Here is a 57,671-nt window from a genome sequence, read left to right as displayed (position 1 = left end):
TCTTCGATTTGATCAGTACTTACAGGCCTTTTTTCACAAGCTTTTAAGATCCCGTTCATTAGTTTTTTTCTATCGTAAAGTTCTCTTCTGCCATCTTTTTTTATTATTCTTATCCTTGTTTGCTCGTATCTTTCATAAGTTGTAAAGCGCGCTTGGCATTGCAAGCACTCTCTTCTTCTTCTTATGGAAGTGCCGTTACTAACTGGTCTTGAGTCCAGAACTTTAGTTTCCTCGTAACCACAGAAAGGACATTTCATAATTATTGCACCACCATTTTACCTAAATTAGGTATTTTTTAGAGATTCGGCAATTTTTGAGATTTTTTTTAGTTTGTTGTACAAGGTAGATTTTTTCATTGATAAAGATTCTGCCATGTTACTCAAACTTGCATCTTCATTTTCTAATCTAAAAGCAGCAATTTGTTTTAGGTCGTTTGGTAAACTATCTATACCAATGCTTTCTTGAATAATTTGTATATCGTTAATTTGCTTTATTGAGCTATGAGCCGTTTTTGATGAATTAGCAGATATTAAATTAATAGTCCTTGTGACGTTGCTACGTAAATCCCTTATATCCATTAATTCACTAAGTTCTTTTACTTTTTCTTTGGCGTTGAGAAGCTCAAGGATATTCAAAATGTCATCGCGTGATTTTATGTATACTTTTGAGCCCTTACTTCTATTTAAAAATCTGGCATTTACCCCTAAAAGATTCTTAAATGTTCTAACTAAATCCTCTTTAAATACATTGTTAGTTTTCAAATTAAATTCTAAATGATAGGATTCTTTTACTGATATAGATCCACAAGACAACAATAAACCTTTAATAAAAGATCCAAAAATTACTGGATCTTTTTTTAAAGGTGGGGAAAATTTAGTTTCATTTAGATAAAGGTTGTTTTTCTTTAATATTTTATATATCGTTTGATAGTTTAAGAATATAGAACCTGTTCCACCAAGATTTAACCTTTTTTCGTTGTTAAATTTTACTTCAAATTTTTCTGTGAAAGAAAATTTGCACAGTTTGTATAATCTTTTAAAACTATTCAAAGATGTTATGGATATTTTTATTAATTTTTCAGTTTCTTTTTCAATAATTTCACCTTTTCCTATGAAAAAACCATAGAACTCAGCCTCTGGGAAAATGTAATCACTGTTCACAAGGCTTAATTTTAAAGCTTCTGAAAATGAATTCATAGAACGCATTTTAAAATCAACTCTGATGTTTTCTTTGGATCATGTCTAATTTTCGGTTCCTCATCGTTTATAATATAAACCAAATCAGATACCACTACTCTTCTATCTTCTTCCATATCCAACTTTACCGGACTAGATCCCATTTTCTGGTATCTTTGAATTATTTCATTTGGTAAATTTGATTTATTGGCTATGATGTAATCTAATTCTTCGCCTAAATAATTTTCTAGTTCTTCAACATGATCTTTCAAAGAATAATTGGTCGTTTCCCCTGGCTGTGTCATAATATTTGCTATATATAATTTCTTTGCTTTGCATAAATTGATTGCGTTTCTTATTCCGTCTACCAATATATTGGGGATAATACTCGTATATAAACTGCCAGGTCCAAAAACTATTATATCAGCTTTTTGAATTGCCATAACGCTTTCATCAAATGCTTCGGCATTGCCGTCCAACCAGATTCTTTTTATATTTTTGTTTTTCAACACAATTGATGTTTCCCCAAAAATGATTTCGCCATCGTCAAGTTCTGCTACAAGTTTTAGAGAGTCCAAAGAAGCAGGAAAGACCCTCCCTTTTATTTTCAGAGCTTCCGACAATGTTTTGATAGCTAAGGGAAAATTATTGCCGTTAATTCTAGTTAATGCTAGCAAAATTATGTTACCGAGATTATGATTTTTTAAGAATCCTTCATTAAATCGATATTTAAGTAATTTAGTCAGAAAGGTTTCTTGTTCAGCCAAAGCTAAGATATTGTTCCTAATATCTCCTGGCGGTAATATATTAAAATCTTCACGCAATATACCGGAACTTCCTCCATCATCTGTAACGGTTACTATGGAAACAATATCTATATCTTGATTCCATTTCAATCCCCTTAATATTTGACTTGTTCCCGTTCCACCACCAATAGTTACAATATTTTTCACAGCATATCTACCCACCTGACGAATATTTCCATGTTATCGTTCTATATCTCTGTGATCTATGCTTACTTCTCTTCCTTCTTTTTTTAAAATTTCATAAACCTTTTGGGCAATGTAAACCGATCTATGTTGGCCTCCGGTGCAACCTATGCAAAAATATGCTTCTATACGGCCACTTTCAGAATATTTATCTTGAATAAACTTCGCTAAATTAGCAATCTTATCAACGGTTTCATGAGTTTCTTTAAATTTTTCAAGGAATTCCATTACTTTCATATCTAAACCAGTTAGTTCATACATCTCTGGAAAATAAAAAGGATTTGGAAGATATCTCACGTCAAAAACATAATCAGAGATTGGCGGAATACCATTTTTAAATCCAAAGCTGATAAAATTTAACTTTAGTTTTTTCATATCTTCTTTTATCATCTGAAAGAATCTTTTTTTAAATTCAGTTGGTTCGGTTGAGGAAGTATCGATAACTATGTCACAAGAACTCTCTATTTCTGACATAACTTTTATTTCTTCATCAATGGCATTCTCTAAGGAAAGACCTAACGGGTGGGTTCTTCTCGTTTTTTTGTATCTATTGATTAGTTCACTTTTATCAGCTTTTAAAAAAACTTTATGAATTTCCATAGTACATTTGGCTAAACTTTCAACATTTTTAAATAATTCGATCAATTTTTGGGGATCTTTCCATCTAATATCACTTACTATAGCAAGTTTTTTGACATTGCTAGTGCATAAAATATTTAAAAAAGATTCTATTAAATGAGGGGGTATGTTGTCAACTGTATAGTACCCTTCGTCTTCTAGAGATTGTAACAATAAAGTTTTACCTGCGCCAGATAAACCGGTAATTAAAAAAACTGTTGGTTTTGTTAGCAATGTTATCAATCGCCTTTTATATAGTTTATAATACGATTTTTTTAAAAATAGGGTGATACTTTACGTCTTTCATAAAAACTTTGGAAAGAAATTTGAATTTTTCTAGGTTGCCAGTAACTAAAAAATTTACTTTAATTTTCCCATCTATTCTCTCTAATTTGATCTCATTTTTTAAAAAATCAACAACCCCATCTGCAGGATCAACGATGGAAGAATTTGTGTATTTTCTAATTTGCTTTTCTAAAATTGGATAATGGGTGCATCCTAATATTACTTTGTGGTACTTAGATTTGGAATCTTGTAAATAAAATCTCAAAACTGACTCTGCCATCTGTCCATCCCAATAACCTTCTTCTATAAGTGGAACGAACAATGGGCATGCCTTTTCTTCGAGATTGGTTATTTTTTTGCTTATAAGAGCTTCCTTATAAGCCCCCAAATTAATGGTGTTCTCGGTGGCTAACAAAAGAACAGTATCGTTTCTTTCTATTGTTTTTATAGCGTTGTCAATTATACTTACATATGTGAAGTTATAATTTTTCGTGTCGAAATTGGTTTTTTTTACAATGGAATCTGTTGTATTACATGCAGAAATTAGAAAATCAACTTTCATCTTTTGAAAAAAAGAAAGTATGTTTTTTAAATTTTCTCTTAAAAAAGGAATAGGCTTTGAACCATAAGGTACATTTAAATTATCAGCTAAATAAAAATACTCATGATTACCAAAATTTTCTATCACTTTTTTTAAAACCGTTAAACCACCTATTCCTGAATCAAAAAGTCCTATTTTCATAATTGGAAAATATCTTACCCCCATTGAATACTTTTACTTTGTTCATCGCTACCTTCATCATTGCTTTTAAGTGCGGTATTCAACATATCACTGAACTTATCAACCATTTGTTTGATTTCTTGTTTCGTTCTTATACTGTTTAATCTTTCATTTAGAAGTAATAGGAGAAAGATATAATCCACTTCTTCTCCACCGATTTTTTTTGCATAGGTTTCAACTTCCGATTTTATGTTTTCTAAAATTTCTTTTATAACATCCTCGGGTTCGTCCACTTTATATTTATAATCTTTTCCTAAGATTTTTACTTCAATTGAGCGATAATTCTTCATGATTTTTCATCCTTAAATGATTTTAATGAATCAATTAATAACGATTTTGATCCGGTTCATCTTGGAATGAAGTATTTGAAGATGCCGGATTATCAAATTCTCCAGTTCTAAACTCATCTCCTAATCTTGATATAAGTGAACTTTTTAACTGGTTTAGATGGTTTTCAATTTCATCATTCTTTCTTCTTAATTCTTCCAATTCACGTCCCATCTCTTCTTTTTCGTTGTTTATTTTTTCGTATTCGCTGAACAATTCATCGTACTGAGTTTGAAGATCGTTTTTTTCTTTTTTTAGTTCGTTGTATTTGTCGGCCAACGTTTCTAACATATTTTCCAGTTCCTTCAAAACGTCCATTTTGTACATTCCCCCTTTATTAAAATAATTTGTTGAAGTGAAACTAAAGCAATTATAACACAGCTAGATGAAAAAAAACTAAAAATACGCATATTTTTTAATTCTAAAACTAAAAAAACTAAAAGAGGCATAGCCTCTTTTAGTCTCTTGCTTTAACCAAAAATTTAATTGCCGTTCTCTCTTCCCCTTCAATTTCAACATCTGAAAACGCTGGAACACAAACTAAATCGATTCCGCTCGGAGCTACGTACCCCCTGGCTATTGCTATAGCTTTAACAGCTTGATTAACTGCGCCGGCTCCTATAGCCTGTAACTCAGCGCTTCCTTTATCTCTAATGATAGCAGCTAAAGCACCGGCAACAGCAACAGGATTTGAATTAGCAGCTACTTTTAGTACTTCCATTTCTGCCATGAATGATACCTCCCTGTAATGTTTTGTTTGTAATTTTGACTTATATAGAGCATATGGCGCATCTGGTGGGATTTGAACCCACAACCTTCGGATCCGAAGTCCGACGCTCTATCCAGTTGAGCTACAGACGCTCATCACTAATGATAATTATACCTTAAAATGACTATTTAAATCAAGACCAAAAATTTTTTAAATCATATGATATAATTTATTCGTGGAGGTAAAGATTGTGATGAAAGTTAAAGATAAAGTTTTTTTAGCTTTAGATTTTGAAACAACCGGTTTGAACCCTGAGTTAGGAGATCGGATTATAGAAATAGCAGCGATCCCCATATACGATAAAAAAATTAATTTCAAATATGCATTTCATACCTTGGTAAATCCAAATATATTCATACCTGGAGAGGTATCTAAATTTCATAAATTAAATAATCAAGATATTTCTAACGCTCCATCCTTATCAGAAGTTTTCCCAAGATTTAAAGAGTATATTGATGATTCTATAATTGTATCACATAACGTAAAAATGGATCTGAGGTTTCTAGATATTGCTGCAAAAGAAAGTGGGATGTTTTCAATTGATAATTACTATATTGACACCCTCGAGATTTCAAAATACTATTTTGATAAAGGCCCGTACAATCTTGAATTTCTTTCGAAAAAGTTCAATTTAGGCATAAAGCAATTTCATAGAGCTTGGGATGATGCATTATCTACAGCTAAACTTTTCCAAAAATATATAAAACTTTTTTCATTCGAAGCAATAACCAATTTTATTAAAAAATGGGGTGATTGATTTTGATTAAGAACTTTATTATCGATACAAATGTTTTGATTCATGATCCTAACAGTATTCTCAACTTTCAGGATAACAATGTTTTGATCCCATTTCCAGTAATAGAAGAAATAGATAAGTTAAAAACAAGAAGTGATAAAGTGGCTAAATCTGCCAGAGAGGTCAATAGAATTTTAGATAGTTTTAGAAATGGGACGCCATTACATAAAGGGATAAAATTGCCCAGTGGAGGAACATTGAAGATCTTGGCACTGGAAAAAAATGATGAAAAACATAAAATCCCTACTTACCTTGGGGAATCAAAAGATGATTTCATATTATATTACGCCATGTTTTTAAAAAGAACAGACAACTTACCAACGATAATTGTAAGTAAAGATTTAAATCTGAGGATCAAGGCTGATGCGTTAGGATTAGAAAGTCAAGATTATTTGACTGATAAAATAGACATAAAACTTCTGCCTGATGGGTATTATACGATAGAAAACCCAGAGAAAGAGATTGAAGAGAAGGATGAATACGATTTTTCAGAATTAGGGTTCAAAGAAGAACCCTTTCCAAATACATATCTTAATTATGGAGATTTATTTTTAAGATATGATTCTAAGTCAAAGAAGTTTCAATCAATTTTGATAGATTTTGAAAGCGAAATTTTTGGAATAAAACCTAGAAACGTAGAACAAGTTTTTTCCTTGGATGCACTTTTAAACCCTGACATACCTTTTGTGACGCTAGTTGGTAAGGCTGGGACGGGTAAGACGTTACTAGCGTTAGCAGCAGGCTTATATTGTGTGCAAGTTGAAAAATTATACAATAAGCTCTTGGTTTCAAAGCCTGTTATACCGATGGGGAAAGATATTGGTTATATACCCGGAGATATAGAAGAAAAAATGCGACCCTGGTTACAACCTATATATGATAATTTAGATTTGTTATTCAAAGGTAGCGGGAAGAAACCAGAAGAATACCTAACTAAGAAAGATTTATTGGAGATAGAGGTACTTTCATATATAAGAGGAAGAACAATCCCAAACCAATACATGATAGTTGACGAAGCCCAAAATTTAACTCCTGCTGAAGTAAAAACTATTTTGACCCGGGTTGGAGAAGGCACAAAGATTGTATTAACGGGAGATCCATATCAAATAGATAACCCGTATTTGGACAGTTCATCTAACGGCTTAGTCTATACAGCTTCAAAATTTAAAGATAACCCTTTATCAGCTAATATTACAATGAAAAAAGGTGAAAGGTCAGAATTAGCAACAGTGTCTTCTGAAATTTTGTAAGAGATGGATGGGGGAAAGATGGGTGGGGAGCGAGGCAAAGGGATAAAACTCTTTTTTCCTTTAGGGTGGGCTGCGGGGCGAAGGGGCGCTAAAGTAAGTATTAGAAGTTCTAAAGAAGCCAAAAAAATAAATAACTAGGAGGAAAAATAAGTTAATGAAGAAAGAAAAATTGCATCTTGAATACGATATCTACATAGACATTGCAAAAGAAGATATTCACCTTTTAATTTATCTGGTCGAAGCTGAAGCACACATAATGAACGTTAGAAAAAAACAAGAGAATGGGTATTTTAAAATAATAGTACCAGCAGGCTTGGTTGATGAAGCATTAACTTTACTCAACTCTTTGAAAAATTCCGACATAAAAGTGGAGGTTGTAAGTATTGAACCGCACAATGGGATTATTTAAGTACATTCCAATACCTAGAGAATATAGTCCTGATATATACTCTATTGATTATGAAAAATTAAAAAAACTTGGTTTCAATACTATTCTTATGGATTATGATTTTACTATTACTGTATGGAGAGATGACAATATTCCTGATAAAACATTAAACCTTTTAAACAAATTAATAAACGATGGTTTTAAAGTGGCAATAGTTACAAATTCCAAAAGAGAAAAAGTAAAAATTATTGAAAAACTGACTATGGGTAAGGTAAAAGTATATACAAGTATGAAAAAACCTAATACTAAAAAATTAAAATCTGTTTTAGAAGAACTCGGTTCCAAAGAATCAGAAACTGTTATTATAGGTGATCTTTTTATCACGGATATTAGCGTAGGAAATCGTCTGGGATTGTATACAATTTTGATAAATCCTTATACCTATGGACTCGAAAATAAGTTTAAGCAATTTATGGCTGGATTCACAAAATTTGCTTACAATGTATTTTTTTATACTATAGGTTGGTTTTTTAGAGCAATTGATTTAGTAGGTCCAAATGAATTTAAAAAAAGTGTATTTGATATTGATTACCAGCACCTAAAAGAGAAGGGGTATAAAATTTTAGTTTTTGATTTCGATAACACTCTCAGCGAATGGCATAGTGATTATTTACAACCAGAAGTCATCGATCTTTTTTTAAAATTAAAAGATCTCGGATTCTATATATTAATAGCAAGTAATAGTTCAAAAAAGCGTTTTATGAATTTAGATGCTCAATTAAGTGATTTGGGCATAGATTTATTGGCTTCTGCAATGAAGCCATTAAGGTTTAAAATCAGAAAAAAAATAAAGTTTCATGGTTACAAACCTGGGGAAGGCGTAGTGATTGGGGATCAACTTTTCACGGATGTTGCTTTAGGGAATGCTTTAGGTTTTTACACGATAAAAGTTAAACCTTTGTCTAAAAAAGAAGGATTATGGACTCGTTTTATGAGGTTTTTTGAAAGAATAGCATTGAAATGGATAAGAAAAAAACCCACCTTGGTAAAGAACGAATAGTTGTTTTGAAATATGAAAAAGAAAATATAAATATTGAGAAAAACAAAGAATTTTTAAAATAATTGCCTTTAAAGGCCTTGAGGACTATTTCAAATTGGAGGACCATGTAATCAATTTGCTTTTGATACTTCAAATACAATTTAAGAAGCGGGCCATATGGCCCGCTTTGATTAAGCTCCGTACTTTTCTAGTTTTAAAGCATTTGCCAAAGCTAACGGCATAATATCCAATGCTGATATCGTTCCAAGGGTCCCCTTTGCGCATTCATATTCATCAAAAGATACAGACAGTCCTTTTCTTACATATTTTGAATAAAGCAAGACTGGGACAGGATGCCAACTGTGTGCTTTTAGTAAAGCAGGAGTGGAATGATCTCCGGTTATAATTAAAACATCTGGATTGAGGCTTAAAATTTCTTTTACGGCTTGATCGGTATCCTCTATTACCTTCACTTTTTCCTCAAAATTACCGTCTTCACCATAAGAGTCAGTCTTTTTCACATGAAAGTAGAAGAAATCATATTCATTCCATACTTTTTTCAATGTTTCGACCTCATCTTCTGTTGTTTGACCAGCTTCTAAAACGTCCATTCCAACTAATTTTGCAAGCCCTTTATACATAGGGTATGTAGCTATAGCAGCGGCTTTTAGTTTATAATTTTCTTCAAAAGATGGCAGTAGAGGATGTTTGGAAAATCCTCGTAATAGTGCAAAATTCATTTTTGGTTGATCCTTCAACACTTCCCCTATCTCTCTTATCAATTTGTTGACTATATTAGCCATTTTTTCAGAATCAGGATTCGTTGCCTTGGCCCATTCCATTGGTTGACCTTCTCTTTGTGGATCAGCATCGGTTACCTCATCAAATAAGCCTTCCCCTGTAAACTTGACGACAAATCTATGTTCTTTTCCAGGATAGAAAGTAATATCAACATCTTCTATTTTTTTAATATTTTGGGAGAGGATTTCTACGATTTTCTTTGATTCTTCACTAGAAGGTCTCCCTGCCCTTCTATCGACTATTATTCCATCTTTTATTGTAGCAAAATTTCCTCTTGCGACAACATCCTTTTTATCTACTCTTATTCCTAGTCCGAGAGCTTCTAATATACCTCTTCCTATATCATACTTTAGGGAGTCATAGCCGAAAAGTGAAAGATGTCCAGGCCCGCTACCAGGGGTAATGCCCTGTAAAACAGGTAAACTTTGTCCCAAGTCACTTTCTTTGGCTAAAGCATCCATGTTGGGTTTGTATGCAGCTTGTAGTGGTGTTTTACCGTCTTTTGGTAGATCTCCTAATCCATCCATGACGAGTAATACGATTTTAGAATCTGTCTTAACTACTAAATCTTTTATAATTTGTTGCCTATCAACACTAGTCACGAATATTACACCTCCGGAATTAATTTTTATAACTTATTTAATCCTTTAACGTAGTAAAAATTTTATTTCCGATATAATGTTCTTTAAAGCTCTTTCAACGGTAATTCTTCCTGTTAAGACATCGTAAACATTATTTTGTATAGGAAACGAAATTTCTGTGTATATAGGCGATTTTGGTTTCAACACTAAATTTTCTAAGGAAGATCTAAAATTCAATAAATTTGGGTCTACTTCTGAAATAATTGGTTCGTTGAAGACTTCTAAATCAGTTGGTAAAAAGTTTAATTGTGTCAATCTTTGTATTTGATTTTCTTTGGAAATCAAATATTTTATAAATTTTTTCGCAGCTTCTCTTTCTTCATCAGAAGCATTAGGGTTAATTGCCAAAGCTTTTCCTTTAAGCACAAATACATGTTGATTAGTAAATTCAGTTTTTGGAATAGGGGCAATCCCCACCTTTCCATTAACAGCAGAACCTTCGCTATTTAATAAATGCCAAGCATAACTCAAATTCCTCATGAAAACAGCCTCGCCACTTTGGAATATATTTCTGCATTCTTCTTCTCTGTACGTTGTTATGCCTTTTGGACTAATTTCTTCAGATATAATGTTATTTAAGATTTTTAAGCTTTCTAAAGCCTTTTCTTTATTTTCTTGCTGTTCTAGAACAAAGTTATCACCTTCGAATATCTTGCCTCCATTAGAATATAAAATTTCAAGGAAAAAAGTTGTGAGTTCCTCGTATCTAGCACCTGGCCAAACAAAACCTTCTATTCCCTCTTTTTGAGAAATATCCTTTGCGATTGTAATCAATTCATCCCAAGTTTTCGGTACTTCGTATCCATATTTTTCTAATAAATCTTTTCGATAATACAAAACGCCAGTTTCAACGTAATAAGGAATTGCTTTTATTTCGCTGTTAATTGTTACCATTTCTATGGTTTGTGGAACAAGATTGTTTAAGTCAAAATATTCGGCATCTTGATTTAAGCTTACAAGAAATGGAGAAAATTCATTTATCCATTCCATATCGAGAGATAAGATCGTAGGTTCTTTTGCGTTGGTGACTACAAATGTCCCGTAAAATTTGTAAGTTGAACCTGGGTAGCTAGGAATCAAATAAATTTCAACGTCAATATCTGGATTTTGTTTTTCAAAATTCTCTATTTGGGAGTTTAGTAATTGGATTTGATCTTCAATTGATTCGACCGCTATAGTTATTTGAACAGCAAACAAGTTGATAAATAAAGATGTGATAATGAAAATAAAAAATTTCTTCTTCATTTTACACACCCCCTTGTATTTCTGTATTAATTAAATTATATCATAAAAATATCAATTGTTTTTTAAGGTAAAGTTCATTTGTCAATTATAAAAGGCAGACTGTTTGGTCTGCCTTGTTTTGAAAAAAATTTTTATATTTTAAAACTTTCAACCAACCCTTTTAACTCTGTGGCTAATTCACTCAACTCTTTTGCTTCTTCGTTTATTCCTACAGCTTGGTTTACTTGTTCGTCTATTACACTTCTTGATCTTTCTAGTTGTTCACTTATTTCTGTTACCGCTTTCGCTACCCTGTCCATCGCTGTGCTCATCTCTTGTGCACTTGCACTTTGTTCTTCTGCACTTGCAGTCATGTTTTCTATCCCTTGGTTCATCCTTTCTATCCTTTCTTTTATCCTGTTGAAACTTTGTTGTACATTCACCATCTTTTCGTTTATTTCTCCTATCGTTCCTACTACCTTGTTCGTCGATTCGTTTACTTTGTTCGTTCCTTGCGTTATGTTGGTTAGTATCTGGGATATTTCATCCGTTGCATTTCTTGATTCTTCTGCTAACTTCCTTATCTCATCCGCTACTACTGCAAAGCCTCTTCCTGCTTCTCCTGCCCTTGCTGCTTCTATCGCTGCGTTTAGTGCCAACAGGTTCGTTTGTTCCGTTATCGAGTTTATCGTTTCTACTATACTTTGTACGTTCTTGGCGTTGCTTGCAAGTGTTTCTACTTCTTTTTGACTTTCTTTTGTCCTTTCTACCGCTTCTTTCACCGCTTGACTTATACTTTCTATCGTTTTGCTTCCTTCTTCTGCAGCTTTACTTGTTTCATCTGCTTCTTCACTTAACCTTTGTGCGTCTTGGGATACTCCTTGTGCTGCCCTTGCTACTTCGTCTACCCCTGAGGTTACTTCTTCTACGTTTCCTGCCGTTTCTTCTGCATTTGTTTGTATCTTGTCCATCTGGTTTTTGAGTTCTTCTGAGCTCTTTCTACTTTCTTGTGATGATTGCGTTAGACTTTCTGATGCATTTTCTACTTTGTTTGATGCTTGCATTATTGAGCCCATAGATCTTCTTAGTTCTTTACTCATTTCTGATAGAGCGTTAGCCATCTGCCCTATTTCGTCTTTGCTTTTGCTTTCAAAGTTTACCGTTAGGTCTCCTTCTGAAAGCTTTTCAACAGTATTTGTTAATCGTTCAATTCTGTTTCCGAATTGTTTTCTAAACAAGTAAGAAACAGCAATAATGATAATGATTAGAATTAACAATATAAACGTAACGTTTCTGATGATTTTATTCAAGCCTAAATCTAATTCAAAATTTATTTGTTTCGGGGTTAATGAAGGTAGTTCAAAAGATGTTTGTAAAGGAATATTGATTGATGTCTCTAATGTTTGGAATTCTTTTGCAATTTGAAGGTATATGCCATCGAATTCATCTGTTTGGAAATAAAAACTTCTCAAAGGTTTATTGATTATTTCTTCACTGATAAATTGTTCATTTAATTTACTTTCATTTAAAGAAACTTCCTCTTCTGGTAAATTTGAATAAAGAACGTTGAAATCTTTATTGAATAAAGTTATGTATGCGTCTAGAAGTTTCGATATTTCCAACAATTTTTGATTGTCAAATTCTTCTAAGACCACTAGAAACCCATTTACCGTGTTTGTAGCGATAGGATCGACTACTGGAAAAATTCCGATAAAATAAGGTGTAGAATTGAATGACTTAGTTTCTATAACCGGAGTCATATAACCAATGTCTAGGATTTTTTTAAATTGGTTATTTAAAAAGTCTTCGATATTCAAATCTTTTGTATATTCATATCCTTTTAAATAGGTTTCAGCCTTTTTTTGTACTTTATACGATGTATTTCTTGAAGTAATTTCCAAACCACTGCCACGCGTATCAGGAGTGTTCATAATCCAAAGTTGCATCCCGTTGTATTGCTGGGATGTTACGTAAGGTTCAAGTAAACTGTATCTTTCAATCAAAGAAATAGATTTTGAAGCGATTTTCTCTTGAATACTTGGAATAGAAGCTATCATTTTTCCTGATTTCTCAAGTGAATTTTTTTCAGTATCTATAAAATTAATGAAAACGTGACTTAAGGTTTCTAAAGAATTATCAAAAGAATCTGTATAATTTTTTTCTAACTGTTCGGAAAATTGTGCCTCTATGGTGTCTATTTGATTTGTTAAATAATCGTTGTATTGGTTTAGTTGTTCTTGAATTAAAGAGTTATATTTATTAATTTGATCTAAATAATCCTGATTTAAAGACTCAATCAAGGCAGATACTTGTGCCTCGTTTTGTTCAGAACTTTTTTGAATAGCATTGGTAATGTATATTACAAAAAATACACTTGGTATGAGAGCGAAAAGAATCAACATAATTCCTATCTTGTTACCGAATTTGTTAAACCAATGAACTTTAGATAAGTCCAATTTTTTCACATGGATTCCCCCTTCGTGGAAGCGTTTTCTTCAAAATTATACCATATCAAAAGAAAATAGTAAACTAAACTGATAAAAAAGAATTTTATTGCTTATTTAATACAATGTTTTGATAAATGAAAAAATTATAAGTTATAATTAACTAAGTATAGAAAATTTTGGAATGACTAAACTTTAAAAATATGATTTTGATTGTAAAAGGATTATAAGGCCAATTGTATGTTTTGAAGAAAGTTTTAGAGTTTCTAAAGAAAGCATACTTAAAATCACGAGGAGGAATAAGCATATGAAATTAGAAGATAAGATGTTGAATGCCCTTAACGAACAAATAAACAAAGAAATTTTTTCTGCGTACCTCTATTATTCGATGGCAGCATATTTTGATTCAATCAATTTAGAAGGATTTGCTAATTGGATGAAAGTACAAGCAAAAGAAGAGCTTACTCATGCCCATAAGTTGTATGACTATATTTACGACAAAGATGGTGTAGTAGAATTAGGTAGTATCGAAAAGCCGAAGAAAGGATGGGGAAGCCCCTTAGAAGCTTTTAATGATGCATATGAACATGAACTTTCAGTTACACAATCTATCGACAAGTTGGTTGATTTAGCCATAGAATTAAACGATCATGCAACTCAAAGTTTTCTACAATGGTTTGTAAACGAACAAATAGAAGAAGAAGCTAATACAAAGAAGATTGTAGATACCTTGAAAATGATTGGTGAAAACAAAACAGCTTTGTTCATATTCAATAGTCAACTTGGTAGTAGGCAATGAAATAATTTAATAAAATATAGACTGTTATAAATAAAAGGGAGTTTACTCCCTTTTATTTGATAGGTTTTTTAAGCTTTCCAGTACATCTAAAACATGATCTTTTACTTTTACATTTTCCCATACTTTTTTAATTGTTCCATTTGGATCTATCAGAATTGTTGATCTAACAACTCCCCAATTTTCTTTACCGTAATTCTTCTTAAGTTGCCAGACGCCGAATTTTTCAAGAACGGAATGTTCGGGGTCACTTAGTAAAATCACTTTTAAATTATGTTTTTCTTTAAAGTTTGAATGTTTTTCTACAGTATCGGCACTCACTCCCACTATTTGGCAATTATATTTTTTGAAATCCTCTAAGTAGTTTGAAAAATCAACTGCTTCTTTAGTACAACCAGGAGTGTTATCCCGTGGATAGAAATAGAGTACAAGCCAGTTTCCGATAAAATCCCTGCTATTAATCTGATGACCGTCAGAATCTTTGAGTGAAAACTCTGGTATTTTATCGCCTATTCCAAAATTAAGATATTTCATTTTAAGCATCCTCCTTTTTTAAAAGGCGAATCCACAACGTTTGTTTCTAATTTAAAAATAATAATTTGAGTGTAAAAAATTGAGTTCTAAATGTCCGAAATTTGTAAAAATTTTAATGTCTTAAGAAACTCAGAGATTTTCCTCAAACCATTGTTTTAAGGGCAAAAATAAAATCAGCCTTTTTGTCTATACGAAGAGAGATACTTATTCCTCAATTTTATAGCTTCTTCTTCTGGCAGGATAGAAATATTACCAATTTTTAGGGCTTCAATATAAATTTGAGCTGTTTTTTCAGCAACTATTGAAGCTGTCAATGCTTCTGTCTCGTTTGCTCCCACAGTGACTAAACCATGATTTTTTAATATTACTGCGTTATTTGTTCCTAGAGCTTTTACTGCATTGTGAGCTAACTCCCATGACCCTGGTTCTCCATATCTTGCTACATTAATTTTTTCACCACAGATCATTATACCATCTTCGATTAAGGGTGGAATAAACTCCTTAACAATCGATACTATGGATGAATATATAGGATGCGTATGTAAAACGCAATTCACGTCGCTTCTGTTTTTGTAAATAGCTATATGAAGTTTGTACTCCGAAGAAGGTACTCTGAATCCTTCAAGAACTCTACCCTCAAAATCTATTATTGTAACATCTTCATCGACCATTTTTTCATATGGGTACCCTGATGGAGTTATATAGATTTTGTTTTCGTCTTTTAATGAAACATTTCCCCAGGTTCCTTTCACTAATCCCTCTTGTGATATTTTTTTGCATAATTCCACTACTTTGTTTTTAATATTCATTATTTAATAACTTTCTTGAGAAAGTTTTAGACCCCCTTTTTATAAGTTTTTCAACTGTCTCTGAAACTTTGAAACCTACTTTTAACAATGCTTCTAGAATCCAAAAATTTTTAAAATACCCCCATCATTCTAAGTTACATACAATCTGCTTTAGCTTCCCTTTAAGTTTTTTATTTCCTGTTTGTGGAATGAATGGATAAGTTTATTTAGAAAGCCATGACATACATTACTAATAAATGAGTTACCCACAATGCTAAAGCTATGGATATTTGTATTTTAATAACTCGATACTTATCTTTCATTTCCAAAAGAGCCGCAGGAACGATATTAAAATTAGCTGCCATAGGTGTCATTAAAGTTCCGCAATAACCTGCAGACATAGCCAGAACAGCTATTGTTGATGGATCTGCCCCGTGGATTTGGATTACAATTGGTATCCCTATTCCAGCAGTGATAACTGCAAATGCAGCAAAAGCGTTTCCCATAATTATCGTAAATAGAGCCATTCCAAATGCATAAGCAAAAAGTGCCCAAAATAGATTCTGAACTGGGAATATAATTTCTATCCAACTAGCGATTATTTCCCCAACTCCTGATTGATTGAACAAGGCTCCCAATGCTCCTAAATAAGGTGGAAGAACCAGGGCCCAACCAATTGCATCGCTAGTTGATCGTCCAGAGTCTAATATATGATCAAATGTTTCTCTTGGAATATACAATCTATTTAATATTAATGCAATAACACTTCCAAATCCTAAACCAATTAAAGGATTCCATCCAACCACAGCGAATAAAATCGCAACACCTGAAATAGTTAGAATGGGAATTAATAATTTGTTCCCAAGTTGTTTTCTTCTTTTTTCTTTAAATTCTTTTGAGGTATTGAAGTAGGTACCTTTTCCTATCTTTCCTATACCTGCATCAATTGCGATTACGACAACCAAAATACCAGAAATGACGGGGGGTAACCATTTCCCAAAAATAAATAAAATAGCTAATATTATCCAAAAAATCATAGTTCCCACCTTTTGTTGGTGTTTTTCATCTTTCCAAGTTAGATATGCGTAATATAGTAAAATCAATCCAATTACAATATAGAAAATTTCTAATGTATTTGTGGAAGAGAAGAATTCTTTCATTATTTGCTCACCCCTTTGAATCGTCTATCTAGGATCATAAAGTAAATAAATCCATAGATAGCTGCAACTATAGCCATAGGAATGGCAGCTTTTGCTAAACTAGTTAAATTTAACTCAAAGCCCATTTCACCCATAACTCCTTGAATTAACAGTAGTCCAGCTGAGGCAGGAAAAACGTTTTGTGCAAAGAAATTTCCTATATTTTCTGAGGCAGCTGTCATGGCTTTTATTTGTTCTTCATCATCCTCATTAATTTCAGCCTCTCCTATAGATCCTCTTGCCATCGGATAAATTAAAGGCCTTACGAATGCTGCATGTCCTCCTATTCTTATGCCTATTGCCACAAAAACCTCTCGTATAAGTTGGTAGATATAAGCTATTCTTCCAGGAGTAGCTGCTCTTAATTTAGATATTAAATGCCCCATTTGTTCCATAAGACCATGTCTTTCGGTGATCCCGATAGCAGGTAACATAATTAAAAATAGAATCATAGTTCTATTAGCAATAAAAGATGAACCAATTACCTCAAGAATCTGCACTACACTTAATCCACCTAATAGTCCAGAAACAAAACCACCTAAAAGAACAGATATAAGAGGATTAATGTTGAATTTACTTCCCAAAGCTAAACCTAAAACAACGATTAAAACCCCTAAAATAGGCAACCAAGTCATCTCTAGACCCCCTTTTTAAAATATAAAAGTTATAATTTTATAGTTTTTTGAATTGCTATCTTCACTGCTTTTACCTGTAAGTCTAACGGCAGGCAAGGTATATTTTGACCATTTGTGAGAAATTTTTCAACAACTTGTTCTGGTAGATAAGGAACGTGAATAAAACCTGTCTTAATGGGAAATCCGAATTTTGCAGAGTGATACAAACTTAAATACATAACTTCGTTGCAGACGTACAATCCGGCAGTATTAGAAACAACAGAAGGGATTCTCTCCTTTCTTAATTCGTTAACTATTTCTTTTATAGGTAGTTTAGAAAGGTAAGCTGTTTCCCCATCTTTTCTTAATTGTTCGTCTTTTGGTTGATAATTTTCATTATCGGGGATTCTAGCGTCCATCAGATTTATAGCTACTCTTTCCAAGCTTATACTGCTCCTACCACCCGCTAATCCTAAGTGAATTGAGATATCAGGTTTATGTTCCTCCAACAACTCTATTAAGATCTCATCGGCTTTTTTGAACACAACAGGTAGGACCTTTGTAACTATTGAAACTCCTTCAAACTTTTCATTTGTTAGGGAGTCGATAATTTTTTCTGTTGGATTTATTTTATCGCCCCCAAAAGGTTCAAAACCAGTAACTAATACTTTCATAAAATATGACCTCCTTTTTAAATTTTACGTACTGTCTTTTGCAACTCTAAAACATCGATTAGCGGCCCTTCACCCTGCTCCCCACCCCACAGTAAGCCCACATGACATTTGGATAAAGGAATTTCCACTCCTTTCATATACAAAAAGCGGACAAGAGTCCGCCCATTATTCGTATTAATTATATCATTTTTTCTTTTGAAAAGAAATAAAAGCCTCTTTCCAGATATCATGTTCTTTTGGCTCAAAACATTGAAATTCGAAAGATCTTTTTATTAAGTCCCGTGCTTCCTCAAAGTTTTTTACAAGTTCCAAGGCGTATAACTGAGAGACTAAGTTTCCTACGGCTGTTCCTTCAATAGGGCCAGTTAAAACAGTTAGTCCTGTTGCATCCGCAATGAATTGACAAAGTAATTTATTTCTGGTTCCTCCACCTACCACATGGATCCTTTTAAACTCGATTTCCAATATCTTTGATAGTTTTTCTTTAACTTCATTTACTTTGAAGGCAATCCCTTCCAACGCCGTTCTTATAACTTGAGATGTTTCATTTAAAACGGTATCGTTATCTTTTATAGATTGTTGAATTATTGCCTGTATCATGTCTTGAGGGTTTTGTAAAGAAGGATCATCTACATTGATATAAGAAGAAAATGGTTTTGCGTTCTGTGCCATTTCTGTAATTTTTTGATAAGTATCGCTATTATCCGGCAAGTTGAGACTTTTTATAATACCTTGGATTAACCACATTCCTGTTACGTTTGCCAATATTCTAAAAGATCCATCCAAGCAACCCTCTGCGGCTAAATTGTTTTCCATGAGTTCTTCGTTGTAGGGGACCTCATTAACAATGGCACCAGTCAAGCACCATGTTCCTAAGCTAATGAACATGGTATCTGAGGGGTCTGAAGCAATTGCGGAATATGCGGACCCTGTGTCGTGACTGGCTGGAAGAATTACATCTATGTTTGAATTGTTATTTAAAACATCTATTTTTATTTTACCGATTTTTGTACCGGCAGGTACTATTTCAGGTAATATATCAGGAATGTCAAACTTTTTCATTATTTCATCGTCCCATTTTCTTTTTCTATGATTATAAATTTGAGTAGTTGTAGCCATTGTAAAATCAATAGCTTTTTCACCTGTTAAAAAATAATTTAGCAACGAAGGGATCATCAATAGGTCTTTTGAGATTTTGACAAAATCTGGAGCATATTTTTGGTAGGCTAATATTTGGTACAATGTATTGAACGGTTGAAACTGTGTTGGGGAGTGTTCATATATCCATTTCTTGCCAACCTTTTCTATTGTCTCTTGCATTGTATTCGTTTTAAACATATTTCTGTAATGAATTGGATTGTTTATTAAATAACCGTTTTTGTTTAAAAGTCCGAAGTCCACTCCCCAACTATCTATACCTAAAGACAGTATCTTTTGATCATTTTTTTGAGCTATGTGAATGCTCTCAATTATATGATCATACAGATTCAAGATATTCCAATAAGATATTCCATTTATTTCAACCGGGGAGTTTGAAAAACGGTTTACTTCACTCAAGATAAGTTTGTCATTCTGTATGTTACCTGCCATTACTTTTCCACCTGACGCTCCGAGGTCGATAGCTAAGTGTAGATATTTCAAAATTATCACCTTTTCTTTGAAAATTTTTTTAGAATAACTTCCCTGGGTTCATAATGTTATTAGGGTCAAGCGTTTCTTTTACCTCTTGCATCCATTTGTACTGTTTTGGTTTTGTCTTTTTTAGTAACTCCTTTTTTATGAACCCTACTCCATGTTCCCCGCTTATGGCTCCACCCATTTGGGCAGCTTTCATCGCTATTTTTCCAAGTATCTCTTCCGATAAGGTTTTCCATTCATTTGGTGGAAGATTTTTTGGTTTTAATGGTGCAGGATGGAGGTTACCATCAGCTGCATGTCCTGCCACAGGAATATCTATGTTAAACTCGTTGGCTACTTCGTTGATGTATGTCATCATTTCAGGTATCTTCGATGTTGGTACTACGACATCTCCAGTTGGTACATACGGATCTACAGCTTTTAAACTTTCCAACCAGTTCCTTCTCATACGCCATATCTTTTCAGAGTTACTTCTGTTATCTGCTATGAATACGTCTTTTGCTCCGTTCTTTTGTAATGCTTTGCCACCTTTTTCGTACAATTCTTCAATCTCTTGCAAGCTCGTTGCTTCGTATTGAACTATGAGATAAGATTCTACCTCGTCTTGGTAGGGTAATTTCATTCCAGTGTATTTTGAAGCATAGTAAATGGATTTCTTGTCTATGAATTCTATTCCTGAGGGCAAACTCTTTGTTTCGACCATTAATGGAGCGACATTGCTTATAGCTTTTTCAACACTTTCAAAGGGAACCAGCAAGTCAACGACTTTCCCTGGCTGGGGTATAAGATTTACGTATATCTTTGTGAATATTCCGAGCGTTCCTTCTGAACCTATAAAGAGTTGTAATAGGTTGTAACCACTCGAATCTTTTCTTCTTTTTCCCCCATATTCTACTATCTCACCGTCAGGCATTACTACCTCTAATCCCAATATATGGTGAGATGTGTTTCCATATTTTATCACTTTACTCCCACCTGCATTGGTAGCAACGTTGCCACCAATGAAACTTGTTTCTACACTCATGGGATATCCTGCATAGTATAATCCTTTTTCTGATACAATTCTACATAGATCGTTCGTGACTACCCCTGGTTCAACCACAGCGACTAAATTTTCTGAATCTATTTCTATTATTCTGTTCATTCTCTCAAGGGATATTACTATTCCTCCAAATATCGGTATATCCGCACCAGCCAATCCACTGCCAGCTCCTCGTGGTGTTATGGGGATCATTTCGTCGTTTGCCAGTTTTATTATTTGGGAAATTTGCTCTTTGGTTTCTGGTTTTACTACAACATCTGGCATGTGTGCGTAATACTCTCCACCTGATTCATCGTTTGAGTAACTTTTTAGACTTTCGGTATCATCGTATATCAACAGTGCATCGTTTTTTAATATTTTTCTCAACTTTTCAACGGTATTGGTAGTTACTTTTCTGTATTCACTCATTTTGATCACCTGATTTTATTTCTTTTTCTAACAACGGCAGTATATCCAAAGCATCACATACAATTCCAAGATCAGATACCTTGAAAATCGGTGCCTCTGGGTCCTTGTTTATCGCTATAATATATTTAGATGACGACATTCCAGCTATGTGTTGCACCGCACCAGATATTCCTATGGCTATGTACAGTTTTGGGCTGACCGTTTTTCCGGAAAGTCCCACTTGGTGAGAGTAGTCTATCCACCCCATATCTACTACCGCCCTAGTCGCCCCAACTGCACCTTTTAGTTTCTTTGATATGTTTTGTAAGTATTTGAAATTCTCAGGCTTTTTTAAACCTTTACCACCTGATACGATTACATCAGCTTGCTGAAGTGGTTGTATGCTGGATTCGTCTTTTTTAAATTCTATCCATCTATATTTTGATCGAAAGAGTTCTTCATCGTACTCTATTTTTGTTATTTTCCCTTTCCTGTTTTCGTCTTTAGCTAAAGGTAGTTTCGATTTAGGTCTTACCGTAGCCATCTGTGGTTTTGTTATTGTTTTTATCTTTGCCATCACGTTTCCACCTATAGCAGGCCTTATTTGTATCAGAGATCTTGTTTTTTCTTCTATTTCAAAGTCCGTACAATCAGCTGTTAAGCCCGTATTTAATTTTGCAGCAAGAGCGGGCATGAGAGTTCTTCCCCTTGTAGTTGCAGATGCAAGTATTATTTCAGGTTTGAAATCTTCTACCATTTTTTTGAGTATGTTTGTGTGTACATCAGGATAGAAATGTTCTAGTTTCTTATCTTCAACATAGTATACGTTGTCAGCCCCATATTGAATAAGGCTATCTAAATTCTCCACTTTGTTTGATATTACTACACTTGATAGTTCAACATTCAATTTTGTGGCTAAGTCTTTTCCCCATGATAGTAATTCGTACGATACTGTTTCTATTTTTCCTTCATTTATCTCAGCTATCGTCCATACGCCTTTGTATTCTTGGTTCATGATATCACGCCTTTTTCTTTTAGGAAGTTTGTTATTTTTTCTACCGCTTCTTTTGGGGTTTTTACTACCATCTTTTCACCATTTCTTGATATCTTTGGATAAAATACTTTTACAACCCTTGTTGGAGACCCTTTAAGTCCTAACTTTCCTTCCTCTATTTTCAACTCTTGATTGCTCATTATTCTTATAATACTTTTTTTAGCTTTTAGTTTGTTTTCTAAATTCGGTAGTCTTGGCTCGTTTATTTCCTTTACAACTGTTATTAAAGCTGGTAACTCGGTTTGAATAATTTCATTTCCGCCTTCTATAGCCCTTTGAACGATTATCGTATCGTTTGTTATGTTAATTATCTTGTTGACATAGGTTAGTATAGGAATATCTAACTGTGTGCCAACAGATGGTCCTACTTGACCTGTTTCCCCGTCTGTTGCCCTTTCACCGGCGAATATTATGTCGTAATGTTTGTCTTTTAAATATTGAGTCAGTGTATAAGCGGTTGCTAATGTGTCAGCGCCGGCAAACTTTCTATCTGTTAGTAATACTCCTTCATCACATCCCATGGATATTGCTTCTTTTAGTGCGTATTCTGCTGAAGAAGGCCCCATCGTTACTACCGTTATCTTAGTTTGTGGTGTGCTTTCTTTTATTCTCACTGCTTCTTCGACTGCGTACATGTCCAATGGGTTGAGTTCGGATTCTAATTCACTCCTTATCATTGTTCCAGTTTCCTCATCTATCTGTACTTTGTCAGTGGAAGGTACTTGTTTGACTAATACGCATATTTCCATGAAAAAAAATCTGCAGGGGACTCACCATTTTAATGGTGAGAGGAATGCAGAATCTCTCCTCCTTTTAAGATATTTGATATCCATAACCGTCATTCTTTTGTAGTAATGTAAGATATTTTGGATGTACATCACCAACACCATTTAATAAAAAGCTTGGCCTATGTCGTATTGCAATTCGCCCAATATGGATACCTTTATTTTTCCCTTTTGGTACATTTGCTAAGACTATGTCGCCTGTTTTGTATCCCATATATGTTCGTTCTTTTGGGCGATAACTCTTTGGAAACCCATATTTATCTACAAAACATATTCTACGCATTCCATGACCCATCGCTGTGATTTCTAAGACTTGCATATCTGGTTCGAGTTGAACGTTATAACCACTTTCTCCTACACAAGCTGCATCTATCCAATGTTTTTTGGAATAATTTTGCATCTCACGATTGTATTTTGTCTGTCCACCAGTTCCTACTTCGATAGGTAATCCTTCTTTCTTCAACTGGTTAAACAGATACCAACGTGTAGCATTAACTGATGCTACATCTTTGAGGGGCCCCTTTGCTCTTGCCTTTATTTGGTTCAATTTTTTAGGATTGTTAGCTAGAAACTCATCGATAGATTGATTATTTTTCTTCTGATTGCATTCGTGGCAAGCTAATGTTAGGTTACTTATTCTGTCACTTCCACCTTTAGATTTTGGTACGATATGTTCTATTTCTAACGGTACATTTTCTTTACCGCAATATGCACATTTTCTACCCCATTTTTCGAGGAGATACTCTTTTACTTCATATCCATACAATGTTCCTCGTTGATACTCTACCCCCTTAATCTCTGGATTTTGTAGCTTTTGAGTATCAAAACGGACTAACTCCATTGAAATACTCGTAACTGGAGAAAAACGTCGAATACGTTTAACCCATGTAAGAATGTTTTCTGCACGACTTATGAGACTAGGTGGCAACCAACCTTCCTTTCTCTTCCTATTCAAAAATCGTGGCTTTCGGTATCTTGTTTTTCGATTTCTACGAAAACGTCTTACCCCTCTACGAGTATCTAAATTTTTTTTAATTACATGTCCTCTGTGATAAATCACAGATGCCCAAATAACTTTCTTACCACGTTTAAAATCTGCTACTAAAGCAACTCCAGTATACTTACTGCCAGGATCGATTTTAACCTGTATAGGTTGAGTATCTCCACCTTCACGATCTTTCAGAATAATTGTGAATGGATGGTAACGAAATACTGCTGCTTTCCCTTTCTTCAGTAACTCTCTTGCCCTCGCAGGATGACATGGCATAAGTGGCTGTTTGTTTTTATCTAACACAAAAACTCGTTGTACAGATCTCTTTTCCATGGAAGTTACCTCCCGTTATCCCTTTCGGGTTAAAGTGAGCCTCGCCAATGTTATTCTGGCTTTTTGCGTTCAACACACTGGCTTCAACCCCGTATGCCTGTTTAATGTTGAACGACAGGGCATGGAACTGGCTCCAGCATTCCAAGGTGTCATGACCAGAATAACGTAGTCTTCCAACTTTGCCGTTAAGCTGTTTTCAAACTTAGGCTGGTCAACTCCGAGGCTTTTCGCCTCCGTCTTTAGACGGGGGTTGTTGACTAAACTTGGCTCCTTTTCAATTTTTTATCTTTCCAACAACGTAGGGCCCTTGAGGAATTACCGCTATCTTGGCACGGTGCCCTTTTAATTTTAAAGCGTTTTTTAATCCTTTTTCTAAACTATTGATTTTATTTGAAAAAGTATACTTGTACTCTTCTTCATCTAACGATGACAACATAAAAATGTTTTTCGTTTTCTCTAATACTTGAGTTAACTTTTGGACTTCCCATTGATCGCTTTTGAAAGTTTCTGACGAATCATGGTTTTTTAAAAATTCTTTTATTCCCTTCTCTTTTACTTCTAAAAGCATTTCTTTAAATTCTTTTTTCCCGATGCCATTTTCGCATTTAGAAGCCATTATTATTACTCCATCAGGTTTTAAAATCTCTGAAGCTTCAACTAAACCTTTAATGGTTTGATAAAAGTTCTGGTCTAAAGGATATCCTCCATTTGAGGTTATCACTATATCCACAGGTTCTTCAATTTTCACTATTGAATCATATGCTACCATATTACAACCTATCTCGTGAGCTTGAAAGATATCACCTGCATAAATCCCATTCACTTCATTTTTCCCGTTTAAAGAAACGTTTACTATGAAATCACAGCCAGCCATCAAAGCCACTTCTCTAGCGATTTTATCAACAGGATTATTTTCTAGCTGACAACTTTTTGAATGTGGATCTCCCATTGCCTGAACACCATGAAATACTTTCAAGGTTTCAATGCCAACGATTCCTGGGCAGATTGACTTTCTTCCCCCTGAATATCCTGCCATAAAATGGGGTTCTATTAAACCTGTACAGATCTTTAAGTCCGCTTCTAAATATTTTTTATTCACAATAGCGGGGCAACCAGAAGAAGTTTGCCCAATCTTTTTCAATTGAGTATCATCGTATGCATCGTGATTAATTATTTTTATATTTTCATCCAAAACTTCTTTACCAACTAATTCTTCAAACATACTTTCTGGGACTGGTTCATGTGAACCATTTGCGATTAGGATTGATATATTCTCCTTTTTAATACCACCTAACCTCACGGAATAGATTATATAGGGCAAAATAAGAGAATTTGGTACGGGTCTTGTGGTATCCGAAATAACTATGCAACAGTCTTTTTTCCTTTTAGCCAAGGTTGAAAGAGAAGGGGTGCCAAAAGGAGAACTCAACGCTTTCATCATCTCAATGTCAAAAGCACCCCACACGCCCTTAGCTTCCGACTTTTTTAATAAAGAAACATTTAAATTTTCATCTAAATCTAATTTTTTTACTTCTTTACCATATGGGATTTTAACTCTCATTTTTTCACACCTTCAAAATTATTTCTTGTTAGTGTTGTATTGAATATACAATACATGTGTGTTTAGAAATTCCTCTACACCATGTTTTCCATCGTCTCCACCGATACCAGATTTTCTCCAGCCAGCGTGAAAACCTTGCATGGCTTCAAAATTTTCTCTATTTACATAAGTCTCGCCAAACTTTATTTCGTTTGCCGCTCTCATCATAACGTCTAAGTTCTGAGTGTAAATAGACGATGTTAAACCATACTCACAGTCGTTTGCATACTCAATGGCTTGATCAAGATCCTTGAAAGTAACAATGGGAAGTACTGGACCAAAAACTTCTTTTTGAATTATTTCCATATCTTGAGTACAATTGGCTAAAACTGTAGCTTTGTAATAGTATCCTTTTTCAAATTTATCGTCTTCTCCTCCTGTTAACAATTTTGCTCCTTGATCTATGGCTCTTTTAACAAATCCTTTAACAGATTCAAGAGCGTTCTTGTTGATCAAGGGTCCCATCTCTATATCGGTTTCTTTTAAAGGAACACCGTATTTTGTGTCTTCCATTGCTATAGTCATTTTTTCAATAAACTCATCTGCTACCTTTTCATGCACGTAAACCCTTTCGGCACAGTTGCAAACTTGTCCTGTATTTATTACCCTTGATTGTTTTATATATTTTACCGCATCGTCTAGGTTGGCATCATCCATAACTATTGCAGGAGCTTTTCCTCCCAACTCTAAAGATACTTTTGTAATGTTTTTTGAAGCTAATGCCATTATTCTTGAACCAGCTTCAACACTTCCTGTAAAACTTACCATTCCAACTTTTGGATTGGAAGCTAACTCTTCACCGACAACTGAGCCTCTACCTGTTATCAAATTGAAAACACCTTTTGGTAAACCACTTTCTGCAACTATTTTTGCGAACTCAAAAGCGTTGTTGGGGGTATCTGAACTTGGTTTTACAACTATAGTATTTCCTGTAATCAACGCTGGGGCCATTTTTCTGGCAATTAGGAAAAAAGGAAAATTCCATGGAAGTATCCCCGCAACTACACCAATTGGCGCTTTATATAGGAAAATATTTTCATTTGGTTTGTCGCTTGGGATGATCTCTCCTTCAATTCTTCTAGCCCATTCAGCCATGTAGTCGATGTAATCCGCAGTGAAATTTATCTCAGTTTCGGCTAAACTTCTAATTTTACCTTGTTCTTCCATTAATATTTCTGTTAACATCTTAGCGTTTTTTCTTATGCCATCTGCGATCTTTTTTAAATATTTTGCCCTTTCTATAGCTGGCAATTTTTCCCATTTCTTTTGAGCTTCATATGCTGCATCTATAGCTTTTTTAGTTTCTTCAACCGATGCTTCAGGAACCTCGGAGATTACTTCTTCGTTGGCTGGATTTATTACCTTTATCATTTTACCAGAAACTGACTCTACAAATTCACCGTTTAAAAACAGTTTGTATCTTCTCATTTGTAATACCTCCTCTATAAAATTTCGCCTTGTGACACTTTTTTAAAATCATTTTGTTTCTATGATGTCAATGAATGTTGATTTAGCCTTCAGTTGTTTTAATTCTTATTTTGGGAGAGATTAGAATTCCCATAGGTTTAAGTCTGTATTCATATGACCATTGATTCCCCGTTGTTCTCCAAGCATCTGGACCAAACCAAGAATAGGTTTCATCGCAGTTATGTATGGTTCCAAAAGCATTTATTCTATTTCCGTAAGCGGTAATGTCTATTGTGTGTCTTCCCTTTGAGAGTTTACCCAATTCTAATGTATAAGGAGCGAAAGCAATCTTTCCTTTTTCATAGCCATCTACCGATACTGAAAGCAAAGCAGTTCTAAATTGTGGAATTTCTAGCTCTGCGGCACTTTCTTTTTCATATTCAATTGTACAATGATAAGTTATATTACCAGCGTAAAAAGGAAGTCCTTGATTGACCCAGTCTCCAAATGAGAGTTCTTTTTTAGGTTCAACAATTTTTACATGTTTTCCCCTAACTTCTACACCAAAGTCTCCTAATAAATAATTCCATTCAATATTGGTTTTCGAATTGAAAGGTATTTCAAGTATAATTTCTGTAAATCCTTTTGGTAAATTTGGTATATGAACCTTTTTTATACATTTATCTACAAACCAACCCGAAACTTTAGATTCTACTTTTTTACCGTTAACAATAATTTTTGTGTTTTCCGGGTTTTCTAAAGCCAATAATGGATCGTTTACTTCTATTTCGGATTCTATTGTGTACTTTAATTTCAACAAGTGATTATATGGTTCTTCTTCTTTGTTAGTCCATGGTTGAGCGACTTTCTTTTTTCTAAATGGATATCCTAAAAGTTCTCTAAACTTGTTGTCTATTCTTAATATTTCTTCTTTTGATTGCCATTCACCGTTGTCAAATGAATATTCCGCCATATCAAGCACAACAACATTCGGTTCTGATAATGAGTAAAAAACTGGGTCTTCTATTTGAATTTCTTTCATAGGTGACAATGTGTTTTTCTTTTGTTCTTTTTTACGTGGTTGGGAGGGTTTTAATTCTAGCAATAAGCTATCGTGAGGATAAAATTCGTGTTTTATCACTGTTGTTCCATTTTTTATTTCAGCTTCACACTGTTTTATTTCTGCATTTACAGTATCGTAGATAACAGGCTCCCATATTCCTTTAATTATGATAGATATTTTTTCTTTTTGTGCAATATCAGGATTTTTCATTTTATATACATGCGAGATGAACAGCCATCTTTTGTCTTCTTCAGATCTCAATTGATAAAATAGCTTATCAGAAGGTGTACCATCTTCTTTAAATATTTCTATATCCTTATACTGATTTAATTCTCGTAACAATGCACTTTTGGAAAAGGGAATAATTAATGATTTTTTAGCCAATTCTTTAACTCTATCAGATTCAACTGCATCAACAAATTTTGGAGGTTCTGAAAGGAATATTATTTTTCCACCAGATTTCTGAAACATATCAAGCCTTTCCAAGGTCGTTTTTCTAAGGGTTTCACAACCAGGAACTATTATAACTTCGTAATTCATCTTACCAACTTGGAAGGTATCTTTTTCTTGAAGTTCTGACAAAGAAGGTAATAACGATTCAGATATAAAATCAAAATCTATGAGACCGAAAAGCAACCATTCTATAATATTTTTAAAATTTGTTTCCATTTCTTCTCTTTTAGTAGCGGTCTTATCTTTTGGTCCCCAGTGTAACCAATAAGACTCGATTGGATGTATTACCCCTACCCTTACTATAGGCTCCCCTCTTGTTAAAACGGTATTTAAGCGAGAAAAATGATTTTCAATTAGAGAATATTCTTTGTACCAAGGAATTTGGTATCCAATGCTAGGGGGATAATCCCTTTTAGCTTCTCCTTCCATAGAATACCATGTGAGATGATGAACCCTCACGGTAACTCCCAAAGCAGCTTGCCAATCTCCTGCCAGTTTGTAACCTCTGAAATCAAAATCCCAGTTGGTAACACCATATATCTCACTTAAGACACCTTCTCTACCATATTGATGTGCAGCACTTTGAGCTTGCTTTGCTGTAGAAAATTCTCTCCAATCGCATAACATGTCTATCCCAGGAAGTTGAAAAGATCTATAAGATCTCATAGCTTCGCCAACAGCAGCTGTTTGAGATTCTAGCGTAGGTTCTTCCATTAAATGACCTGTTAACATAATCTCGTGCTTTTCACACCAATTTCCTATCGTATCAGCAAATGCTGATACAAAACGTTCTGTTAAGTGATCATGGTACCTATATCTAACAACTGAAACTTGATCATTCGGTAACTCCCATATCAGTTCGGGAAGACGATCTATTAAGCTTTCGTTGTAGATATTATAATAACTTTCTTCCAAATCATCTGTAAATGGAAGAACTACCTCTTTTTTTTCATCCGAAAATGGTAAGTAACTTTTTTTGGCAAATTGAGGTTCGTCTGTAAAGATGGCGGGAATTGATTTGCCAAAATCTTTTCTTAATTCTTTGTAATATTTTTCGTGAGTTATATCTAAAAACCTTAGAATTGCATGTTTATCTAGTGTATTAACATAAGATTGATTGTTAAACCAAGGATCATCTGTAGCTATTTCAAGATAAGCCCACCATATATCTGAACCATTTCTCACTTTACCGTTGTCTTTTAATCTCTTATAATGAACTAAATAGCCGTTTTTTAAAGATATTTCATATTTTCCAAGAAGTTTTCTCTTTTTGCCTTCTATTCTACCTGAATGAGTAACAGCTTCTTCTAAATCATTGTATTCAAAAGGAGTGAAAACAAGAAAACGTTGTCTGTACCTATTGTCTTTTGTAACGTAGCCTCCGGCAAATCCAGACGGCCAACGGTCCTCGTCGTATAGCCAACAAAGCATCTTTTCTTTTTTTGCTTTCTCATTACAAAAGTTTACTAAATTCATAAATTCGTCACTTAAGTAATTTACTGCCAAACCAGTTCTTGGATGAATATGGAAACCACCCATCCCCATTAATTTAAAAACATCTATCTGTTCGTTCAATTCATTAGGATTCAACTTTGAATTCCACGACCAAAAAGGCGCACCCCGATATTCACTTGGTGGATCTTTAAAAAAATCTTCTGTTAGTTTTTCTATTTTCTTAGGGTACAACATATGGATTCTCCTTTATTTTTTCTCTAATTCAAAATAATATTGACCACTACCTAAATTTAAGATTATATTTTCTTCGTTATATTCTTTTAGTTTAATATTATTTCTTTCTTTAAAATCTTTAATTTGTTCGTTGCCGAACAATAAATCTTCTCCCTCTTTCAAATTAAATTCATCCCATAATTTGGGGATAAATACGTCAGCTTCCGTTCCAAAAGGTATTACTACCGAGAGCTTAAATAGGTTTTCACATTTTTCCCAAGAAACATGAAATTCACCGCTTATTGTTTTAATTTTAGCTGAGGCAAATTTTTCGTCACCAACTAAATGAGGCTTAATTTTTGCTTTTTTCCATCCATCTTTTTCTAAAGATATACCAGCCAAATATTTATAAAAAAAGGTATCCACAGAGCCTAACATAATATGATTTTGAGAGTTCATTCCTCCAGCTTCTAACTTTTCCCACCTCTCCCAAACGGTGGTTGCGCCTTCTTTAATCATGTATCCCCAGCTTGGATAGCTTTCTTGGGTTGCTATTCTAAAGGCGAGGTCTGAGTATCCATTTTCACTTAGCACATCGAATAAATACCTTGTTCCCACTATTCCTGTATCTAGATGAGAATCCTGATGCTCCACAATATTATTTATCAATTTATCTAAAATAAATTCTTTTTTATCATTCTGAACCATGTTGTAGTATAAAGGGAGAATTTGTGATGTTTGAGAAATTAATTGATCTACTGGTCCAAACATTCTACTTTCGTAACCATAATCTTTAAGAAAGTAGTCATTAAAAGATTTTTTAATGTTTTCAGATAACTCAAAGTAATGTTGAGCATCTTTTTCTTTTCCTAAAACCTCTGCAATTTTTGAAAAGAGATAAACGTCATTGTAGTAATACCATGTTGAAGTGAACTCCACAGGGGTTTTTTTAGGAGATATAGCTCCTGGGGGGCACCAATCACCAAATTTGCCCAATTTTTTTAGCAAATTGTTTTCACTACTCCTATGTAAAAATTCTACGTACTTTTTCATAGATTCATAGTGATCTGACAAAGCTTTTTCATTTTTATAGTATTTATACAAGTACCAAGCTATCGTTATGTACGCAGTTCCCCATGCAGGATCTGCTGGATAAAGTTTTATATAGGCAGGTACAACATCAGAAATTGAGCCGTCCTCTTTTTGCGATAATTTTATCTCCTGAAGATAATTTTCATAAAAAAGGTTCATATCAAAATTATATATCGCTTCTTCCGCAGATAATTGTGCATCTCCCATCCATCCAAATCTTTCATCTCGCTGAGGGCAATCTGTGGGAATACTATGTAGGTTACTCAATTGTCCCCACAATATATTTTTATGGATTTTATTTATAAGTTCATTTGAACAGTAAAAGTCACCAACCTTTTCTACATCTGAATGAACAAAACGGCCTTCTATATTTTCTATTGTAGGAACAAATGGGAATCCGCTTACTTCCACATATCTAAAACCATGGTAAGTGAATCGTGGTTCGTAGCTTTCTTTACCTTCACCTTTTAGGATATACGTATCTGTAGCTTCAGCTTTACGAATTGTATTAGTTTTTAAAGAGCCATCTTCATTGACTAGTTCGCTATGTCTTAGTTTTAATTGCGCACCTTTAGGACCAGATACACTAATTTTTACCCAACCTGTAAAGTTCTGACCAAAATCATATACAAATACTCCTGGTTTTAGGGTGTACATTTTTATGGGCTTGAGAATTTTTGTGACCCTAATTGGTGGCATATTTTGATACCTCAAATTTGGGCCTTTTGTAATTTCTACTTCTTCCCAATTTGAAGCATCAAAATGGTAAGTGTTCCAACCTGGCATTTCTAATGTTCGATCGTATTTTTCACCGTAATATATTCCATTTTCCTGTAAGGGTCCATGAGATGAAGCCCAACTTTCATCACTTAATATATATTCTTTTTCTCCATTTACATATTCGACCAATATTTGAATTATAAGTTTTGGTTTCGAATATCCAAATTGTTCCAAATGCCTTCCGTTACCTAAAATCACTCCTACACAATTCTGCCCTGTAAGAAAGGAAGTAATATCGTAAACATTAAACAAAGCTTCTTTGGAATATTCTGATTGTCCAGGGTCAAGAACGTTATTTCCTACTTTTTCTCCATTTAGATAAAGTTCGTAGAACCCTAACCCACTAATATATGCTCTAGCACTCTGTACCTCATTTTTAATTTCAAATGTTTTTCTAAAATACCCAGCATGGTAATGTTTGAATTTTTCTGTGCTAAAATCACCTGCAGAATAGAATGTTTTTAGATCTTCTTTTGTGATCCATTTTGCTTTCCAATCGCTTTTACTCAAAGGTCCAGTTTCAAAAAAAGATACTTTACTCCAACTGCTTTCCTCTCCTTTTTCATCCCATATTTTAACTTTCCAGTAATACCTTTTGAAGCTTTCCAATTCTTCACCGCTATAGTAGCAGTAATTATCTTCACTTTCGATTTTATGAGTATCCCAGATATTTCCTTCATCTTGTTCAATGAGTTGTTGAGATGATGATATTAAAACTCGATAGGCACTTTGTTTTTTCCTTTTTTCACTGGTTTCAACTACCCACGACAGCCTGGGCCTTGTATCTTTTAAAGCTAAAGGATTTATAGAATATACAGTATACATCCCTTTAACATCGGGTTTCATATTGGTTTCTCCTTTTAATACAAAAAAATGTTGTAATCCTGTTCTTCTCAAATGACCAGCAAATCAATTTAATATATCGTTTCTCTTTCCTTCACCATCTTCCAGTACTCATCACTCTCCTTTACGTATTTTATTGTATCTTCAGGTAATTCTTTTTCTTTTCTCACCTCCCTTAAAATTTCCCTTACATCTGTTTCGTATGCTTCTTTTAAAGTTTCTTCTGCTTCTATAACATCATGGTTTTCTTGAGCTTGTTTCAATTTTTCATAATCTACTAGTAGAGACTTTGCATAGGTAATTTGTAGATTATTTAAGGACTGTACCACAGCAAGGATTTTTGGTTTTACATTGTGACTTTGATCTAATACCAAGCTAATTTTTTGGTTTTCACTTTCTGCAGAAAGATCAAAAAATTTGTTGAGTTCGACGAAGATTAGAAATAATTCATACGGATTGAGAGAGCCTACAGTTAAATCATCGTCTGCGTATTTTCTTGAATTGAAATGAAACCCACCTAACTTCTTTTTTTGAGATAATAAAGAAACTATGTATTCAATGTTCGTTCCTTGGGGATGATGACCTAAATCGACAAGTACTTTCACTTTTTCTCCTAATTCTTTTGACAACATATATGAAGTTCCCCAATCAAATAGTAGTGTCGAATAAAAAGCAGGTTCAAAGAATTTATATTCTAAAAGCATAGTCATATCTTTTTCTAAATGTTTCGTAATTTGTTTTAATGAATCTTCAAGTAATTCAAAAGATTTATTGAAATCTATCTGTCCAGGATAATTAGAACCATCTGGGATCCACATAGATAAAATTTTTGAATTTGTTTGTTTCATAATTTCTATACATTCAAAAGTTTGATCAATTGCTTTTTGCCTTATTTTTAAGTTAGAATTACTTAGTGAACCAAATAAGTAGTCTTCATCTTCAAAATAATTTGGATTGACTGCACCTATTTTTAATCCTTTTTCCTCTGTGTACTCTTTTAAAGCTTTATAATCTTCAACTTTGTCCCATGGTATATGTATTGCAACAGCAGATACAGCATCGGTTATTTTGTTTACAAATGCAGCGTCATCAATTTTTTCATAAACATTTCTGGCTTCACCGGGAATATGAAAAGCATGAAATCTTGTTCCAGATTTTCCGAACCCCCATGAGGGGACTTCTACTTTAAAATTTTTTATTTTTTCTTTTATCTCAGTTAACTCCATCATTGCTCCTCCTTGTTTCTTCTGAAAAATTCTTTAAATGCTGCTATTTTTTCTTTTGGTATTTCATTCACGTTAGAATAGAGTTTTGAAATAAATGAAACTTGAGCGAGAAACTCTAAAGTTTCCAACTTTACATATGCTTCATTCATGTCCTTTCCCGCAACGGTAACACCATGGTTTTGGAGAACGAATACACGAGATCCTTTTTCTAAACCTTCGTTAAAAGCATCTGCAAATTCCTGGGTTCCAGGCATTTGATAGGGGATATAGGTTATTGGATCCAAAACTAAAGAAGATTCAGGAAGAGCGTTTATAGGTAATTTCTCAAAGGTGATCGCGAAAGAGGTAGCATATATTGGGTGAGCATGAATAATTGCGTTTACATCATTTGTTTTTTCGTATATTTTAATATGCATTTTTCTTTCTGAAGAAGGTTCTTTGAGCCCATCAATTTTATTTCCATTTTTATCTACTGTGATGATATCTTTCTCTGTTAGAAAGTGTTTTATAGTCGATGTTGGAGTAATATATATCTTGTCTCCATATTTTATACTCATATTTCCGCCTGTTCCATCTGTCAGTTTTCTGTCCCATACTAATTTTGCAAATTCTGCAACTTCTTTTTTTAATTGCTCCTCTAGCATGTTGTAGCCTCCTGTTTTTTATTGTTTGAATTGATAATCCTAAATTTAATATTATATTTTTGTAAAATATGATCATCATGTGATAATATTATGATATAATTTCATCATAGTATATCAGTAATTAGACGAAATACAAAACTAACATAATCAAAGAATTTTCGAGTTATTCGGAAATAATTCATTATAATCGACCATAATCGGATTTTTTGCATGAATTTAAACTTTTTAATTTTTTCTTTAAAACATATTTATATAAAACATCGATGGAGAGTGATTTTAATGACAAAAGTTATGAGGCAGGATAGAATTTTAGAAATTTTAGAGAGAGAAAAATCTGCTAATATAGAAGATTTGGCTCGAGAGTTGGATGTATCTATGGTAACTTTAAGAAGGGATATTTCAGAGCTTTATAAAAAAGGGCTAATTGAGAAATTCTACGGAGGTATAAGAAAAAAGAGAAATAATTTATCCGAAGCTCGATTTTTTGAAAGAATGAAACTTAATCAGGATAAAAAAGAAAAGATTGCTGAGTTAGCCTTAAAATTTATAACTAGAGATTCGACTTTGTTTTTAGATGCAAGTAGTACTTGCTATATTTTAGCTCAGAAAATAGCTCAAAAAAAAGAGTTTTTAAACATTGTAACTAATAATCTCTACACTGCATTGGCACTCTGTGAAAATCCTACTCACAACGTTGTAGTTGCAGGTGGAACATTAGATAACAAAAATGGTGTAACTGTTGGGGTAATTCCTGAGAATATGATGAAAGAAATCCGTGTAGAAAAAGCCTTTTTTTCTTGTAGTGCCTTTTCTTTTGAAGAAGGCACATTTGAAAATCTTCCACAAAGTGCAAGTATAAAAAAGATAGTAGCAGAAAATTGTAATGAAATATATATGCTTGTTGATAGTTCTAAGTTTGGTAAAAAATCTATAATGAAAACATTTGAAATAGAAGAAATAGATAAATTTATCACTGATACTTATAATGAGGATTTATACAAAATCTTTGTAAATAGGCTTGTTTGTTAAATAAAGGGGGCATTAGCCCCCTAAAATAAACTATTATTTGCTGTAGTGCTTCCTCATTTCTTCGTTACCTGGCAAAGCAAGAATTTCATCTATAACTTTTACTACCTGGTCGTAAGATTTGGTACGTGGATCTCTGATCAAAAATTCTTCAAGTACTTTTCTATCTCTAGTTAGGAATGCTTCTAATGCCCATTCCATTCTCATAATTCTTGGGTATAGGTACATCTTTGTTATCCTTTCTGGAAGTGGTGGATCTATTTTATAACGGTGGATTCCATCTTTGTCTGCATACACAGGGATCTCGACGGCTACATCGTCTGGAATTCCAGGTATAGTACCGTTATTCGGTAAATTGAGAACAAGGTCTGCTTTTTCATTGTTTAATAAGGCATTTGCCAACAATATATGTTGTTCGCCACTTTTCCTCTCAGGGTCTAGCAAGTTGTATATTTCTTTTGTGAATTCTTCTTTTACATCGTTTTTTGTTTGAGAAATTATCTCGTTGAATGATTCTTTTGAAAGTAGCTTGGCGTTTTTATTTTCTTGGAAATATTTGGCAACTTTTTGCATTGCTAATGCAATCTCTGCTTGTCTGTCTTGATACCATTTCCATCCTAATTCTGAATCAACGCCTCCCCATGGCTCTCCAAACCATTTTTTCTTTGTTTCAAGGTTGTAATGGTATTTCCAGCTTCCATTTCTGACTGTGTCTCCAATGGGCATTTTTCCATAGAATTCATACATATCTTTTGCAACGGGAGAGAGTTGATCGTCAAATGGATTGGTGGGTTTGAAGTTTTTAACCTCTTTTTCTAATAATTCATCAATTAATGGGTAGGCATCTTTTCCTTCGTACATGAATTTTGTTAACCATATTCCATGGTTTACCCCAGCTACTTGCCATTCGACTTTTTCCGTATCTAATCCTAATTTTTCAATTATTTGGTCTACTCCATGATGGCCATGGCATATTCCAACCATATTTATTGGGACCGTTCTTGTTATTAAATTTGTTAGTTCAAAGACAGGGTTTGCTGCCTGCAAAAGCCATGCCTTCGGAGATATCCTTTCAATAGCTTTTGCAACATCATGCATGAACTTTAATTGGTTGAAATTGCTTATTGTGTAATAATCTGAAACCATGTTGAATTCTTGTGAGTCTATTCCTCTGTAATATCCGTGTTTTTCTGAAATATTTCTTACCTGTTCAAAGTAACTGTGCCCTCCAACAAGGGCAGTATTTACAACAAAACTTGAGTCTTTTATTGCGTCTTCAACATTTGTTGTAGTTTCAAATCTCAAATCTGCTCCAAATTCTTCTGCAAATTTCTTAGCAAGCATGTGTACTGCGTTCAATCTGTCTTTATCTATATCCATTAAGGATACTAGACTTCCTGATAATCCCTTTGTTTTACAAAGATCGCTAACCAATCTTAAAGAAAATGCTGCACTTCCTGCTCCAATGATTCCTACCTTGATAGCTGTCATTTACATCTTTCCTCCTCTTTTATCAACTATTGAACTTTTTTGTTGCTATAATGTTGTTTATAGTGTAAATCGTTATGATATTGTTATCTATTTTTTTAATAGCTTTTTTCACTACTCTTTCTGAAATCAGATATCACTAAAGTATGGATTACGTTGTTATGTGAGATATCAAGTTAAGAAAATTCCTTTCTTTTTCTTCATTCCATATAAATTCTTTTTGGTGTTTTTCAACGTTTTTTATAATTTTTTCGTAATTTTTGTATGCGTTAGTGATTTTTTCAACACTTTCTTCCACTTTAGATGGATCTATAACCACTCCTAAGCCTAAATTTTCTACCTGTTTAGCCATTGAAACAAAAGATTCTTTTACAATAACGGGGGTGCCTGCTGCTAAAGAATCGTAAAACTTATGAGGCAAGGCGTAAATGTCGTTTTTATAATCTCTGTTTTTGACGGTGTTGTAAGAAATTAGAGAAAACAGGGAATTGGATAGTTCATTCATCATTTCATCGTAAGGTAAAAATTCTGTAGATTCATGGGTTATGTCCATAAACTCTTTCGAATCCATTCCTATAATCTTGAAGCTAAAACCCTTTTCGATTAAAGATTTTAATATTTTTTTCTCATCTTCTATCTTTCTTGTTACTTTACCAACTAAGACAATTTCTTTTCTCTTTTTTTGAATATCAGGTTTTATAATAAAATTTGCGTAATTGGGTATAATATAGGTTTTTTCTTTATCTATGTTCGTTTTGTTAACAACATCATTTCTTGTTTCTTCTGAGACGAATATTGCCAGATCTGAGAGATCTAATTGCTTTTTAAAGAACCTCCAGACGGTTTTTACTTTTAAATTTCCAATCATCCCTTCTAACTCTGCTAAAAAGTTTTCTGGATGGTATTCGTGAATATCGTAAACGATTTTTTTATTTCTTTTTTTTGCTATTTTAAAAGGATCCAAAGGTTTGCTTGCTAAAAAATGATGCATGTATAAGATGTCGTAATTTTCTTCGGCTACCAAATCGCATATTTTTTTATCGAGAGGCCTTCTATTAATAAGCTTTTTTAATGGATTGCCTATTGTTTCATTGATTTCTTTTATGGGTAGGTATTTAATATTTCCATCTGTATATTCTTTTTCATCTTTATTGGTCCAATATTGATAAATAACTTCATGAACTTTAGAAAGGGATTTAACCGTTCTGTATACTCTTTTGTCAAATTTTGGATGCATGTAACCAATGATCAGAATTTTCATAAAATTTCACCTTGAAATTATAAAGACTTTTGTTGTTATTATCCCCGATTTATTATATCATAAGAAACAACCGCTTTCTACATGAAGCTGAAGGGAGATATAGAATTAAAAGGTGGGTTTATTTGTTATAATTATGAATATGTGACTTATTAAGATATATAGATTCCCTCACTGGGGAGGTTTTTGTATGATCAATACGTTGTTTAAATCGTTTTTGTTTTTACTTTCGTATCTGCCTCTTTTTGTTATCTTTGCCATTAATAATTTTGGGAACGCTTTGTTCTTATTTTTTAGTATTTTTTCGATTTTTGTTTTTGTTGTTTCATTGATTCTTTTTATTTCTGCTAAGACGAATGCCGAGGAAAAGTTCATTTCTTTTGAGAAAGTAGAATCACAGAACGTAAGATTGTTGGATTATATTTTTGTTTATATCTTGCCTTTTATCAATATGGGTGGCATAAAAGAATTGATTTCTTTTGCCATAATCGTTTTTATCGTAGGCAATATTTATGTGAAGACAGATTTAATTGCTATAAACCCTGTCCTTTCTTTGTTTGGCTATAGTATTTACAAGGTTTATTTTATGAACGGACGTGAAAAGAGTATGCGGTCCGCTTGGTTGATTTCAAAATCAATAGCCGAAGAAATGACAGTTAAAGAGTTTTCCAAAGATATTTATTTGGGGATGGATGACAAGAAATGAATAAAGTTAATTGGGATGAGATTTTAAAGAATATCTTTTTAAAAGAGAATTTAGAATCTCTTAGAGAGTTAATAGATGCTTCAGAGGATTTCATAATGGATGTTTTTATCCAAAATGAGAAAGACGAGATATTTTGGTTGAAAAATGAGGATCCCTTATTTTTCAAGAGCATTTTTCTGGCCTCTACTGACGAGTTTTTAAATGATTTACGCGTCAAAGAATCAAACAAGGTAGATGAATACGAGACAGTCATTGATGATAGGAGCTTTTTGTATCTAAAAGATGTCAAAGAGAATGTAAGCGATATTGGGGATATTGTTGAGATTATTCGTGAAGGTAAGTATATAAAAAATTATTCTAATAAAGACTTGGAAACAATTAAGAAGTTCAAACTGATAGTAAAATTGTACAGTAATGAGTTGAATGATTTTTTGTTGGGTATTCAATATTTAACAGCTTCCAAAATCTTTAAAGATAAAAGGATTTTAGCCCTTACTGCACGTAAAATTCAACCTTTAAAGGAACAGTTTTACTTAATTCCAAAAAATAGTTTTGATTACATGGTTGTTGGAGATACCGTCTTAATTAGAAATTTGACTTATTTTGAAAGAGATTTCGGGTTTTACAAGAAATATGAAGAGGCTAAAGATGAAGTTATCGAGGAAATAAAGAGAGAGGAGAACCTTTTTGGTAAGGATATTAAATTAAAAAGTATCGATTATTTTAGTGAGAAAATCAAAGGAAAACCTTCGTATTTGAAGAGATTTTATAAGGTTATCAAAAAAGGTAATTATAAGAAGTTTGAGTTTTCTAAGGTTAAGGAGATAATAGATGATTTCAATCTAAAAGTTAAACTTGATGAGGGTAATAAATGTATTGATTTAGGCGAAGAGACTTCTATTAAAGATTTTTTGCAACTCTACGACGAACTGTATTATATATCCGATTTGTCAGGGAATAGAATGGTGGCAAGTGAAAATAGCCCTTATAAAGAGTAATATTTTTCTTTCAAAAATTCAACGATTCTTTGAGATGCCTTGCCATCTCCAAAAGGGTTGCTCGCTTTGCTCATTTGTGCATATTTTTCTGTTTCTAGTTCTTTCATGGCTTGATACACTTTTTCTTCTTGCGTTCCTACTAATTTTGCTGTTCCTGCTTCTATCGCTTCAGGCCTTTCCGTTGTTTCTCTTAATACCAACGTTGGTTTGCCCAATGTGGGTGCTTCTTCTTGTATCCCTCCTGAATCTGTCATTATGTAATGACTTTCGTCCATTAACGCGATGAATTCTAAGTATTCAACAGGATCTATCAATATCGCTTTTTCCTCATTCCCAAGTATTTTATACACACTTTCTCTCACTATCGGATTTAAGTGAACTGGAAATACTATATGCATTTCTTCGTTTTCGTGTAGATACCTTTTTATCGCTTTCATCACGTTTTCTATCGGTTTTCCCCAGTTCTCCCTTCTATGCATGGTTACTAAGATAAACTTTTTGTTCTTTATGTTGTACTTTTCTTTTATCTTTTCTATATCTTTGTTTTTATTTTCTTTTACCCATAGTAATGCATCTATAACCGTGTTCCCTGTTACTATTATGTTTTTTTCTTCTACACCTTCTTTTAGTAGGTTATCTTTTGCCTTTTGGGTAGAAGCAAAGTGATGCTTTGCAATTGTACCTGTTAGTCTTCTGTTCATTTCTTCTGGGAAGGGGTTGTATATGTCGTTCGTTCTTAAACCCGCTTCCACGTGCCCAACAAATATTTTGTTGTAAAAAGCAGCGAGACTTCCAACAAAAGTGGAGGTTGTATCCCCTTGTACTAGTATGTAATCGAATGGTTCAATTTTTAGTATTTTATCTATCTCTGTAACTAGTTTTGAAGTTAGTTGTGGTAGAGTTTGATTTTTTGTCATTATATTTAAGTCGTAGTCTGGTTTTATTTCGAAAAGATTCAACACTTGATCGAGCATTTCTCTGTGCTGAGCGGTTGCTATTACTTTTACCTCCATATTTTCTTCTTTCAGCTTTTTGTATAATGGTGCCATTTTTATTGCTTCTGGCCGTGTTCCAAATATCATCGCTATTTTCATTCGAGGACTCCTTGTTATGGTAATGTTTTTAGTTTTTTTATGTAAGCTGCGTTTAGTCTTTGTTAGCGCCCCTTCGCCGAACGTTAAGGGGGTTCCCCTTAAAAACCCCAAATCAAGGTCAAAATCATTTAAAAACATTGTTTGCACACTGCGGCAAATACTCCCCACCCAGTTGCCAATCACATAATGTAATTATATCATATATGTTTTTAGGTCCATGGTTTTTTGATGGTAAAACCAACAATGAAGATGTTTTGAGGTTTCTTTGTTAAAAGATAAATAAAATTCTTTTAGCGTTAATTTTTTGATTGTATAATATAAATGTATAAAAAAGGTGTGAATTTTTGCCTTTCCAGAAGGGCGAAAATAGTTAAAAAATATATTGACAAATGTGTTTGTATGTGATGAAATATACCTGTAAGAGGTGATAGCATATGAATGCATATAAACTACATGAATTTGCTGAAATGATCGGTGTATCGGTCAAAACATTGCACAGGTGGGACAGAAAAGGGATACTTAAGGCGTTTCGAAGTCCAACCAATTGACGCTATTATACTCATAAGCAGTACGTAGATTATATAGGTGAAAGTAATTCTAAACATAGGAAAACAATAATTTACGCAAGAGTTTTAGCAAATAACCAGAAAGATGATTTAAAAAATCAAGTGGAATTTTTAACACAATATACTAACGCAAAAGGAATTATTGTTGATGAAATATTTGAAGATATTGGCTCTGGATTAAATTACAATCGTAAAAAGTGGAATAAATTAATAGGAAATTGTAGGTTAGGTTTAGTAAAAACAATATTAATTGCACACAAAGACAGATTTATTTGTAGTGGTTACGATTGGTTTGAAAGATTTTTAAAATCTAATGGTGTAGAAATTATTGTAGTAAACAATGAGAAACTATCAACCCTATTCATGTTTTTTCGTGTAAAATCGACGGACTTAGAAAGTATAAAAAGCAAATAAAGGGCGATGATGAGATTGCTAAAGAGCTACAAAACAGAGATAAATCCGACGCTTGAACAAGAACAACAAATTAAAAAAACACTAGGTGTTTGTAGGTTTATATACAATTTCTACATTGCACATAACAAGGAGATTTATGAAAAAGAAAGGCGATTTGTTTCGGGTATGGAGTTTTCAGTATGGTTAAATAACGAGTTTATACCGAACAGTCAAGAATTCAATTGGATAAAAGATGTATCGAGTAAAGCTGTTAAACAATCAATTATGAATGGTGAAAGAGCTTTTAAAAAGTTTTTTAAAGGTAAATCAAAATTTCCTAGATTCAAAAAGAAAAAGAATAATGACGTTAAAGCCTACTTTCCTAGAAATAATAAAACTGATTGGACGATTGAAAGACATAGAGTAAAAATACCAACATTGGGATTTGTTCGACTAAAAGAAAAAGGCTACATCCCTACAAATGCTAAAGTTGGAAGTGGTTCAGTTTCTTTTGAAGCAGGTAGATATTATGTTAGCGTTCTTGTAGAAGAAGACAGCCTCACGGCAGTTGAAAAAGGAATAAAGCAAGACAATATATCATTCTCCGAAGGGATTGGTATCGATGTAGGTATAAGAGAATTTGTAGTAGCTAGTAACGGTATTAAGAAGAAAAATATAAATAAAAGCAAAGAAATTAAAAAACTCGAAAAAAAACTTAAGCGTGAGCAGAGACGGTTATCAAAAAAATACGAAAATAAAAAGAAAGGAGGTACTGCCACAAATTCTGCAAAAAATATAGACAAACAAGTATTAAAGGTCCAGAAACTTCATCAAAAACTTAAAAACAAACGTCATGACTATGTGAATAAAGTAGTTTGTGAACTGGTGAAAACCAAACCAGAATATTTCACTATCGAAGATTTGAATGTTAAAGGAATGATGAAGAATAGGCATTTATCAAAAGCAATTGCAAAACAGAATTTCCACTATTTCAAGATTAGACTCGAAAACAAATGTAAACATTTAGGAATTCAATTGAGGATAGTTTCAAGATTTTATCCATCAAGTAAAATATGTTCTCATTGTGGTAATATCAAGAAAGACCTAAGATTATCAGACAGAGTTTACATTTGCGAAGAATGTGGATCGAAAATAGATAGAGATTTGAACGCAGCAATTAATCTGAAGAATGCCAAAGAATATGCGATAGCTTGTTGAAATTGCTTTGCATATGTGTACCGATGGCCAGTCGGGAATTCACGCCTGTGGAGTGTCAAACAAACCGTAGTAGATATATATCGAGGCGGGACACGTTGAAGCAGGAAACTTCTGGATATAGGCATGTTTGTCTATGTTTTCAGTGGCAGGATGTGTATGGATAACAAATGGATTAGAATAAAAGGTGCTCGAGAGCATAATTTAAAAAATATAGATGTTGAGATACCTAAGAATACCCTTTCAGTCATTACCGGCTTATCTGGTTCAGGAAAATCAACTTTAGCACTTGATACTATATATGCGGAAGGTCAAAGAAGGTATTTAGAGTCTGTTTCTTCCTATGCAAGACAGTTTTTAGGAAATTTGAAAAAACCCGATGTAGAATTTATCGAGGGGCTCTCACCTTCAATTGCTATTGAACAAAAATCTGTAAGTCATAATCCAAGGTCAACGGTAGGTACCATCACAGAGATTTATGATTATATTAGGGTGTTGTTTGCAAGGGTTGGTAAGGCTTACTGCCCAAAGTGCAATATCCCACTGCAAAGTTCTACTGTAGATGAAATTGTGGATAATATTTTTAAGAATTTTAATGAGGATGCAAGATTGTATATCTTTGCTCCAATTGCCAAGGAAAAGAAAGGTGAGTTTAAAAAGGAACTACATAGTATGAAGCTGTCAGGTTTTAAAAGGGTGGAAATCGATGGAGTGATATACGATTTAGATGAGATAGACTCACTTGAAAAGACCTACAGGCATAATATAAACCTACTTGTTGACAGAGTTAAGTTGAGAAAAGATAATTTTGAGAGAATCTTCGAAGCCGTTGAATTGTGCCTTAAAGAAGGAGATGGCTTTGTAGAAATTAGGGAAATGGATAATGATGAGAACGTTATTTCTTCTCAAACTTATTCTGAGAATTTAGCTTGCCCTAAATGTGGTTACAGCTTTCCAGAAATTAATCCCAAATTGTTTTCATTTAATAGTCCTTATGGGGCATGTTCGGAATGCCATGGATTAGGTTTTAAGTTGGAGGTTGAGCCTGAATATATATTTGATATAAACAAGTCTTTAGAAGATGGCGCTGCTTTGAATATGGGGAAAGATACTTTTATGGTGAGCATGATGAAAGATGTTGTTCGAAGTTTGGGTGAGGATCCATCAAAACCTTTAAAAAGTATGCCTTCAAAAGTTTTAAATACCTTGCTGTATGGGACTGACAAAGAAATAGATTTTTCCTTTTCAAAAAAGAACGGAGACAGTTATGAGTTTACTAGAGGGTTTGAAGGAATGGTGAATTGGTACGAAAGAAGGTACAAGCAAACGGATTCCCGGGAAATAAAGGAATGGATCGAAAGAAATTTCATGATTCAAAAGACATGTCAAGCCTGTAATGGCAAAAGGTTGAGGGAAGAAGCCCTCAGCGTTAGGATAGATGGATACAATATATATGATTTGACAGAAATGCCAATTAGTGAACTAAAACTTTTCTTTGATGCTTTAAAACTGAGTGATTTTGAAATGGAAATTGCCCACGAACTTCTTAGAGAAATAAAGAGAAGGTTAACTTTTTTGATCGATGTAGGACTTGATTATTTGACACTTGGAAGAAATGCGACAACTCTTTCTGGTGGAGAGTCCCAGAGGGTTAGATTGGCTACACAGATTGGATCGGGGTTAACAGGAGTGACATATGTTTTGGATGAGCCAACTATAGGTCTTCACCAAAGAGATAACGACAGGCTTATAAATACTTTGAAAAAGTTGAGAGACCTCGATAATACGGTAATAGTTGTCGAACATGACGAGAACGTTATTAGAGCCTCAGATTATATTATAGATCTTGGGCTCGGCGCAGGTGTCAATGGGGGAAAAGTCATCTTTCAAGGTCCTACTAGTAAGTTGTTAGAGAATTCTAATGGGTCCCTTACAGGGAAGTATTTAAGGGGAGAAACAAGAATAGAAATAATTGATAAAAAACGAGTAGAAAAGAACGCTAGTTTAAAGATAATCGGTGCCAAACACAACAATTTGAAAAATGTCACGGTTGAGATTCCCTTGGGGAAATTTGTGGTTATAACAGGAGTTTCAGGCTCAGGTAAATCTTCGTTGATTATGGATACGTTGTATCCGGCTTTGCAAAAGGAGCTTTATAATTCCAGGGTGAGACCCGGAGAGTATGAAAAGATCGAAGGTTTAGAATATATAGATAGCGTGATCTCTATCGATCAAAGTCCTATTGGTAGAACTCCAAGAAGTAACCCAGCTACATATACAGGAGTATTTGATTATATTCGTGAACTGTTCGCTGCAACACCTGAGGCTAAGATTAGAGGATACGACAAGGGAAGATTTTCCTTCAACGTTAAGGGCGGAAGGTGTGAAGCCTGTAAAGGCCATGGAGTTTTGAAGATTGAGATGCAATTTCTACCTGATGTGTATGTAACCTGTGACGTATGTAAAGGTAAGAGATACAACAAAGAAACGTTAAAGGTCACTTATAAAGGTAAAAATATTTCTGATGTTTTAGATATGACTGTGGATGAGGCTTTGGACTTTTTCAAGAACTTACCTTTAATAAAAAATGTTCTAGAACTGCTGCAAGATGTGGGTTTGGGATACATAAGATTGGGTCAATCCGCAACCACCCTTTCTGGTGGAGAAGCTCAAAGGATCAAATTAACTTCCGAGCTAAGGAAAAAAGCAACGGGGAATACCGTTTATATACTCGATGAACCTACTACGGGTCTTCATTTTGAAGATATAAAGAAATTAATAAAAGTTCTCAATATTCTCGTTGAAAAGGGTAATACCGTTATAGTAATAGAACACGAGATGGACATTGTAAAAAACGCAGATTACATTATAGACTTAGGACCAGAAGGCGGAGAAAATGGGGGTTACATTGTGGCTACAGGCACCCCAGAAGAAGTAGCTGAGAGCGGTACTTACACCGGGTACTACTTGCAAGAGGTTTTATCAAAAGAAAGAATTTCAAAGTAGAAATAATTAAATTATTTTTACGTTGACTATTCTTTTTTAAGCCAATTTATAGTCTGTTCTGCCACTTTTTCTTTTTCGATATCGTTTACAACTACGTGCCCGCTTTCTTCTAATATCAGAAATTCGGTTTTTCCTTTAATATTATTTTCTATAATTTCCTTTACCGAAAAAGGAACGGCTTCGTCTTTTTTTGAAAGTATCACATAAGTGTTAGATGTGACTTTTGAAAGGTTTTTAAGAGCCATTTTTTGCAGTTTGTAAAGATCAGCTGCCTTTGAAGGCCAGTCATAATTCCAGTATTGGCTAGCTAGATAAGCAAGCTTTTCGTCATCGAATGTCTGAGGATTTTTTCTTTTTATTTTCTTAACGATAAGGCCAAAGAATGGAGTTAAATTTATTCTCCAATCTTTTGCTTTTAGTGCAGGAGCAGCTAAGACAATTTTTTCTGGATGAAATTTACTTGCTAAGAGAGTTGCTATTACACCACCCATAGAAAGGCCTAAAATGTAGACTTTTTCATGGTAGGTTTTTAAATTAATATAAGAGTCTATAGATTTTCTCAGCCAATCTCTCCAATTAGAGTTTAAAAAATCGTTGGAATTGGTTCCGTGCCCGGGGAGTCGAGGTATGTATATAGAAAAACCAGATTTGTGAATCTGTCTACCTATGTAGTACATATCATGAGGAGAACCCGTGTAACCATGTAGAATCAATACCGCAATATTTGAATCATTTTTTAAATAAAGCTCCTTTGATATTGGTGAAACAGATGTGCTTGGTGGTATGTTATCGAAGAAATTCAAGATATAGACCCCCTTCATAGTCTGGTAATTATTAGCTATTTTCGAACTGAAGTCTGTAAAGATCGTAATAAATTCCGTGGTTGTTGATAAGTTCTTCGTGCCTTCCTTCTTCAACAACTAGCCCTTTATGCACAACTATTATCCTGTTGGAGCTTTTCACAGTCGAAAGTCTGTGGGCAATGGAAATTATAGTTGAACGTTCAGATATTTTATTCAAAGCTTGTTGTATTAAAAATTCAGTTTCTACATCAACATTTGCTGTAGCTTCGTCTAAAATTATAATCTTTGAATTAAAAAGTACCGCCCTCGTTAAGGCTACCAATTGTCTTTCACCAGATGATAAAGTTCCGCCTCTTTCTGTAATGACTGTGTAGTAATTTTGGGGCAACCGCGAGATAATTTCATCGGCATATACGGATTTTGCAACCTTTTTTACTTCTTCATCCGGAATGTCTTGGTTAAATAATCTCATGTTGTCTAAAATAGTTCCCGAGAACAGGAATACGTCTTGAGGTACAACAGCGATTTTTTTGCGTAATTCGTTGAGATCGTAGTCGTATAATTCTTTATCGTCTAATAGTATTTTACCACTTTGATATTTGTAAAGTCCACTTATCAATTTAATTATCGTAGTTTTTCCTGAACCTGTTTCCCCAACTATGGCTACTCTTTCGTTGGGATTTATTTTGAAACTTACACCTTTTAAAACTTCTTTATTTCCATCGTAGGAGAATTTAACGTTTTGAAATTCAACTTTTCCTTCTTGAATAGTAGTATATTTTTTCCTCCCAAAATTTTCCTGTTCTTGATCAAATATCTTAAAAATTTTTCCAGCCGATGCAAATGCGTTTTGCATTATGTCATACTTTTCTGCTAGGTCAAACAAGGGTCTAAAAAACATATCTATGTAAGAAGTGAAAGCATAGATGGTTCCAAAGGTTGTTTGCCCATCTGTTAACTGCAAGGAACCAAACCAAAGCAAAATACTAATCGTAAAATACTGTAATAGACTCATCAAAGGTCTAAAGATCGCAAATACATACATTTGTTGCAAATTAGCACGATATACCTTTGTACTCATGTAATCGAATTCCTTTTTCTTTCTTTCTTCTTGATTGAATAATCTTGTAACATTACTTCCAGCTAAATTTTCGGCTAAGTAGGAATTTAAGGCAGATATTCTAGTTCTGACTTTGTCGTAGGCTTTTCTATCAAAATGTCTGAATAACACAACTGAAACTACAATAACTGGGAACATAGACATTGTATACAAACTAAGTTCAAAGTCTAGGACCATCATTAAAATGATCACCCCAATTATTATAGCTATATCTTTAAGCAAACTTGTTACAACATCACTGAAGAAATCCGATAAATTTTGGGTATCATTAACCACACGTGTGGTAACTTTGCCTGGAGGATTTTTTTCAAAATATGTATATTTGAGTTTTAATATATGGCTGAATAAGTCTTTCCTCAGATGAAAAATAACTTTTTGGCCAACTACGTTGGCAAAGAAAACTTGACCGTAATTTAAAAGAAATTGTCCCACAAGCACTGATATAAAAATAAGGCTAAAAATCTGTATTTTTCGAATAGCTATGTCAAAGTATTGGGAATATTGCTCGCCTGAGACTTGTATTCTTTCGCCTGTTTGATTGTTAACCATATAATAGTTGTTGTCTCTTTTTTCTAGATTATAAGCTCCATTCTCCTGTTCAACAAATTGTGTTTCGCTTTCAGGGACTAGATCAAACGAATAATTCACATTAATTACATTATCAATCCCATATCGTATGAAAACTGGCAACGCTAACTCTATTATCGTTGCTATAGCCAAAGTTAAAAAGGTCAAAAAAAGTAGTAACTTGTATTTTTTTATATACACCCACAGTCTCAGGAAAGTTTTGAGATCGCCTTCGCTTTTTTCTTTTTCTTCTAAAAATATTTCCTCATGAACAGAAGCCATTACTCTACTCCTCCAAATTTTTTTCTATTAATTGTTTCATGTACATAGAATAGTAAATACCTTCTTGTGAGATTAACTGATTGTGATTACCGCTTTCAACGATTTGTCCATTGTCGAACACATAAATTTGGTCGGCATTTTTAACCGCTTTGAGCCTGTGGGATATAACAAGAATTGTTTTGCCTTCCGCTTGTTGTCTAAGTGTTTTGATTATTTCTTCTTCCGTCTCGGTATCTACAGCGGAAAGACAATCGTCTAGTATTATCCATTTTGATCTTTTGGCTAGAGCTCTTGCAATGGTAACCCTCTGCCTTTGGCCACCAGAAAGTGTGGCTCCTCTTTCTCCAACTATTGTGTCATATTTATTTTCGAAGCTCATTATGTCATCGTGTACATGAGAAAGTTTTGCAAATTCTTCCACTTTGTCTTCCATTTTTTCATTAGCAAAAGCTATATTTTCTCTTATCGTCATTGAAAATAAGAAACTATCTTGTGGTACATAAGAAACATAGTCTCTTATAAATTCACCATTCACATCGTTAATATCTTTTCCGTCTAAAAATATCTGTCCTCTTTCAACTGGGTATAGTTTTACAAGGAGCTTTGCTAATGTAGATTTTCCTGAACCTATTCTTCCAACAAAGGCTACCATTTCTCCAGGGTTTATATTCATGTTTATATCCTTCAAAACTTCTCTTTGTGAACCTGGATATTTGAAAGTTAGATGGTTGATTTGATAGTGTCCCTGAAATTCAAAATCTTTTCTTGGAGGTTCTTGAATGGAATTTTTTTGTTCTAAAACTTCATTAACCCTTTTTAAAGAAGCTCTTCCTCTTTGTATTAGGTTGATTAGGTTTCCAACCGCCATCATTGGCCATATCAACATTCCGATATATTGATTTGTCATTATGAAGTCTCCAAGGGTTATCTGATTGTTTATTACCATGGGTCCACCAAAATTGAAAACAAAAATAGTTGCTAATTGTCCTACTAACATGGCTAAGGGAAACATCAATCCCCAAACTTTTACCAAGCGAATGTAAGAATTATAGAACTCTTGAGACTTGTTGTCAAATATCTCTTGCATGGTATCATAGTTAGAATACAACTTTACAACATCCACACCAGAGACGTTTTCTTCGGTTATATTAGATAACTCAGAAGTTTTTTCTTGTAATTCTCTGAATCTTCTGTGAATGAATCTTCCAAAAAAGAGTGATATAATTGCTATTAAAGGAAGAGGCAGTACCGATATAAAGGTCAATCTCCAATTCACAAAAGTACCCATTGCAAAAACGGTCAAGGTCGTCAATACTATTGTATCAACGAGCATTATAACCAGAATTCCTAGCATACGCATCAACGTAGAAACATCAGAAGTGAACCTAGTCATCAAATCTCCAGTTCTCCATTTGTCGAAAAAATCTTGGTCTAAACCGATGATATGGTCGAACATATTTTTCCATGTTTGATATTCAAAAAGCCTAGCGGCTCCAATAATTGAAATTCTCCAAAAAACTCTACCAATTCCTAATCCTAAAGCTAACATGATTATTCCGAAGATTAGCGTTTTAACTTGATTAAGGTTCGGAGATTGTGTGTTTAGTATATCGACTATGCTTCCAATTTCTCTTGGAATAAATAGTTGAATAATGTCAACGGTTACAAGAAAGAGAATCCCGATGAGATATCTCCACCAATATTTTTTTAGAAACTCTTTGATCAAAAGATTCACCGTCCCAAATTGATTAGTATTCCTAACAAAATTATATCACTTGGTTCGAGGAATATCAATTGTTTTTATCGAAAAAATATATTAGAACTTAAAAATAATAAGAGGGGCTAACTATATATTTTTAGAGGTGATTTGTATGTTTGAAAGTTACGATAACGTTTACAATTTTTGGTTCGAGAATGGCGCAAGCTCTGTTACATTTTTAGAGTATGATGATGGATTGACAGCCTTTGATAGCTCTCTTTATCCAAGAAAATTTGAAGATATGGTCAAAATAGTTGAAGAGCGTACTTCAAAAAAATTAAAAAAGGTTTTTTTCACTCATTTTCACCCTGACCACACCTTTGGAGCTGTTTTTAGCAAACGCAAATTTGATCTGTATATGAACAAAAAAACGTTGGATTTTCTTAATGCTTTGGATGTCACTTTTCTAAAAGAAAGTTCAAAGATAGCTGACTTTAATTTTAACAATTTCAAAGAGGCTTTAAGGGAAAAAGATATCGTCATTTTCGAAAATTCTATTTTTCTTCTCCTAAGAGACCAAATTTTATCAGCAGAAAATATTGGTGGACATACTTTAGATTCAACAATATATATCCTTAAACCGCAAGGATATTTAATAAGTGGTGATCTCGTATTTTCTAAGGTACATGCAGAAATACTCAATTCGAATGTTGATGAGTGGATATCTAGATTAAATAACTTATCTTCCTTAGATATAGAAACGGTTTTTCCAGGACATGGGAAGCCAGAAAGCAAAAAGGTCCTAAAAGAACAATTGACCTATTTAAAAAGGAAGAAAAACGGAGAGAATTTGGAGAAAAGGTACGCAGATTACTCCCTGCCAGATTTAGCTCATTTATAACAAAACTATGAAGACAACAGAACTTTTTTCAATTCGATATCTGCTTCTTCATTAGGTAGAGGTGCGATTTCTTTAATTTCTATAATGACCTTTTTATTCTCTTGAGAATTCAAAATTTCTAACTTTTCCAAAACCTTTATATTTTCATAAGGTTTAAAATAGTAAATATTGAATTTAGTAAAATCTATATTAAGCAATCTTAAGAAGTTTCGGGTTTTCGGAATATATTGCTGGATTTCATATTCACCTACTTCTGTGGCAACGACATCAAAATTTTCCGGATCAAAAAAAGGTAAAAAAGATGAAAGCAAATCAGGAATAGTGGCCGTAAGTATGGATATTTGACCGTATTCATCTACTTCCTCATGAACATTTGTGTAAAAAACTGACTCGAAAAAATCGTAACAATAATAAATATCTTCAAATAAAGATGGTTTTTTAAAAGTAAAAATTAAATATCTGTTATCAATATAACTTACTTCAGCTGAAATTTCTTTATTCTCAGTTATTTGAAACTGAATATTAATATCAAATCTTAATTTTTTGTAACCCAAATAACTCTCTAAAAGGCTTTCTAAGCTTGGTTGAGCAAAAATGAATGTGGAAAAAGCAAGGAAGGATAAAAGGAAATATTTCTTAATTATCATTTCAGAGTTTTCATCCTTTCTCTCAATGAGACGATCTCTGTAACCCTAATTCCAAAATTCTCATCGATAACAACAACTTCGCCTCTAGCAATTAATCTTCCATTGGCATATATATCCAAAGGCTCACCTGCCAATTTATTTAACTGTATCATAGACCCTTCGTGTAATTCTAAAATCTCTCTAAGATTTAATTTGGTTGATCCTAACTCGACTTTTAGTTCTAATGGAACGTCAAGCAAAAGTTCCAACTTTGATAGATCTATATTTGGGGAAATAGGCTCCTCCTTTTTTTCAAATTCACCAAATTCTACAGGTTGAACTTTGACCTTTTTTTCTTTGATCACGTTGGAATTGCTTCTTTTCTGTGTATTTGAATTTTTTGAGCTTTCTTCGTTTTCTGTAGTCTTACCAAAAGTTTTTTCCACAAGTTCTCTAATCTTTTGAGCAAATTTCATGGGTATAAATTGCCAGAACGTTGTTTCGGCTATTCCGTTGATCTTCACGTTGAACTTTATAGAGATAACATAAGCTTCTTTGTCTGTTTCTATGGGAGGAAACTCAATATTAGCTTCTGAAAAATTCACAACGCGACTGCTAGGCGGGGAGATATCAATATTGGTTTTTAGAAAATCTGATAAGGCGGTTGAAGCTGTACCCATCATTTGATTCATTGCTTCAGAAACTGCGCTTAAACTAATATCATCTAATTCCCTCTCTTCGATATTCTCTAAGTCTTTTCCCAGCATTAAATCTGCTATTATATTAGTTAAATTCAAAGGTAATACCAAGGTGTTCAAACCATACAAACCTTTTTTGTACTCTACTGTAACAACAACATTTTCTCCTTCAAAATTGGTAATGATATTTTTAAATTTAATAATATCTGTTTGAGGATATTGGATTTCTATCTTTCTTCTTAGTAAAGTTGAAAGGGTTGTTGCTCCTGAACCCATAGTGATATTTGCAATTTCACCAATCATATCCAAAAGTGCGTCTAGTTTTTCATCTACAGTTGAGGGTTCTTCGCTTTCCTTTGGATCATCGGTGTTATTTAACCCTTTTAATAATGAATCCAATTCACTTTGATTTAGAATACGGTCTTCGTTTTCAGGCATTTTATTCATCTCCTGTTTTTTCTGTATCTTCATCTTTTTCAGAAGAATCAAGCTTTTTCGTCTTTTTTTTCATACTCTCTTCAACAAGAAGTCTTTCTAAAAGTTCTTTGTTTTTCTCAACGATCTTTACACTGTAAAAACCTTTACTCTTACCGACATTTACTTTGAATATTGGTCTTTCTTCAATTTCTAGATCTATTGGCTCATCGTAAAAAGAATCTAAGCGGATTACATCCCCGACTTCAAGATTCAAAAAATCATTTAAATATATCTCTGTTTTGCCAAGTATAGCAGACAAATTTAATTTTGAAAGCAACAGCGATTGTCTTAGATTTTCTTTAAATTCTTCAGTATGTCTGTAAGAGGTTGTCCACATTCTTGTTGTCAATTTATCGTTCAAGGGTTCCAACGAAGAAGATGGAAAACAAAGATTGACAAAACCTTGTACGTTTTTTATAGTAACAGAAAGTGTTATAAGAATTGTCATCTCATTTGGAGGGGCAACTTGAACAAATTGGGGATTGGTTTCTAAATTCTCCAAGTTGGCGTCAAATTCTTCAATATTAGACCATGATTTTGATAGCATTCTCAACATAACTGCAGATTCTTTTCTCAAAATGTTCATTTCTATCTCGGTGGGAGGTCTAATCTCTTCAAGAGTGTTTCCTGGTCCTCCTAAAAGTCTATCTATTATGACGTATCCTAAATCTAAGCCCATTTGTAGAATAGCGCTTCCCGAAAAAGCTTCGGACGAAAAGATTACGATAAATGTTGGGGAGTTCAATGATTTTTGGAATTCTGAAAAGGTGATTTGATCGATACTGGCATATTTAACATCAACGAATGTTCTGCTTCTGCCTGAAAGATAAGTAGATAGCTCTCTTGCAAAGCTTTCATGGATTAACTGGAGAGTTCTTAGTTGCTCCCGTGAAAACTTCATGGGCCTTCTAAAATCGTAATCTTTGATTCTTCTTTCTTCTTCCTGATACTCTTCAAGAACTTCTTCGGGGCTTTCTCCAGAACTCATTGATTTTAAAATACTATCTATTTCTTCCTGTGTAAGGGTTTCATCTTCAGGCATAAAAACACCTCTTTTTCATTATTGACTCGTTGTTATGGTCATTATAATCATTGTCACTTTTATAACTCCCAAGCTTTCCCTTTCACCTGTAAATCCCATCATTTCATTTATCGAGTCTTTTATTTGTTTTTTAGTTAACTCTATGCCTTGTGGAGTTGAAAGCTCGCCTCTTGTTTTATTCATAAATATCATTCGTATTGCCTCTAATACTTCTATGCGGTTGGAATGTATTAAATCTCTTGCCTGATTACTTCCAACATCTAACTGTAATGAATCTATTACAGCAATATCGTATCCTCCTTTTAACATCATAGTATATCTAGAACCTTCCGTAATTAGAATCACTCGAGCAGGAGTTGTGGCCGAAACCTGAGAAGATTGATTAGAACTTGAAGAAACATTGGATGTCAAGATTCTCACTATAAAAAAAGACGTAATTCCTGATATTATTAAAGCAACAACTATGACTATTATTAAAGTCATTAAAAAAGATGGCTTTGACTTTCTGGTTTTTCCCTCTTCTGAAGTTATATTTTCATTTTCCAAAATCTTTCACCTCCACGGTCTTGCACTTATCTTACTCTTTGCCTTAGTATAAGAATATCTATCCTTCTGTATTTTTGCCTTAATTCATTCAATCTTGTATTATATTCATTTTCTAGTTCTCTTTCAATTTGCTGCAACTGTGCAGAGTTTAATTCTCCCTCAGTAAATTGATCAAAGGCGATGGATTTTCGAGAATCAATCTCCGACCTTAAAAGAGAAATTTCCTTAACAATTTCGCTATCTCCTACACCAATGGGAAAGAATCTGTCTGAATTGTAAAAATAATCTATATCAAATTGTCCAGAATTGATCTCAGCCATCTTTTCTACAAACCTTCTATTTTTTAATTCTGTGGTAAAAAAATTAACAACACTTGCTGCTCTAGCTGCACTCAAATGCCAATTAGAAGGATATACACTTGAGGGTAAAACTGGTTGATCATCCGTAAAACCATAAATTTCAATAGCGTTAGATGTATGCTCTAATATTATTGTACCTATCCTATACAGCAGCTCTTTCGCTTCGGCGGTTAGTTCAGCGCTCCCTGGTCTGAAAAAGGCAATATCCCTCATAGATATTATCGTCCCTTTATCAGTTTCCTCAATAGTGATTTTCCCTTTATACTTTTCGTCTTCAATAATTTTTAATAGTTCTTGCCTAATTCCAGGATTAGAAGTAATCAACGGTTCTTCGGAAATGCTTCTGCCTCCAACTAGTACCCCAATTGGTTGTCCTTCGAACACATTTTGTAAACTAACAACCGCCTGTTGAAATTTTCCCGGTGATATAGTAGCCATAGAAAACAATGCAATAAACATAGTCAGCAACAAGGTAGTCATATCGCTGAAAGTTTGCATCCATTTAGCATCACCAGTTTTTTCTCTTTTTTTTCTAGGCATAAAATATCACCTCACGATTACAAAACAGCTTCACCTTTTTCGGCTTCATAGGCTCGTCTTTCTTCTTCACTGAGAAATGCCTTTAATTTTTCTTCCATCAAATGTGGATTTTCACCTTGTACTATCGATAATATACCTTCCAACATCATTCGCATCTGGTTAATATTTTTATCCACCCTTTTTTTTAGTTTTTCAGCAGGGGGAAGAGCAAATATGTATGCAATAAGAGCACCGTATAAGGTTGTAATCAGAGCAAGGGACATCCTCGGACCAATAGTTGTTGGATCGCTAAGAGTATCCAACAACAAAACTAATCCTATCAAAGTTCCTACCATCCCCCAGGCTGGAGCCATGGCTCCCCAAGTATCTAAAACTGAGATCTTATCTTCCTCTGTTTCTTGATACATATCCATCTTCACTTCCAATATCTTTTTAATCTCTTCAGGATCCGTTCCATCGACGGCAGCTCTCAATCCATCTCGTAAAAAATCACTTTTAACACTCGGTATATCTTCTTCTAAAGATATCATTCCATCTCGTCTTGCTTTTTCAGAGAACGAGTACAAGGTCCTCAAAGTCTCAAGGTTGTCTATTTTAGGATTTTTTATTGCTTCAAGGATCATGTTAAATATTTTGAAAGACCTTGAACTTGGATGGGCAATGAAAGTTGCACCAATAGAACCTACAACGGTTATAAAGAAAGAAGGTATATCTATTAAAGTTGTAAATTCACTTCCTGCACCCACAACTATTGCAGCTATCGCTAAAGCTAACCCAATTATTGTTGATATATCCACAACTATCCCACCTCTTGTTTTGCACTATTCCAATTATAAAAAGTTTGCTCAAAAATAATACGTACCTTATTTGCCAAAAATCTCTTTATTTAATTCTACCACTTTTTTCTTAACTTCTTCAATACTTTCTTTAACGACGTAAACATGCCCGTTCATCATCGTTATGGTCGTATCAGGGTGGCACTCTATCTTTTCAATTTGATAAGGGTTAATATAAAATTCTTCGTTGTTTAATTTTGTGAGTTTAATCATCTTAACCTCCGTGGGCGTTAAGGGGGTTCCCCCCTTAAAATTCCCAAAATCATACGTCATTTGCTTCGCAAATG

At 33.7% G+C, this 57,671-nt stretch carries 51 protein-coding genes, 1 tRNA gene and 2 pseudogenes (1 of these 54 running past the window's edge); 12 read left to right on the top strand and 42 right to left on the bottom strand.

What is annotated here, in order from left to right; all coding sequences use genetic code 11:
• The 9 genes from nrdR to X925_RS05175 form a co-directional block, all read right to left on the bottom strand.
• Window positions 1–257 carry the 5' portion of a transcriptional regulator NrdR gene (gene nrdR, locus X925_RS05215; protein ID WP_012208011.1) on the bottom strand. 196 nt of this gene lie to the left of the window's left edge, so 257 of the gene's 453 nt are visible here — the first part of the coding sequence; it begins with the start codon at window positions 255–257; the stop codon falls past the left edge of the window.
• 27 nt (window positions 258–284) lie between these two features.
• Window positions 285–1,205, bottom strand: coding sequence for a DNA-binding protein WhiA (gene whiA, locus X925_RS05210; RefSeq protein ID WP_121959326.1), 921 nt, complete (start codon window positions 1,203–1,205; stop codon window positions 285–287).
• Window positions 1,193–2,128: a gluconeogenesis factor YvcK family protein gene (gene yvcK, locus X925_RS05205; RefSeq protein ID WP_121514386.1), complete on the bottom strand. Its 936-nt coding sequence runs from the start codon at window positions 2,126–2,128 to the stop codon at window positions 1,193–1,195. Before yvcK ends, whiA begins: the two co-directional genes overlap by 13 nt.
• Before the next feature lie 33 nt (window positions 2,129–2,161).
• Window positions 2,162–3,016 (bottom strand): RNase adapter RapZ, encoded by an 855-nt coding sequence (gene rapZ / locus X925_RS05200; RefSeq protein WP_158245203.1) that lies wholly within the window; start codon window positions 3,014–3,016, stop codon window positions 2,162–2,164.
• 25 nt (window positions 3,017–3,041) lie between these two features.
• On the bottom strand, window positions 3,042–3,809 hold the full coding sequence (gene murI / locus X925_RS05195; RefSeq protein ID WP_158245422.1) for a glutamate racemase: 768 nt from the start codon (window positions 3,807–3,809) through the stop codon (window positions 3,042–3,044).
• 14 nt (window positions 3,810–3,823) lie between these two features.
• Window positions 3,824–4,138, bottom strand: coding sequence for a cell division protein ZapA (zapA, locus tag X925_RS05190; RefSeq protein WP_012208006.1), 315 nt, complete (start codon window positions 4,136–4,138; stop codon window positions 3,824–3,826).
• A 34-nt stretch (window positions 4,139–4,172) separates the two neighbouring features.
• Window positions 4,173–4,493 (bottom strand): hypothetical protein, encoded by a 321-nt coding sequence (locus tag X925_RS05185; RefSeq protein ID WP_012208005.1) that lies wholly within the window; start codon window positions 4,491–4,493, stop codon window positions 4,173–4,175.
• Between the two features lie 139 nt (window positions 4,494–4,632).
• Complete coding sequence (locus X925_RS05180) at window positions 4,633–4,896, bottom strand: stage V sporulation protein S (RefSeq protein ID WP_041534184.1); 264 nt, start codon at window positions 4,894–4,896, stop codon at window positions 4,633–4,635.
• Between the two features lie 63 nt (window positions 4,897–4,959).
• Window positions 4,960–5,036: transfer RNA gene (locus X925_RS05175), tRNA-Arg, on the bottom strand.
• A 101-nt stretch (window positions 5,037–5,137) separates the two neighbouring features.
• On the opposite strand from X925_RS05175, the gene X925_RS05170 reads away from it, so the two are divergent.
• The 4 genes from X925_RS05170 to X925_RS05155 all read left to right on the top strand — a co-directional run bounded on the left by X925_RS05170 (window position 5,138) and on the right by X925_RS05155 (window position 8,438).
• The gene (locus X925_RS05170) at window positions 5,138–5,701 is read left to right on the top strand and encodes a PolC-type DNA polymerase III (RefSeq protein ID WP_121514411.1); all 564 of its coding nucleotides are present in this window, start codon (window positions 5,138–5,140) and stop codon (window positions 5,699–5,701) included.
• A gap of 2 nt (window positions 5,702–5,703) precedes the next feature.
• Window positions 5,704–6,990, top strand: a complete 1,287-nt coding sequence (locus X925_RS05165; RefSeq protein ID WP_121959325.1) for a PhoH family protein — start codon at window positions 5,704–5,706, stop codon at window positions 6,988–6,990.
• A gap of 154 nt (window positions 6,991–7,144) precedes the next feature.
• Window positions 7,145–7,399: a DUF4911 domain-containing protein gene (locus tag X925_RS05160; protein ID WP_121514384.1), complete on the top strand. Its 255-nt coding sequence runs from the start codon at window positions 7,145–7,147 to the stop codon at window positions 7,397–7,399.
• Window positions 7,374–8,438 (top strand): YqeG family HAD IIIA-type phosphatase, encoded by a 1,065-nt coding sequence (locus tag X925_RS05155; RefSeq protein ID WP_121959324.1) that lies wholly within the window; start codon window positions 7,374–7,376, stop codon window positions 8,436–8,438. Before X925_RS05160 ends, X925_RS05155 begins: the two co-directional genes overlap by 26 nt.
• Window positions 8,439–8,608: 170 nt before the next feature.
• On the opposite strand, the gene X925_RS05150 is transcribed toward X925_RS05155, so the two are convergent.
• The 3 genes from X925_RS05150 to X925_RS10425 all read right to left on the bottom strand — a co-directional run bounded on the left by X925_RS05150 (window position 8,609) and on the right by X925_RS10425 (window position 13,548).
• Window positions 8,609–9,820, bottom strand: a complete 1,212-nt coding sequence (locus X925_RS05150) for a 2,3-bisphosphoglycerate-independent phosphoglycerate mutase (RefSeq protein ID WP_103065343.1) — start codon at window positions 9,818–9,820, stop codon at window positions 8,609–8,611.
• Between the two features lie 45 nt (window positions 9,821–9,865).
• Complete coding sequence (locus X925_RS05145; RefSeq protein ID WP_103065342.1) at window positions 9,866–11,104, bottom strand: ABC transporter substrate-binding protein; 1,239 nt, start codon at window positions 11,102–11,104, stop codon at window positions 9,866–9,868.
• A 131-nt stretch (window positions 11,105–11,235) separates the two neighbouring features.
• Window positions 11,236–13,548, bottom strand: coding sequence for a methyl-accepting chemotaxis protein (locus X925_RS10425; RefSeq protein ID WP_233186689.1), 2,313 nt, complete (start codon window positions 13,546–13,548; stop codon window positions 11,236–11,238).
• A gap of 286 nt (window positions 13,549–13,834) precedes the next feature.
• On the opposite strand from X925_RS10425, the gene X925_RS05135 reads away from it, so the two are divergent.
• Window positions 13,835–14,326: a ferritin gene (locus X925_RS05135; protein ID WP_103065341.1), complete on the top strand. Its 492-nt coding sequence runs from the start codon at window positions 13,835–13,837 to the stop codon at window positions 14,324–14,326.
• Between the two features lie 42 nt (window positions 14,327–14,368).
• Here X925_RS05135 and bcp read toward each other — a convergent pair whose 3' ends face one another.
• The 16 genes from bcp to X925_RS05055 form a co-directional block, all read right to left on the bottom strand.
• On the bottom strand, window positions 14,369–14,857 hold the full coding sequence (gene bcp, locus X925_RS05130; RefSeq protein WP_103065340.1) for a thioredoxin-dependent thiol peroxidase: 489 nt from the start codon (window positions 14,855–14,857) through the stop codon (window positions 14,369–14,371).
• Window positions 14,858–15,030: 173 nt separating this feature from the next.
• Window positions 15,031–15,666: a class II aldolase/adducin family protein gene (locus X925_RS05125; protein WP_199171184.1), complete on the bottom strand. Its 636-nt coding sequence runs from the start codon at window positions 15,664–15,666 to the stop codon at window positions 15,031–15,033.
• Between the two features lie 206 nt (window positions 15,667–15,872).
• Window positions 15,873–16,805: a DUF979 domain-containing protein gene (locus tag X925_RS05120; RefSeq protein ID WP_103065339.1), complete on the bottom strand. Its 933-nt coding sequence runs from the start codon at window positions 16,803–16,805 to the stop codon at window positions 15,873–15,875.
• Complete coding sequence (locus X925_RS05115; RefSeq protein WP_103065338.1) at window positions 16,805–17,479, bottom strand: 5-oxoproline transporter, DUF969 family subunit; 675 nt, start codon at window positions 17,477–17,479, stop codon at window positions 16,805–16,807. The genes X925_RS05120 and X925_RS05115 overlap by 1 nt, the downstream gene beginning before the upstream one ends.
• A gap of 29 nt (window positions 17,480–17,508) precedes the next feature.
• Window positions 17,509–18,132: a pyroglutamyl-peptidase I gene (locus X925_RS05110; protein WP_103065337.1), complete on the bottom strand. Its 624-nt coding sequence runs from the start codon at window positions 18,130–18,132 to the stop codon at window positions 17,509–17,511.
• Between the two features lie 183 nt (window positions 18,133–18,315).
• On the bottom strand, window positions 18,316–19,782 hold the full coding sequence (locus X925_RS05105; protein WP_255408261.1) for a rhamnulokinase family protein: 1,467 nt from the start codon (window positions 19,780–19,782) through the stop codon (window positions 18,316–18,318).
• 19 nt (window positions 19,783–19,801) lie between these two features.
• Window positions 19,802–21,220 (bottom strand): FAD-binding oxidoreductase, encoded by a 1,419-nt coding sequence (locus X925_RS05100; protein WP_103065335.1) that lies wholly within the window; start codon window positions 21,218–21,220, stop codon window positions 19,802–19,804.
• Window positions 21,213–22,214, bottom strand: coding sequence for an electron transfer flavoprotein subunit alpha/FixB family protein (locus tag X925_RS05095; protein WP_103065334.1), 1,002 nt, complete (start codon window positions 22,212–22,214; stop codon window positions 21,213–21,215). Before X925_RS05095 ends, X925_RS05100 begins: the two co-directional genes overlap by 8 nt.
• A complete protein-coding gene (locus tag X925_RS05090; protein WP_103065333.1) occupies window positions 22,211–23,002 on the bottom strand; it encodes an electron transfer flavoprotein subunit beta/FixA family protein in 792 nt (263 codons plus the stop codon). Before X925_RS05090 ends, X925_RS05095 begins: the two co-directional genes overlap by 4 nt.
• 64 nt (window positions 23,003–23,066) lie before the next feature.
• Window positions 23,067–24,362, bottom strand: coding sequence for an RNA-guided endonuclease IscB (iscB, locus tag X925_RS05085; protein ID WP_103065332.1), 1,296 nt, complete (start codon window positions 24,360–24,362; stop codon window positions 23,067–23,069).
• Between the two features lie 274 nt (window positions 24,363–24,636).
• Complete coding sequence (gene larA, locus X925_RS05080; protein WP_103065331.1) at window positions 24,637–25,923, bottom strand: nickel-dependent lactate racemase; 1,287 nt, start codon at window positions 25,921–25,923, stop codon at window positions 24,637–24,639.
• An 18-nt stretch (window positions 25,924–25,941) separates the two neighbouring features.
• Complete coding sequence (gene aldA / locus X925_RS05075; protein WP_103065330.1) at window positions 25,942–27,390, bottom strand: aldehyde dehydrogenase; 1,449 nt, start codon at window positions 27,388–27,390, stop codon at window positions 25,942–25,944.
• Window positions 27,391–27,472: 82 nt separating this feature from the next.
• Window positions 27,473–30,574 (bottom strand): hypothetical protein, encoded by a 3,102-nt coding sequence (locus X925_RS05070; protein WP_103065329.1) that lies wholly within the window; start codon window positions 30,572–30,574, stop codon window positions 27,473–27,475.
• 12 nt (window positions 30,575–30,586) lie between these two features.
• Window positions 30,587–33,271, bottom strand: a complete 2,685-nt coding sequence (locus X925_RS05065) for an alpha-L-rhamnosidase (RefSeq protein ID WP_199171183.1) — start codon at window positions 33,269–33,271, stop codon at window positions 30,587–30,589.
• A gap of 68 nt (window positions 33,272–33,339) precedes the next feature.
• On the bottom strand, window positions 33,340–34,497 hold the full coding sequence (gene rhaI / locus X925_RS05060) for an L-rhamnose isomerase (protein WP_103065328.1): 1,158 nt from the start codon (window positions 34,495–34,497) through the stop codon (window positions 33,340–33,342).
• Window positions 34,494–35,138, bottom strand: coding sequence for a class II aldolase/adducin family protein (locus tag X925_RS05055; protein WP_103065327.1), 645 nt, complete (start codon window positions 35,136–35,138; stop codon window positions 34,494–34,496). The genes rhaI and X925_RS05055 overlap by 4 nt, the downstream gene beginning before the upstream one ends.
• Window positions 35,139–35,417: 279 nt before the next feature.
• Between X925_RS05055 and X925_RS05050 the strand changes: the two genes are divergently transcribed.
• A complete protein-coding gene (locus X925_RS05050; RefSeq protein WP_158245202.1) occupies window positions 35,418–36,167 on the top strand; it encodes a DeoR/GlpR family DNA-binding transcription regulator in 750 nt (249 codons plus the stop codon).
• A 33-nt stretch (window positions 36,168–36,200) separates the two neighbouring features.
• Here X925_RS05050 and aglA read toward each other — a convergent pair whose 3' ends face one another.
• Both aglA and X925_RS05040 read right to left on the bottom strand, forming a co-directional pair.
• Window positions 36,201–37,655, bottom strand: coding sequence for an alpha-glucosidase AglA (aglA, locus tag X925_RS05045; RefSeq protein ID WP_103065325.1), 1,455 nt, complete (start codon window positions 37,653–37,655; stop codon window positions 36,201–36,203).
• Between the two features lie 148 nt (window positions 37,656–37,803).
• Window positions 37,804–38,913, bottom strand: a complete 1,110-nt coding sequence (locus X925_RS05040; RefSeq protein WP_103065324.1) for a glycosyltransferase — start codon at window positions 38,911–38,913, stop codon at window positions 37,804–37,806.
• Window positions 38,914–39,100: 187 nt separating this feature from the next.
• Between X925_RS05040 and X925_RS05035 the strand changes: the two genes are divergently transcribed.
• Together X925_RS05035 and X925_RS05030 are read left to right on the top strand one after the other, a co-directional pair.
• On the top strand, window positions 39,101–39,616 hold the full coding sequence (locus X925_RS05035) for a hypothetical protein (RefSeq protein ID WP_121959323.1): 516 nt from the start codon (window positions 39,101–39,103) through the stop codon (window positions 39,614–39,616).
• Window positions 39,613–40,614 carry a Kiwa anti-phage protein KwaB-like domain-containing protein gene (locus X925_RS05030; protein WP_121959322.1) on the top strand — a complete coding sequence of 334 codons (1,002 nt, stop codon included), beginning with the start codon at window positions 39,613–39,615 and terminating at the stop codon, window positions 40,612–40,614. Before X925_RS05035 ends, X925_RS05030 begins: the two co-directional genes overlap by 4 nt.
• On the opposite strand, the gene wecB is transcribed toward X925_RS05030, so the two are convergent.
• Entirely contained in the window at window positions 40,602–41,708 is a 1,107-nt protein-coding gene (gene wecB, locus X925_RS05025; RefSeq protein WP_121959356.1) for a non-hydrolyzing UDP-N-acetylglucosamine 2-epimerase, read from the bottom strand. The genes X925_RS05030 and wecB overlap by 13 nt on opposite strands.
• A 434-nt stretch (window positions 41,709–42,142) precedes the next feature.
• Here wecB and X925_RS05020 point away from each other — a divergent pair.
• The 3 genes and pseudogenes from X925_RS05020 (at window position 42,143) to uvrA (ending at window position 46,888) form a co-directional block, all read left to right on the top strand.
• Window positions 42,143–42,744 (top strand): annotated as a pseudogene (locus X925_RS05020) (IS607 family transposase).
• Window positions 42,695–43,885, top strand: a complete 1,191-nt coding sequence (locus X925_RS05015) for an RNA-guided endonuclease TnpB family protein (protein ID WP_081429131.1) — start codon at window positions 42,695–42,697, stop codon at window positions 43,883–43,885. Before X925_RS05020 ends, X925_RS05015 begins: the two are co-directional and overlap by 50 nt.
• A gap of 156 nt (window positions 43,886–44,041) precedes the next feature.
• Complete coding sequence (gene uvrA / locus X925_RS05010) at window positions 44,042–46,888, top strand: excinuclease ABC subunit UvrA (protein ID WP_012207976.1); 2,847 nt, start codon at window positions 44,042–44,044, stop codon at window positions 46,886–46,888.
• 26 nt (window positions 46,889–46,914) lie between these two features.
• Here the strand turns inward: uvrA and X925_RS05005 are convergent, their stop codons facing one another.
• From X925_RS05005 to X925_RS04995, 4 genes and pseudogenes are all read right to left on the bottom strand, one after another.
• A complete protein-coding gene (locus X925_RS05005) occupies window positions 46,915–47,691 on the bottom strand; it encodes a carboxylesterase (RefSeq protein WP_012207975.1) in 777 nt (258 codons plus the stop codon).
• A 31-nt stretch (window positions 47,692–47,722) separates the two neighbouring features.
• Window positions 47,723–48,547 carry an ABC transporter ATP-binding protein gene (locus tag X925_RS10620; RefSeq protein ID WP_369973995.1) on the bottom strand — a complete coding sequence of 275 codons (825 nt, stop codon included), beginning with the start codon at window positions 48,545–48,547 and terminating at the stop codon, window positions 47,723–47,725.
• Window positions 48,548–48,634: 87 nt separating this feature from the next.
• A pseudogene (locus X925_RS10615) lies at window positions 48,635–49,492 on the bottom strand (ABC transporter ATP-binding protein); the annotation flags it as partial.
• A 172-nt stretch (window positions 49,493–49,664) separates the two neighbouring features.
• A complete protein-coding gene (locus X925_RS04995) occupies window positions 49,665–51,395 on the bottom strand; it encodes an ABC transporter ATP-binding protein (protein ID WP_233187741.1) in 1,731 nt (576 codons plus the stop codon).
• A gap of 136 nt (window positions 51,396–51,531) precedes the next feature.
• On the opposite strand from X925_RS04995, the gene X925_RS04990 reads away from it, so the two are divergent.
• Window positions 51,532–52,260 carry an MBL fold metallo-hydrolase gene (locus tag X925_RS04990; RefSeq protein ID WP_121959319.1) on the top strand — a complete coding sequence of 243 codons (729 nt, stop codon included), beginning with the start codon at window positions 51,532–51,534 and terminating at the stop codon, window positions 52,258–52,260.
• Window positions 52,261–52,265: 5 nt separating this feature from the next.
• Here the strand turns inward: X925_RS04990 and X925_RS04985 are convergent, their stop codons facing one another.
• The 7 genes from X925_RS04985 to X925_RS04955 all read right to left on the bottom strand — a co-directional run bounded on the left by X925_RS04985 (window position 52,266) and on the right by X925_RS04955 (window position 57,597).
• Window positions 52,266–52,907 (bottom strand): hypothetical protein, encoded by a 642-nt coding sequence (locus X925_RS04985; protein WP_121959318.1) that lies wholly within the window; start codon window positions 52,905–52,907, stop codon window positions 52,266–52,268.
• Window positions 52,904–54,022 (bottom strand): flagellar motor switch phosphatase FliY, encoded by a 1,119-nt coding sequence (gene fliY, locus X925_RS04980; RefSeq protein ID WP_121959317.1) that lies wholly within the window; start codon window positions 54,020–54,022, stop codon window positions 52,904–52,906. Before fliY ends, X925_RS04985 begins: the two co-directional genes overlap by 4 nt.
• Before the next feature lies 1 nt (window position 54,023).
• Window positions 54,024–55,103: a flagellar motor switch protein FliM gene (fliM, locus tag X925_RS04975; RefSeq protein ID WP_012207969.1), complete on the bottom strand. Its 1,080-nt coding sequence runs from the start codon at window positions 55,101–55,103 to the stop codon at window positions 54,024–54,026.
• 18 nt (window positions 55,104–55,121) lie between these two features.
• Window positions 55,122–55,649 (bottom strand): flagellar basal body-associated protein FliL, encoded by a 528-nt coding sequence (gene fliL, locus X925_RS04970; protein WP_121959316.1) that lies wholly within the window; start codon window positions 55,647–55,649, stop codon window positions 55,122–55,124.
• A gap of 26 nt (window positions 55,650–55,675) precedes the next feature.
• Window positions 55,676–56,548: a flagellar motor protein MotB gene (locus tag X925_RS04965; protein WP_121959315.1), complete on the bottom strand. Its 873-nt coding sequence runs from the start codon at window positions 56,546–56,548 to the stop codon at window positions 55,676–55,678.
• Between the two features lie 17 nt (window positions 56,549–56,565).
• Window positions 56,566–57,345 carry a motility protein A gene (locus tag X925_RS04960; protein ID WP_121959314.1) on the bottom strand — a complete coding sequence of 260 codons (780 nt, stop codon included), beginning with the start codon at window positions 57,343–57,345 and terminating at the stop codon, window positions 56,566–56,568.
• A gap of 66 nt (window positions 57,346–57,411) precedes the next feature.
• On the bottom strand, window positions 57,412–57,597 hold the full coding sequence (locus X925_RS04955) for a flagellar FlbD family protein (protein ID WP_012207965.1): 186 nt from the start codon (window positions 57,595–57,597) through the stop codon (window positions 57,412–57,414).
• Between the last annotated feature and the right edge of the window lie 74 nt (window positions 57,598–57,671).

Source organism: Petrotoga sp. 9T1HF07.CasAA.8.2 (assembly GCF_002895585.1).
GTDB classification, from domain to species: Bacteria; Thermotogota; Thermotogae; order Petrotogales; family Petrotogaceae; genus Petrotoga; species Petrotoga mobilis.
This window is presented reverse-complemented; position numbering and strand designations above follow the sequence as displayed.

Excerpts from the sequence above, each read along its gene's own strand:
- whiA (WP_121959326.1), bottom strand. The coding sequence starts at position 1,205 with ATGCGTTCTATGAATTCATTTTCAGAAGCTTTAAAATTAAGCCTTGTG.
- murI (WP_158245422.1), bottom strand. The coding sequence starts at position 3,809 with ATGAAAATAGGACTTTTTGATTCAGGAATAGGTGGTTTAACGGTTTTA.
- zapA (WP_012208006.1), bottom strand. The coding sequence starts at position 4,138 with ATGAAGAATTATCGCTCAATTGAAGTAAAAATCTTAGGAAAAGATTAT.
- X925_RS05185 (WP_012208005.1), bottom strand. The coding sequence starts at position 4,493 with ATGGACGTTTTGAAGGAACTGGAAAATATGTTAGAAACGTTGGCCGAC.
- X925_RS05180 (WP_041534184.1), bottom strand. The coding sequence starts at position 4,896 with ATGGAAGTACTAAAAGTAGCTGCTAATTCAAATCCTGTTGCTGTTGCC.
- X925_RS05170 (WP_121514411.1), top strand. The coding sequence starts at position 5,138 with ATGAAAGTTAAAGATAAAGTTTTTTTAGCTTTAGATTTTGAAACAACC.
- X925_RS05160 (WP_121514384.1), top strand. The coding sequence starts at position 7,145 with ATGAAGAAAGAAAAATTGCATCTTGAATACGATATCTACATAGACATT.
- X925_RS05145 (WP_103065342.1), bottom strand. The coding sequence starts at position 11,104 with ATGAAGAAGAAATTTTTTATTTTCATTATCACATCTTTATTTATCAAC.
- X925_RS05135 (WP_103065341.1), top strand. The coding sequence starts at position 13,835 with ATGAAATTAGAAGATAAGATGTTGAATGCCCTTAACGAACAAATAAAC.
- bcp (WP_103065340.1), bottom strand. The coding sequence starts at position 14,857 with ATGAAATATCTTAATTTTGGAATAGGCGATAAAATACCAGAGTTTTCA.
- X925_RS05125 (WP_199171184.1), bottom strand. The coding sequence starts at position 15,666 with ATGAATATTAAAAACAAAGTAGTGGAATTATGCAAAAAAATATCACAA.
- X925_RS05120 (WP_103065339.1), bottom strand. The coding sequence starts at position 16,805 with ATGAAAGAATTCTTCTCTTCCACAAATACATTAGAAATTTTCTATATT.
- X925_RS05115 (WP_103065338.1), bottom strand. The coding sequence starts at position 17,479 with ATGACTTGGTTGCCTATTTTAGGGGTTTTAATCGTTGTTTTAGGTTTA.
- X925_RS05110 (WP_103065337.1), bottom strand. The coding sequence starts at position 18,132 with ATGAAAGTATTAGTTACTGGTTTTGAACCTTTTGGGGGCGATAAAATA.
- X925_RS05100 (WP_103065335.1), bottom strand. The coding sequence starts at position 21,220 with ATGAGTGAATACAGAAAAGTAACTACCAATACCGTTGAAAAGTTGAGA.
- X925_RS05095 (WP_103065334.1), bottom strand. The coding sequence starts at position 22,214 with ATGAACCAAGAATACAAAGGCGTATGGACGATAGCTGAGATAAATGAA.
- X925_RS05090 (WP_103065333.1), bottom strand. The coding sequence starts at position 23,002 with ATGGAAATATGCGTATTAGTCAAACAAGTACCTTCCACTGACAAAGTA.
- iscB (WP_103065332.1), bottom strand. The coding sequence starts at position 24,362 with ATGGAAAAGAGATCTGTACAACGAGTTTTTGTGTTAGATAAAAACAAA.
- larA (WP_103065331.1), bottom strand. The coding sequence starts at position 25,923 with ATGAGAGTTAAAATCCCATATGGTAAAGAAGTAAAAAAATTAGATTTA.
- aldA (WP_103065330.1), bottom strand. The coding sequence starts at position 27,390 with ATGAGAAGATACAAACTGTTTTTAAACGGTGAATTTGTAGAGTCAGTT.
- X925_RS05070 (WP_103065329.1), bottom strand. The coding sequence starts at position 30,574 with ATGTTGTACCCTAAGAAAATAGAAAAACTAACAGAAGATTTTTTTAAA.
- X925_RS05065 (WP_199171183.1), bottom strand. The coding sequence starts at position 33,271 with ATGAAACCCGATGTTAAAGGGATGTATACTGTATATTCTATAAATCCT.
- rhaI (WP_103065328.1), bottom strand. The coding sequence starts at position 34,497 with ATGATGGAGTTAACTGAGATAAAAGAAAAAATAAAAAATTTTAAAGTA.
- X925_RS05055 (WP_103065327.1), bottom strand. The coding sequence starts at position 35,138 with ATGCTAGAGGAGCAATTAAAAAAAGAAGTTGCAGAATTTGCAAAATTA.
- X925_RS05050 (WP_158245202.1), top strand. The coding sequence starts at position 35,418 with ATGACAAAAGTTATGAGGCAGGATAGAATTTTAGAAATTTTAGAGAGA.
- aglA (WP_103065325.1), bottom strand. The coding sequence starts at position 37,655 with ATGACAGCTATCAAGGTAGGAATCATTGGAGCAGGAAGTGCAGCATTT.
- X925_RS05040 (WP_103065324.1), bottom strand. The coding sequence starts at position 38,913 with ATGAAAATTCTGATCATTGGTTACATGCATCCAAAATTTGACAAAAGA.
- X925_RS05035 (WP_121959323.1), top strand. The coding sequence starts at position 39,101 with ATGATCAATACGTTGTTTAAATCGTTTTTGTTTTTACTTTCGTATCTG.
- X925_RS05030 (WP_121959322.1), top strand. The coding sequence starts at position 39,613 with ATGAATAAAGTTAATTGGGATGAGATTTTAAAGAATATCTTTTTAAAA.
- wecB (WP_121959356.1), bottom strand. The coding sequence starts at position 41,708 with ATGAAAATAGCGATGATATTTGGAACACGGCCAGAAGCAATAAAAATG.
- X925_RS05015 (WP_081429131.1), top strand. The coding sequence starts at position 42,695 with ATGATGAGATTGCTAAAGAGCTACAAAACAGAGATAAATCCGACGCTT.
- uvrA (WP_012207976.1), top strand. The coding sequence starts at position 44,042 with ATGGATAACAAATGGATTAGAATAAAAGGTGCTCGAGAGCATAATTTA.
- X925_RS10620 (WP_369973995.1), bottom strand. The coding sequence starts at position 48,547 with ATGCAAAACGCATTTGCATCGGCTGGAAAAATTTTTAAGATATTTGAT.
- X925_RS04990 (WP_121959319.1), top strand. The coding sequence starts at position 51,532 with ATGTTTGAAAGTTACGATAACGTTTACAATTTTTGGTTCGAGAATGGC.
- X925_RS04985 (WP_121959318.1), bottom strand. The coding sequence starts at position 52,907 with ATGATAATTAAGAAATATTTCCTTTTATCCTTCCTTGCTTTTTCCACA.
- fliY (WP_121959317.1), bottom strand. The coding sequence starts at position 54,022 with ATGCCTGAAAACGAAGACCGTATTCTAAATCAAAGTGAATTGGATTCA.
- fliM (WP_012207969.1), bottom strand. The coding sequence starts at position 55,103 with ATGCCTGAAGATGAAACCCTTACACAGGAAGAAATAGATAGTATTTTA.
- X925_RS04965 (WP_121959315.1), bottom strand. The coding sequence starts at position 56,548 with ATGCCTAGAAAAAAAAGAGAAAAAACTGGTGATGCTAAATGGATGCAA.
- X925_RS04955 (WP_012207965.1), bottom strand. The coding sequence starts at position 57,597 with ATGATTAAACTCACAAAATTAAACAACGAAGAATTTTATATTAACCCT.